The sequence below is a fragment of the Streptomyces sp. NPDC092045 genome (assembly GCF_044756005.1).
GTDB lineage: Bacteria > Actinomycetota > Actinomycetes > Streptomycetales > Streptomycetaceae > Streptomyces.
This window is the reverse complement of record NZ_JBIVSC010000005.1, coordinates 165,731-220,852: the sequence shown is the minus strand read 5'-3', so window position 1 is coordinate 220,852 and position 55,122 is coordinate 165,731. Positions and strand designations below refer to the sequence as shown.

General features: G+C 73.0%; 52 protein-coding genes and 2 tRNA genes (2 of these 54 only partly in view). 30 read left to right on the top strand and 24 right to left on the bottom strand.

Annotation, left to right across the window (positions count from 1 at the left end; translation table 11 throughout):
• Positions 1-706 carry the 3' portion of a hypothetical protein gene (locus ACIQKA_RS16835; protein ID WP_402541384.1) on the top strand. The gene continues 704 nt to the left of window position 1, outside the view, so the window shows 706 of its 1,410 coding nt (coding positions 705-1,410); its start codon lies off the left edge, out of view; its stop codon occupies positions 704-706.
• Between the two features lie 4 nt (positions 707-710).
• Here ACIQKA_RS16835 and ACIQKA_RS16830 read toward each other — a convergent pair whose 3' ends face one another.
• Both ACIQKA_RS16830 and ACIQKA_RS16825 read right to left on the bottom strand, forming a co-directional pair.
• Positions 711-2,135 (bottom strand): protein kinase, encoded by a 1,425-nt coding sequence (locus ACIQKA_RS16830; RefSeq protein WP_402541383.1) that lies wholly within the window; start codon positions 2,133-2,135, stop codon positions 711-713.
• A gap of 61 nt (positions 2,136-2,196) precedes the next feature.
• A complete protein-coding gene (locus tag ACIQKA_RS16825; RefSeq protein ID WP_383151684.1) occupies positions 2,197-2,751 on the bottom strand; it encodes a helix-turn-helix domain-containing protein in 555 nt (184 codons plus the stop codon).
• A gap of 129 nt (positions 2,752-2,880) precedes the next feature.
• Between ACIQKA_RS16825 and ACIQKA_RS16820 the strand changes: the two genes are divergently transcribed.
• From ACIQKA_RS16820 to ACIQKA_RS16810, 3 genes are all read left to right on the top strand, one after another.
• A tRNA-Ala gene (locus ACIQKA_RS16820) sits at positions 2,881-2,953 on the top strand.
• A gap of 193 nt (positions 2,954-3,146) precedes the next feature.
• Positions 3,147-3,764, top strand: a complete 618-nt coding sequence (locus ACIQKA_RS16815; protein WP_402541381.1) for a hypothetical protein — start codon at positions 3,147-3,149, stop codon at positions 3,762-3,764.
• A gap of 145 nt (positions 3,765-3,909) precedes the next feature.
• Positions 3,910-4,296, top strand: coding sequence for a DUF6344 domain-containing protein (locus ACIQKA_RS16810; RefSeq protein WP_383151680.1), 387 nt, complete (start codon positions 3,910-3,912; stop codon positions 4,294-4,296).
• Positions 4,297-4,611: 315 nt separating this feature from the next.
• Here ACIQKA_RS16810 and ACIQKA_RS16805 read toward each other — a convergent pair whose 3' ends face one another.
• The gene (locus tag ACIQKA_RS16805) at positions 4,612-5,331 is read right to left on the bottom strand and encodes a DUF5324 family protein (protein ID WP_383151679.1); all 720 of its coding nucleotides are present in this window, start codon (positions 5,329-5,331) and stop codon (positions 4,612-4,614) included.
• 172 nt (positions 5,332-5,503) lie between these two features.
• Here ACIQKA_RS16805 and ACIQKA_RS16800 point away from each other — a divergent pair, with 172 nt between their 5' ends.
• Both ACIQKA_RS16800 and ACIQKA_RS16795 read left to right on the top strand, forming a co-directional pair.
• On the top strand, positions 5,504-6,031 hold the full coding sequence (locus ACIQKA_RS16800; protein ID WP_383151678.1) for a peptidylprolyl isomerase: 528 nt from the start codon (positions 5,504-5,506) through the stop codon (positions 6,029-6,031).
• Positions 6,032-6,053: 22 nt separating this feature from the next.
• Positions 6,054-6,917, top strand: a complete 864-nt coding sequence (locus ACIQKA_RS16795) for a rhomboid family intramembrane serine protease (RefSeq protein WP_383151677.1) — start codon at positions 6,054-6,056, stop codon at positions 6,915-6,917.
• 378 nt (positions 6,918-7,295) lie between these two features.
• On the opposite strand, the gene crgA is transcribed toward ACIQKA_RS16795, so the two are convergent.
• A complete protein-coding gene (crgA, locus tag ACIQKA_RS16790) occupies positions 7,296-7,550 on the bottom strand; it encodes a cell division protein CrgA (protein ID WP_383151676.1) in 255 nt (84 codons plus the stop codon).
• Between the two features lie 140 nt (positions 7,551-7,690).
• Between crgA and ACIQKA_RS16785 the strand changes: the two genes are divergently transcribed.
• From ACIQKA_RS16785 to ACIQKA_RS16765, 5 genes are all read left to right on the top strand, one after another.
• Complete coding sequence (locus ACIQKA_RS16785) at positions 7,691-8,458, top strand: DUF881 domain-containing protein (protein WP_383151675.1); 768 nt, start codon at positions 7,691-7,693, stop codon at positions 8,456-8,458.
• A gap of 149 nt (positions 8,459-8,607) precedes the next feature.
• Positions 8,608-8,769 (top strand): hypothetical protein, encoded by a 162-nt coding sequence (locus ACIQKA_RS16780; protein ID WP_148003371.1) that lies wholly within the window; start codon positions 8,608-8,610, stop codon positions 8,767-8,769.
• Positions 8,766-9,404, top strand: a complete 639-nt coding sequence (locus ACIQKA_RS16775) for an aminodeoxychorismate/anthranilate synthase component II (RefSeq protein WP_383151674.1) — start codon at positions 8,766-8,768, stop codon at positions 9,402-9,404. The genes ACIQKA_RS16780 and ACIQKA_RS16775 overlap by 4 nt, the downstream gene beginning before the upstream one ends.
• Entirely contained in the window at positions 9,401-10,897 is a 1,497-nt protein-coding gene (locus ACIQKA_RS16770; protein ID WP_402541379.1) for a class E sortase, read from the top strand. Before ACIQKA_RS16775 ends, ACIQKA_RS16770 begins: the two co-directional genes overlap by 4 nt.
• Positions 10,898-10,934: 37 nt before the next feature.
• Positions 10,935-11,612, top strand: a complete 678-nt coding sequence (locus ACIQKA_RS16765; protein WP_383151671.1) for a class E sortase — start codon at positions 10,935-10,937, stop codon at positions 11,610-11,612.
• 137 nt (positions 11,613-11,749) lie between these two features.
• Here the strand turns inward: ACIQKA_RS16765 and pknB are convergent, their stop codons facing one another.
• From pknB to ACIQKA_RS16735, 6 genes are all read right to left on the bottom strand, one after another.
• Positions 11,750-13,789: a Stk1 family PASTA domain-containing Ser/Thr kinase gene (gene pknB, locus ACIQKA_RS16760; protein ID WP_391094848.1), complete on the bottom strand. Its 2,040-nt coding sequence runs from the start codon at positions 13,787-13,789 to the stop codon at positions 11,750-11,752.
• Between the two features lie 189 nt (positions 13,790-13,978).
• Positions 13,979-15,445 (bottom strand): peptidoglycan D,D-transpeptidase FtsI family protein, encoded by a 1,467-nt coding sequence (locus ACIQKA_RS16755; RefSeq protein WP_383151669.1) that lies wholly within the window; start codon positions 15,443-15,445, stop codon positions 13,979-13,981.
• The gene (locus ACIQKA_RS16750) at positions 15,442-16,866 is read right to left on the bottom strand and encodes an FtsW/RodA/SpoVE family cell cycle protein (RefSeq protein WP_383151668.1); all 1,425 of its coding nucleotides are present in this window, start codon (positions 16,864-16,866) and stop codon (positions 15,442-15,444) included. Before ACIQKA_RS16750 ends, ACIQKA_RS16755 begins: the two co-directional genes overlap by 4 nt.
• 26 nt (positions 16,867-16,892) lie before the next feature.
• Entirely contained in the window at positions 16,893-18,386 is a 1,494-nt protein-coding gene (locus ACIQKA_RS16745) for a Stp1/IreP family PP2C-type Ser/Thr phosphatase (protein ID WP_383151667.1), read from the bottom strand.
• Between the two features lie 189 nt (positions 18,387-18,575).
• Positions 18,576-19,097, bottom strand: coding sequence for an FHA domain-containing protein (locus ACIQKA_RS16740; RefSeq protein ID WP_383151666.1), 522 nt, complete (start codon positions 19,095-19,097; stop codon positions 18,576-18,578).
• A 10-nt stretch (positions 19,098-19,107) separates the two neighbouring features.
• Complete coding sequence (locus tag ACIQKA_RS16735; protein ID WP_383441096.1) at positions 19,108-19,950, bottom strand: FhaA domain-containing protein; 843 nt, start codon at positions 19,948-19,950, stop codon at positions 19,108-19,110.
• Between the two features lie 452 nt (positions 19,951-20,402).
• Between ACIQKA_RS16735 and ACIQKA_RS16730 the strand changes: the two genes are divergently transcribed.
• The 3 genes from ACIQKA_RS16730 to ACIQKA_RS16720 all read left to right on the top strand — a co-directional run bounded on the left by ACIQKA_RS16730 (position 20,403) and on the right by ACIQKA_RS16720 (position 23,345).
• Positions 20,403-20,489, top strand: a tRNA-Leu gene (locus ACIQKA_RS16730).
• 453 nt (positions 20,490-20,942) lie between these two features.
• Complete coding sequence (locus ACIQKA_RS16725) at positions 20,943-22,649, top strand: sensor histidine kinase (protein ID WP_402541486.1); 1,707 nt, start codon at positions 20,943-20,945, stop codon at positions 22,647-22,649.
• Positions 22,650-22,685: 36 nt separating this feature from the next.
• Complete coding sequence (locus ACIQKA_RS16720) at positions 22,686-23,345, top strand: response regulator transcription factor (protein WP_366373247.1); 660 nt, start codon at positions 22,686-22,688, stop codon at positions 23,343-23,345.
• Between the two features lie 136 nt (positions 23,346-23,481).
• Here the strand turns inward: ACIQKA_RS16720 and ACIQKA_RS16715 are convergent, their stop codons facing one another.
• A complete protein-coding gene (locus ACIQKA_RS16715; RefSeq protein WP_402541375.1) occupies positions 23,482-23,979 on the bottom strand; it encodes a MarR family winged helix-turn-helix transcriptional regulator in 498 nt (165 codons plus the stop codon).
• A gap of 91 nt (positions 23,980-24,070) precedes the next feature.
• Here ACIQKA_RS16715 and ACIQKA_RS16710 point away from each other — a divergent pair, with 91 nt between their 5' ends.
• From ACIQKA_RS16710 to ACIQKA_RS16695, 4 genes are all read left to right on the top strand, one after another.
• On the top strand, positions 24,071-25,177 hold the full coding sequence (locus tag ACIQKA_RS16710) for a hypothetical protein (protein ID WP_383151663.1): 1,107 nt from the start codon (positions 24,071-24,073) through the stop codon (positions 25,175-25,177).
• 127 nt (positions 25,178-25,304) lie between these two features.
• Complete coding sequence (locus tag ACIQKA_RS16705; protein ID WP_402541373.1) at positions 25,305-26,768, top strand: DUF2252 domain-containing protein; 1,464 nt, start codon at positions 25,305-25,307, stop codon at positions 26,766-26,768.
• Between the two features lie 69 nt (positions 26,769-26,837).
• Positions 26,838-27,653, top strand: coding sequence for a hypothetical protein (locus tag ACIQKA_RS16700; protein ID WP_383151710.1), 816 nt, complete (start codon positions 26,838-26,840; stop codon positions 27,651-27,653).
• Between the two features lie 56 nt (positions 27,654-27,709).
• A complete protein-coding gene (locus tag ACIQKA_RS16695; protein ID WP_402541372.1) occupies positions 27,710-28,054 on the top strand; it encodes a rhodanese-like domain-containing protein in 345 nt (114 codons plus the stop codon).
• A gap of 49 nt (positions 28,055-28,103) precedes the next feature.
• Here ACIQKA_RS16695 and ACIQKA_RS16690 read toward each other — a convergent pair whose 3' ends face one another.
• The 5 genes from ACIQKA_RS16690 to paaA are packed head-to-tail and all read right to left on the bottom strand — an operon-like array spanning position 28,104 to position 31,757.
• Positions 28,104-29,192 (bottom strand): 2Fe-2S iron-sulfur cluster-binding protein, encoded by a 1,089-nt coding sequence (locus ACIQKA_RS16690; protein WP_402541370.1) that lies wholly within the window; start codon positions 29,190-29,192, stop codon positions 28,104-28,106.
• Positions 29,193-29,690: a 1,2-phenylacetyl-CoA epoxidase subunit PaaD gene (paaD, locus tag ACIQKA_RS16685; RefSeq protein WP_351971073.1), complete on the bottom strand. Its 498-nt coding sequence runs from the start codon at positions 29,688-29,690 to the stop codon at positions 29,193-29,195.
• Complete coding sequence (paaC, locus tag ACIQKA_RS16680; protein WP_402541369.1) at positions 29,684-30,445, bottom strand: 1,2-phenylacetyl-CoA epoxidase subunit PaaC; 762 nt, start codon at positions 30,443-30,445, stop codon at positions 29,684-29,686. The genes paaD and paaC overlap by 7 nt, the downstream gene beginning before the upstream one ends.
• On the bottom strand, positions 30,442-30,729 hold the full coding sequence (gene paaB, locus ACIQKA_RS16675; protein ID WP_030206642.1) for a 1,2-phenylacetyl-CoA epoxidase subunit PaaB: 288 nt from the start codon (positions 30,727-30,729) through the stop codon (positions 30,442-30,444). Before paaB ends, paaC begins: the two co-directional genes overlap by 4 nt.
• Entirely contained in the window at positions 30,726-31,757 is a 1,032-nt protein-coding gene (gene paaA, locus ACIQKA_RS16670; RefSeq protein WP_383151657.1) for a 1,2-phenylacetyl-CoA epoxidase subunit PaaA, read from the bottom strand. Before paaA ends, paaB begins: the two co-directional genes overlap by 4 nt.
• Positions 31,758-31,869: 112 nt before the next feature.
• On the opposite strand from paaA, the gene ACIQKA_RS16665 reads away from it, so the two are divergent.
• Genes ACIQKA_RS16665 through ACIQKA_RS16655 form a run of 3 tightly spaced genes read left to right on the top strand, consistent with a single transcriptional unit; the run spans position 31,870 to position 34,690 of the window.
• Complete coding sequence (locus tag ACIQKA_RS16665; protein ID WP_383429785.1) at positions 31,870-32,724, top strand: DUF5819 family protein; 855 nt, start codon at positions 31,870-31,872, stop codon at positions 32,722-32,724.
• Positions 32,721-33,998 (top strand): HTTM domain-containing protein, encoded by a 1,278-nt coding sequence (locus ACIQKA_RS16660; RefSeq protein WP_402541368.1) that lies wholly within the window; start codon positions 32,721-32,723, stop codon positions 33,996-33,998. The genes ACIQKA_RS16665 and ACIQKA_RS16660 overlap by 4 nt, the downstream gene beginning before the upstream one ends.
• Positions 33,995-34,690: a TrmH family RNA methyltransferase gene (locus tag ACIQKA_RS16655; RefSeq protein ID WP_402541366.1), complete on the top strand. Its 696-nt coding sequence runs from the start codon at positions 33,995-33,997 to the stop codon at positions 34,688-34,690. The genes ACIQKA_RS16660 and ACIQKA_RS16655 overlap by 4 nt, the downstream gene beginning before the upstream one ends.
• A gap of 45 nt (positions 34,691-34,735) precedes the next feature.
• Here the strand turns inward: ACIQKA_RS16655 and paaN are convergent, their stop codons facing one another.
• On the bottom strand, positions 34,736-36,433 hold the full coding sequence (gene paaN, locus ACIQKA_RS16650; protein ID WP_383429777.1) for a phenylacetic acid degradation protein PaaN: 1,698 nt from the start codon (positions 36,431-36,433) through the stop codon (positions 34,736-34,738).
• 124 nt (positions 36,434-36,557) lie between these two features.
• Between paaN and ACIQKA_RS16645 the strand changes: the two genes are divergently transcribed.
• Both ACIQKA_RS16645 and ACIQKA_RS16640 read left to right on the top strand, forming a co-directional pair.
• On the top strand, positions 36,558-38,222 hold the full coding sequence (locus ACIQKA_RS16645) for a 3-hydroxyacyl-CoA dehydrogenase (RefSeq protein WP_383429774.1): 1,665 nt from the start codon (positions 36,558-36,560) through the stop codon (positions 38,220-38,222).
• A complete protein-coding gene (locus ACIQKA_RS16640) occupies positions 38,219-38,812 on the top strand; it encodes a TetR/AcrR family transcriptional regulator (RefSeq protein WP_062753828.1) in 594 nt (197 codons plus the stop codon). The genes ACIQKA_RS16645 and ACIQKA_RS16640 overlap by 4 nt, the downstream gene beginning before the upstream one ends.
• Positions 38,813-39,003: 191 nt before the next feature.
• Here the strand turns inward: ACIQKA_RS16640 and ACIQKA_RS16635 are convergent, their stop codons facing one another.
• Positions 39,004-39,513: an Lrp/AsnC family transcriptional regulator gene (locus ACIQKA_RS16635; protein ID WP_383151708.1), complete on the bottom strand. Its 510-nt coding sequence runs from the start codon at positions 39,511-39,513 to the stop codon at positions 39,004-39,006.
• 192 nt (positions 39,514-39,705) lie between these two features.
• On the opposite strand from ACIQKA_RS16635, the gene pdhA reads away from it, so the two are divergent.
• From pdhA to ACIQKA_RS16600, 7 genes are all read left to right on the top strand, one after another.
• Positions 39,706-40,863 carry a pyruvate dehydrogenase (acetyl-transferring) E1 component subunit alpha gene (gene pdhA / locus ACIQKA_RS16630; protein WP_383429771.1) on the top strand — a complete coding sequence of 386 codons (1,158 nt, stop codon included), beginning with the start codon at positions 39,706-39,708 and terminating at the stop codon, positions 40,861-40,863.
• Positions 40,863-41,909 carry an alpha-ketoacid dehydrogenase subunit beta gene (locus tag ACIQKA_RS16625; protein ID WP_402541365.1) on the top strand — a complete coding sequence of 349 codons (1,047 nt, stop codon included), beginning with the start codon at positions 40,863-40,865 and terminating at the stop codon, positions 41,907-41,909. The genes pdhA and ACIQKA_RS16625 overlap by 1 nt, the downstream gene beginning before the upstream one ends.
• The gene (locus ACIQKA_RS16620; protein ID WP_402541363.1) at positions 41,909-43,258 is read left to right on the top strand and encodes a dihydrolipoamide acetyltransferase family protein; all 1,350 of its coding nucleotides are present in this window, start codon (positions 41,909-41,911) and stop codon (positions 43,256-43,258) included. The genes ACIQKA_RS16625 and ACIQKA_RS16620 overlap by 1 nt, the downstream gene beginning before the upstream one ends.
• An 80-nt stretch (positions 43,259-43,338) precedes the next feature.
• Positions 43,339-44,190 carry an NTP transferase domain-containing protein gene (locus tag ACIQKA_RS16615; RefSeq protein WP_402541361.1) on the top strand — a complete coding sequence of 284 codons (852 nt, stop codon included), beginning with the start codon at positions 43,339-43,341 and terminating at the stop codon, positions 44,188-44,190.
• Entirely contained in the window at positions 44,187-45,842 is a 1,656-nt protein-coding gene (locus ACIQKA_RS16610) for a molybdopterin molybdotransferase MoeA (RefSeq protein WP_402541359.1), read from the top strand. The genes ACIQKA_RS16615 and ACIQKA_RS16610 overlap by 4 nt, the downstream gene beginning before the upstream one ends.
• Entirely contained in the window at positions 45,839-46,924 is a 1,086-nt protein-coding gene (locus tag ACIQKA_RS16605) for a potassium channel family protein (protein WP_376231723.1), read from the top strand. Before ACIQKA_RS16610 ends, ACIQKA_RS16605 begins: the two co-directional genes overlap by 4 nt.
• Before the next feature lie 115 nt (positions 46,925-47,039).
• Positions 47,040-48,026 (top strand): NAD(P)H-quinone oxidoreductase, encoded by a 987-nt coding sequence (locus tag ACIQKA_RS16600; RefSeq protein ID WP_402541358.1) that lies wholly within the window; start codon positions 47,040-47,042, stop codon positions 48,024-48,026.
• Positions 48,027-48,105: 79 nt separating this feature from the next.
• Here the strand turns inward: ACIQKA_RS16600 and ACIQKA_RS16595 are convergent, their stop codons facing one another.
• The 6 genes from ACIQKA_RS16595 to ACIQKA_RS16570 all read right to left on the bottom strand — a co-directional run.
• Complete coding sequence (locus ACIQKA_RS16595) at positions 48,106-48,651, bottom strand: bacterial proteasome activator family protein (protein WP_383151644.1); 546 nt, start codon at positions 48,649-48,651, stop codon at positions 48,106-48,108.
• 97 nt (positions 48,652-48,748) lie between these two features.
• Complete coding sequence (locus tag ACIQKA_RS16590) at positions 48,749-51,613, bottom strand: FtsX-like permease family protein (RefSeq protein WP_402541355.1); 2,865 nt, start codon at positions 51,611-51,613, stop codon at positions 48,749-48,751.
• Positions 51,610-52,344: an ABC transporter ATP-binding protein gene (locus ACIQKA_RS16585; RefSeq protein ID WP_366373285.1), complete on the bottom strand. Its 735-nt coding sequence runs from the start codon at positions 52,342-52,344 to the stop codon at positions 51,610-51,612. The genes ACIQKA_RS16590 and ACIQKA_RS16585 overlap by 4 nt, the downstream gene beginning before the upstream one ends.
• A 292-nt stretch (positions 52,345-52,636) precedes the next feature.
• Complete coding sequence (locus tag ACIQKA_RS16580) at positions 52,637-53,272, bottom strand: PadR family transcriptional regulator (protein ID WP_402541353.1); 636 nt, start codon at positions 53,270-53,272, stop codon at positions 52,637-52,639.
• Positions 53,273-53,368: 96 nt separating this feature from the next.
• Positions 53,369-54,115, bottom strand: a complete 747-nt coding sequence (locus ACIQKA_RS16575) for a hypothetical protein (RefSeq protein WP_402541351.1) — start codon at positions 54,113-54,115, stop codon at positions 53,369-53,371.
• 184 nt (positions 54,116-54,299) lie between these two features.
• A protein-coding gene (locus ACIQKA_RS16570) for a protein kinase domain-containing protein (protein ID WP_386372433.1) crosses the window boundary here: on the bottom strand, positions 54,300-55,122 show its 3' portion. 815 nt of this gene lie beyond the right edge of the window; 823 of the gene's 1,638 nt are visible here — the last part of the coding sequence; the start codon falls outside the window, past its right edge; it ends in the stop codon at positions 54,300-54,302.

Here is a 55,122-nt window from a genome sequence, read left to right as displayed (position 1 = left end):
GGCCTGGCCGTCCGCCACGCCGGCGCCCCTGACGGGCGAGCCGGAGCCCCGGCGGGGCGGCTCGGGGATCCACGACGCGGCCTCGCTCGCCCAGGGCGAGTGGCGGTCCGACATCCGGCCGGGACAGACCCTCTTCTACCGGGTCCCCCTCGACTGGGGGCAGCAGCTCTTCGCCACCGCCGAGCTGGGCAGCAGCACGGAGGGCGACGACTACGTCTCCCACGCGCTGGTCCTCTCCCTGGAGAACCCGGCGCTCGGCCACGTCGACACCGAGACCGTCGGCTACAGCGGCAAGCAGGCGACGCTGGCGCTCGGCCCGCAGCGGCCGGTGGCGCACGAGAACCGCACCTCGTACACCGAGGCCACGAGCGGGATGCGGTTCGCCGGCTGGTACTACCTGTCCGCCACGCTCAGCCCGGAGATCGCCGCGGAGTACGGCGACGGACCGGTGCCGCTGACGCTGCGGGTGAAGATCCTGAACGCGGCGAAGCCCGGCCCCGGGTACGACGGGGACCCCGGTCCGTTCGCCGTGACCCCCGACGACAAGAGGGCGGCCGAGACGGGCTCCAGCGGTGCGCAGGCGGCCGAGGAGGCGGAGCGCAGCGACTCCATGCGGCTGGTCGCCACGGCCGGGATCGGCACCGGGACGGTGCTGCTGCTCGGCCTCGGCGCGTGGACGCTGGTGGCGCGGCGGCGGACGGCGTGACGCCTCAGACCTGAGTGAGGGCCCAGAAGCCGACCGCCAGGCAGACGAGGGCGAGCAGGAGCACCGGGACCGCGACCTTAGGGGGCGGTCCCGGACGGCGTACGGGGGCGGGCACGGGGGCCGTCACCGGTTGCGGGTGCGGGTAACCGTAGGGGCCGGGGGCCTGGACGGGCCGGTCGGTGTACGGGTTCGTGGGGGCCTGCCCGTACGGCCCCGCCGGGACGGGCCCCCGGTCGAAGACGGGGCCCGGGTGCGCGACCGGCGGGGGCAGGTGGAAGCTGCCCGTCTCGGAGGGGCGGGGCGGGGCGGCCGGCGCCGCCGGGGCGGTGGACGGGGCGGCCGGGTGCGGGGGCCGGTGCTGCGGCGGTGCGGGGTGTTGCGGGGCGTGCGCGGGGTCCCCGGGGCGGCCCGGGGCCGGTGCGGGGGCGGGGAGGGGGCGCCGGGGGTCGGTGGCCGTGGGCGGGCCGGGGGCGGCGGTCGCGTCGGCCGCGGGGAACGAGGAGCTCGTGGTGCCTGTGGTGCTGGTGGTGCTGGTGGTACTCGTGGTGCCCGTGGGGCCTTCCGGGCCGAAGCCCGGGGGCAGGGGGCCGAGTTGGTCGAAGATCTCGACCGGCTCCTCGTCGGCGGCCGGTCCGGGCAGCATCTCGACGGCGGCGCTCAGCGCCTTGCGCGCCCCCGTGGCCGTCCGGAAGCGCGCCTGCGGGTCGGGCTGGAGCAGTCCCGCGAGCACCTGCCACAGGGGCTCCGGGATGCCCTCGGGGGCGCTCGGGGTGCCGTGCGCGAGGAAGTGCTCGACCAGGGCCTGGGAGTCCGGCTTGCGCCCCTGGAGCAGGTAGAGCGCGACCAGGCCGACGGCGAACAGGTCGGCGGTGAAGTCCGGTTCGGCGCCGAGGAGCTGCTCGGGCGCGAAGTAGCCGGGCGTCCCCACGACGTAGTTGGTCTCCGTGAGGCGGGGCTCGCCCTTGCGCATGGAGATGCCGAAGTCGGAGAGGCGCAGGTGCGGCCGTCCGGTCCCGGTGACGTCGAGGAGGATGTTGGCCGGCTTGATGTCCCGGTGGACGACCCCCTCGGCGTGCACCGTGGCCAGGCCCGAGAGCAGCTGGTCGAGGAGGACGCAGACGAAGCGGGGCGGCAGCGGGCCGTAGTCCCCGATGACGTGGGCGAGCGAGCCGCCGGCCACCAGGTCCATGGTGAAGAGGACCTTGTCGTCGTCGGCGGCCCAGCTGGCCGGGGCGAGGACGTGCGGATGGTCGATCCGCAGCGCCTGCTCGCGGACGAAGCGGAGCAGGGTGTGGGCGTCGCTCTGGAGGAGCACCTTGGCCGCCACGTAGCGGCGGCGCCGGTGGTCCCAGGCCCGCCACACCGCGCCCGCGCCGCCCCGTCCGATCGGGTCGATCAGCTCGTACCGTCCGGCGAAGACCTCACCCATCGTGCTGCGCCCGCTCCCCGTCGCGTCGTCTCTCCGCGGCTCCGGCCGGCCGCCGGACCCCTCAGTTCTGGTGCGACTCGTAGTGGGCGACCGCCTCCGCGGTGCGTCCGGCGCCGTACACCCTGAGGAACTCTGCCAGCTCCGGGTGGGCCGGGGCGAGCGAGTCGGCGGCGTCGATGATGTCGCCCGCGGCCGCGACGGACCGCAGCAGGGACTGGATCTCGCGGACCACCCGGCGGACGGTCGGGGCGCCGGAGCCGGGTCCGGCGCCGGTCTGGCCCGAGCTGGTGAGGACGGAGCCGCCCTGCGACTTCTTGACCTCCTCCATGCGGTCGGTGGCCTCGGCGGCGCTGACGCTGCCGTCGGCGACCTGCACGGCGAGTTCCTGGAGCGCCTGGACGCGCTGGACGACGGCCGGGTTGCCGATCTTCGCCCGCTGGCCGCTCATGAGCTGGGACAGCATGGGCGCGGAGAGCCCGAGCACGGCCGCGAGCCTGGCCTGGTTGAGCCCGAGATCGTCGATCAGCCGACGGAAGAGCGCCCCCAACGGCTCCCCGTACCAACTGCGCTGAAGCTCTCTGGCTCTGGCCGTGGCTTCCTGCTGCGCTGCGTCCATCACTTCTCCCCATCCCTGCGGTTCGCCACTGCGAACCTCGGGCAGCATCTTACGGAGCGTGGTCGCGGACCGGGAGTCCCAATCCTTTTGCCGGACATGGGGGGTGACCCGGTACGCTGTCCTCGTTCCGGGGCCTTAGCTCAGTTGGTAGAGCGCTGTCTTTGCATGGCAGATGTCAGGGGTTCGACTCCCCTAGGCTCCACTCCGGACGGACCCCCCTGACCTGCGGAAGCGCGGGCCAGGGGGGTCTTTCGTGTTTTTCCCCGTACGGGGACGGCGGCCGGGACCGGGGCCCGGGGGCGTGGCGCTGGGTGAGCGGGGGCTCCAAGTGGCCCGGGCTACGGAGGCTCGAATGGACCAGGAAGCACGGGCCACTCGGTTCTAGCGTCGTGTCCATGGCGAACAGAGGGGACGCGCGGAACAGGCCGTACGTGCTGCTCGCCCTCCTCAACGCCCTGATGCTGCTGCGGATGCCGCTCCTCAGCCTCGCCCTGCCGCTGTGGATCGTGGAGCGGGCAGCGGCTCCCGGCTGGACCGTGTCGGCGCTCCTCGTCCTCAACACCGTCGTGGTGATGCTCTGCCAGGTCCGTGCCGCCCGGTCCGCGACGGACCTGGCCACGGCCGTGCGGGCGGTGCGGTGGTCGGGGGCGGTCATGTGCGCCGCGTGCGCGGTCTTCGCGTTCTCGGGGGCGCCGGAGGGCGGCCACGGTGCCGGGGCGGGGGGCGCGGTGGCGGTGCTCGTCCTCGGGGCCGTGCTTCAGGTCCTCGCCGAGATGCGGCACTCCGCGGGCTCGTGGCAGATCGGCTCCGCCCTGGCCCCCGCCGACCGGATCGGCCAGTACCAGGGCTTCTACGGCTCCGGCGTCCTCGTCGCCCGCGCCCTCGGACCCCTGCTCGTCACGACCCTGCCCATCGGCAGGGGCGTGCCCGGGTGGCTGCTCCTGGGCGGGGTCTTCCTGGTCGCGGGTGCGGCGACCGGCCCCGCCGTGCGGTGGGCGGACACCGCCCGCTGATCCGTACGAGTGGTGTTCATCCGAAGAACTGCGCGCGGGCGGCGTCGCTCCGTGCCATTCCGGGGCGCAGCCACATCATGAGGAAGGTATGTAAAGCGCGCAACCCGAAATGAACCATCCGAGAACACCACGAAAGCGAGGGACCATGGCCACCGCCAAGGTCAAGCAGTTCTGGGCCGCCTTCATCTCCGTGCTCTTCGCCCTGCTCGCCTCCGTCGGCCTGGCGGGCACCGCCGCCGCGGCCCAGCAGCCCGCCGTGCAGCAGCCCGAGGAGCCGGCGGCTCCTGCCGCCGCCTCCGCCGCGACCGCCTCCACCGCGGGGGAACGCGCGTCCGCCTCCGTACCGGCACAGCGGGCACACCGGTGGCCGCTGCCCGCCGGGGACCGCTCCCTGCCGCCCACCATCAAGCAGCGCATCGCCGCCGAGGCCCACGGTTCCTCCCCCACCGCGCGCCAGCGGTCGGCCGTGCCCGCCGCCGTCGAGAGCGACCCGGTCGCGCTGACGGACCTGGCGCTCGCCGCGGCGGCGTAGGGCGCGGGGAGACCACGACGTGCACTCCCCGCACCCCACTCGCGCCCGTCCGGCACCACGCGGTGCCCGTCCGGCCCCACGCAGTAGGAACCGGCGTTATCCAAAGCGTCCACAGCGTCCGCAGCACCGGGACCACCTCGCGGCGCCCGGCACTCCGGGGCAGAGCCCGGTAGAACCCGGCACTGCCCGAATCATCCGAACCGTTCGGACCCGACCGCACCCGACAGGCTCCGGCACCACCCGGTCGAACCCGGTGGTCTCCGGAACCGCGCGGCAGAGCCCGGCAGGACCCCGTCCCAAGAGGACCCCGTCCGGTCAGCGGCCCTCGTCGCGGCGCTCCGCGGCCTCCGTGGCGTCCAGTTCGGCGGCCTCCGCCTCGGCCTCCTTGGCCTCCACCTCGGGATCGAGCGTGGCACCACTGCCGTCGACGGACGTCAGCACGGTGACCTCCTCGTCCACCTCGGTGGGCGCGGGCGGCTCGACCAGCCAGTCGGGGTTCGACTGCTTGTCCCACCACTTCCAGGCGGCGAACACGCCGCCGGCCACCACGCCGAGGACGACGAGTCCCTTGGCGAGGCGCCCGGCCCTGGCCCGGCGCTCGTGCTTCCTCACGATCTTCCGGATCTCCTTCGGCGTCACCTGACCGCGCAGCGCGGCCCACGCGGCCGTGGAACGCGCCCCGGCCTCCTCGAGGACGGGTCCGGTGGCGGCGACCGCGCTCTCGACGCGCGGAGCGGTGTAGTCGGCTGCCTGACGGGCGGCCCGGCGGGTCTTGACCGCCGCACGGTGTGCGGCCGCGTCGACCCGCGGCGGTACCCGCGGTGCGACGTACGCGTCGTACTGCGTACGAGCCTGCGTCTTGGCCTGGTGAGCGGCCTTCGAAAGCTTCGGCGCGAGCAGATCCCGCGCCTCGTTCGCATACTGCGTGGCCTGGTCCCGGGCCGTTTCCGCGTACGGCGCCACCACTTCCGCGGCGTGCAGAACGCTCTCCTTCGCCGAACCTGTGGCGGCGCGCACGCTGTCCATGCGGGTCACGGGATTCCTCCTCCTCGGTGGCGATGTCAGGTTTTCGCCTTTCCATCCTCTTCGGAATCATGCCCGCCGAAGCCGGGTCCGGCATGTGGGGCGGGCATCCGGGGCATGCGAGGATCGTTCACTGCAGAGTCAGGCGCGACGTGACGCGCCCCGATGTGGACGGAAGGCGACCGTGGCCGAGCAGCTGTACGCGATCCTCAAGACGAGCCTGGGCGACATCGAGGTGCGGCTGATGCCGTTCCACGCGCCGAAGACGGTGCGCAACTTCGTCGAACTCGCGTCGGGCGAGCGCGCGTGGACGCACCCCGCCACCGGCGCGGTCTCCGAGGACCCGCTCTACGACGGGACGGTCCTCCACCGGGTCATCAAGGGGTTCATGATCCAGGGCGGCGACCCCCTGGGGAACGGCACGGGCGGTCCCGGCTACGAGTTCGCCGACGAGTTCCACCCGGAACTCTTCTTCGACCGCCCCTACCTGCTGGCCATGGCCAACGCCGGCCCGGGGACCAACGGCTCGCAGTTCTTCGTCACCGTCGCCCCCGCGACCTGGCTGAACCGCAAGCACACGATCTTCGGCGAGGTCGTGGACAAGGAGAGCCGGAAGGTCGTGGACGCGATCGCGGAGACCGCGACCGATCCGCACACCGAGCGCCCGCTCCGGGACGTGGTCGTCGAGTCCGTGGTGATCGAGAAGCGCTGAGCCGGAAGGGACGGGAACCCCCATGGACGCGCAGCCCGGTCTGCCGCGCTGTTACCGCCACCCGGAGACCGAGACCGGCATCCGCTGCGTCCGCTGCGACAGGCCCATCTGTCCGCAGTGCATGGTCTCCGCCTCCGTCGGCTTCCAGTGTCCCGACTGCGTACGCGGCGGTTCGGGCACCGGGCACGCCCCCGACGCCAACCAGCCCCGGACGCTCGCGGGCGGCCGGGTGGCCACGGACGAGCGTTTCGTCACCAAGATCGTCATCGCGATCAACCTGGCGCTCTTCGTCGCCGTCCAGGTGGTGGGCGACCGGCTCGTCGACGACCTGGCGCTCATCGGATACGCCTTCCTCCCGAGCGGCGAGCTGATCGGGGTCGCGGACGGCGAGTGGTACCGGCTGCTGACCTCCGCCTTCCTCCACCAGGAGATCCCGCACTTCCTCTTCAACATGCTGGGGCTCTGGGTGATCGGCGGGATCGTCGAACCCGAACTGGGCCGGATCCGGTACACGGCCCTCGTCCTGCTCTCCGGGCTCTCCGGTTCGGCCCTCGCCTATCTGCTCTCCCCGCAGAACCAGTTCTCGCTCGGCGCCTCCGGGATCGTCTTCGGGCTGATCGGCGCCTGGGTCGTCCTCGCCCGCCGCCGACGGCACGACATGCGGCCGGTCGTCCTCTTCGTCGCGCTGTCGCTGCTGCTGACCTTCACCCGTCCGGGGATCTCCTGGGAGGCCCACATCGGCGGCCTGGTCGGGGGTGCCCTGGTGACGTACGCGCTGGTGCACGCGCCCCGGGCCCGCCGGAACCCGGTGCAGTACACAGCCTGTGGACTGGTTCTGCTGCTCGACCTGGGGATCGTGCTCTTCCGATCGGCCGCGCTCGCCTGAGCGCACAGGGCTGTGGATGAGCTTCCGTGTGAGCTTTCCCCAGAGTTATCCACAGTGTGTGGCGGACTCTTCCCGCTCCGTGCAAAAGGAACGCGCCCCTCGCCTCTGACCTGGGGATCTCCCAGGGAGGCGAGGGGCGCGACGCGTCGTGCCGAAGGTGATCGCGGTCATACCGGCGTCAACCCGGCGTGAGTTATCCACAGATCTTCGTAAGTTATCCAAGGCTGTGCACAACGCTGTGGATAAACTCAGGGGAGAGCTTGACGGGCGCCCCGTGCGGGCGCTAGGCCACCGCGGAGGGCGGCCGGACCACCGCTGCGCCCGGCCGGCCGACCCCCGAGGGAGGCCGGGCCGCCGTCGTGGACGGTCGGGCCGCCGTTACTTCCACTGCGTGGAGACGCCGAAACCGGCCGCGATGAAGCCGAAGCCCACCACGATGTTCCAGTTCCGGAGCGACTCGATCGGCATCGTGCCGTCGGTGACGTAGAAGACCACGATCCAGACCAGTCCGATGGCGAACAGCGCCAGCATCACCGGTGCCACCCAGCTGCGGTTGGTCAGCTTGATGCTGGTGGTCTGCTTGGCGGGCGGAGGCGTGAAGTCGGCCTTCTTGCGGATACGTGACTTCGGCACGAGGGACTCTCCTGTCGATGCGCTGCGTGACCGCGCAGGGAACTGTGGCTGGCGCCGGGATGTGACGAAGGAGGACGTCTGCGTCCCCCAGGCGTCCGTTAGCGTAGTGGTTCCGCGGCACCGAAGGGGATCAGGGTACGTTGAGCAATTCCGCCGGCACTCCCGAAGGGCCGGGCCGCACCGCGAGGTGGCGCCCCGTCCGGCTGCTCACCCTTGCCGTTTTCGCCCTCGCCGGACTGATCTTCGTCACGAGCTTCAACACGGCCAGGGGCACCAACCTCCGCACGGACGCCTCCCTCCTCAGGCTCTCCGACCTGATCGAGGAGCGCAGCCACAAGAACGCCGGACTCGACGAGACCGCCGCCGCCCTCCGCTCCGAGGTGGACTCCCTCGCCGCCCGCGACGACGGCTCCACGCGCGCGGAGGACGAGAAGCTCGAAGCGCTCGAAGCGGCGGCCGGCACCACCGAGGTCTCCGGCTCCGGCCTCACCGTCACCCTCGACGACGCCCCGCCGAACGCCCGGGCCGCCCCCGGCTACCCCGAGCCGCAGGCCAACGACCTGGTCATCCACCAGCAGGACCTCCAGGCCGTCGTCAACGCCCTCTGGCAGGGCGGCGCCGAGGGCATCCGGGTCATGGACCAGCGGCTCATCTCCACCAGCGCCGTGCGCTGCGTCGGCAACACCCTGATCCTCCAGGGCCGCGTCTACTCGCCGCCCTACAAGATCACCGCCGTGGGTGACCGGGGGCGGCTGAGCAGGGCGCTGGCCGACTCCCCGGCGATCCGGAACTACCAGCTCTACGTCAAGGCGTACGGGCTCGGCTGGAAGGTGGACGAGCACCGGTCGGTGACCCTCCCCGGCTACTCGGGCACGGTGGACCTCCACTACGCGAAGCCGGTGGGCTGACCGGATCCCGCCCATGGGCCCGTCCACGGGCTGTGGGCGACGATTCCGGGCCGCGGCTCGTTGTCCACAGGCTTTGGACAGTCACCCCTCCCCGACCCCCGCGCCCCGTACTCTGGTCCCCGTAACGAACGGAAGGGGCGGTCGACGTCATGTACGGCTGGATCTGGCGGCATCTGCCGGGCAACGCGTGGGTGCGGGCGCTGATCTCGATCGTGCTGGCCCTCGCGGTCGTCTACGTCCTCTTCCAGTACGTGTTCCCCTGGGCGGAGCCGCTGCTTCCGTTCAACGATGTGACGGTGGACGGCCAGTGAGCGCGCGAATTCTCGTCGTCGACAACTACGACAGCTTCGTCTTCAACCTCGTTCAGTACCTCTACCAGCTCGGCGCCGAGTGCGAAGTCCTCCGCAACGACGAGGTCGAGCTGAGCCACGCCCAGGACGGCTTCGACGGCGTCCTCCTGTCGCCCGGGCCCGGGACTCCCGAGCAGGCCGGGGTCTGCGTCGACATGGTCCGGCACTGCGCGGAGACCGGTGTGCCCGTCTTCGGCGTCTGCCTCGGCATGCAGTCGATGGCCGTGGCGTACGGCGGCGTCGTCGACCGGGCGCCCGAGCTGCTGCACGGCAAGACCTCGCCCGTCACGCACGGGGGCCGGGGCGTCTTCGCCGGCCTCCCCTCGCCGTTCACGGCGACCCGCTACCACTCGCTGGCCGCCGAGCCCTCCGCCCTGCCCGCCGAGCTCGAAGTCACCGCGCGGACCGAGGACGGCATCATCATGGGCCTCAGGCACCGCGAACTCCCGGTCGAGGGCGTGCAGTTCCATCCCGAGTCCGTGCTCACCGAGCACGGCCACCGGATGCTCGCCAACTGGCTGGAGGAGTGCGGCGACAAGGGAGCGGTCGGCCGGTCGGCGGGGCTCGCGCCGGTGGTGGGCAAGGCCGTCGCGTGACGACGGGCTCGCCGTGGTTCCGGGCGAGGCACGAGCCGGGGCAGGAGCCGACGACGGGGGACGGACGCGTACCGGAGAGCGGGTACGCGGCGGGGGACGGGTACGTACCGGAGAGCGGGTACGTACCCGAGGCCGGACGTGTGTCCGGGGGCGGGTACGCGCCGGGGGCGGAGCCGTACGGGCAGGCCGAGCCGTACGGGCAGGCCGGTGCGCACGGGCGGCCCGGTGCGCACGGACAGGCCGGTCCGCACGCGCAGGCCGGTCCGCACGGGCAGGCCGACCCGTATGCGTCCCCGGAGGGGTACGCGTCCGCGGACCCCTACGCGTCCGCCGCCGATCCGTACGCGCGTGCGGAGCAGTACGCGGCGCCCGCCGACCCGTACGGGACCCCGGGGGCGTACGCCCCTCCGGACCCCTACGCGCCCACGGGGCCGCACGCGCCGACGGACCCGTACGTACCGGACGATTCCTACGCTCCGCCCCGGCCGTACCCGCACGAGCGGTCCTCCGCCCGGGGAGAGGCCTCCTCCGAGAGCCCCTACGAGCCCCCCTACGGGCCCTACGGCACCGAGGAGGGCCCGGCGGACCCGCCGGACGGGACGGCGGTCCTGCCGGTCGTCGAGGGCCCCTCCGAGCCCCCGGAGCCCTCGGGGACGGCGGGCGAGCAGCCCCCCGGCCCCGGTCGGGCCGAGCGGCGCCGTGCCGCCAAGGGCGGCCGGGGCAAGGGCCGCCGCCCCGCCACCCCGTCCGCCGCCGCGAAGCCGGCCGCGCCCCTCTCCCGGGTCGAGGCCCGGCGGGCCGCCCGCGAGGCCAAGGAGAGCGTCGGCGTCGTCGCCAGCCGGATCGTCGGCGAGCTCTTCATCACCCTCGGCGTCGTCATGCTGCTCTTCGTCACCTACCAGCTCTGGTGGACGAACGTCCTGGCCGGCCAGGAGACGAACCAGGCCAAGGAACGGATCGAGGACACCTGGGCCAAGGGCGGGGGCGAGGAGCGACCGGGCGCCTTCGAACCCGGCGAGGGCTTCGCCATCATGTACATCCCCAAGCTGGACGTCGTCGTCCCCATCGCCGAGGGCATCGACAAGACCAAGGTCCTCGACAAGGGCATGGTCGGCCACTACGCCGAGGGCGGCCTCAAGACGGCCATGCCCTCCGACAAGCAGGGCAACTTCGCGGTGGCCGGCCACCGCAACACGCACGGCGAGCCCTTCCGCTACATCAACCGGCTGAAGCCCGGCGACCCGATCGTCGTCGAGACCCGGAACGCGTACTACACGTACGAGATGGCGAGCATCCTGCCGCAGACCCCGCCCTCCAACGTGTCCGTGATCCAGCCCGTCCCGAAGGGTTCGGGCTTCACCGAGCCCGGCCGGTACATCACGCTGACCACCTGCACGCCCGAGTTCACCAGCACGTACCGCATGATCGTCTGGGGCAGGCTTCTGGAGGAGCGTCCGCGCAGCGAGGGAAAGCCCGAAGCGCTCGTAGGCTGAGACCCCACACCTCCGGACGGGACGACGGGACGACCTAGTGGCACGAGCGCGCAACCGGATCGCCGGGATCATCAGTGTCCTCGGCGAACTCCTCATCACAGCCGGCCTGGTGCTCGGTCTCTTCGTCGTCTACTCGCTGTGGTGGACCAACGTCCTCGCCGACCGCGCCGCCGACCAGGACGGCGCCCAGGTCCGCGGCCACTGGGCCGACGACGCCCCGGGCGCGCTCGACACCCGCGACGGCATCGGCTTCCTGCACGTGCCGGCGATGGGCGACGGCGAGGTCCTGGTGAAGCGCGGCACCGACCCCGACGTCCTCAACAACGGCGTGGCCGGCTACTACACCGACCCGGTCAAGTCCGCGCTCCCGCAGGAGGAGCAGGGCAACTTCACGCTGGCCGCGCACCGGGACGGGCACGGGGCGAAGTTCCACAACATCCACAAGTTGAAGACCGGGGACCCGATCGTCTTCGAGTCCAAGGACACCTGGTACGTCTACAAGGTCTACAAGACCCTGCCCGAGACCACGAAGTACAACGTGGACGTCCTCCAGCCCGTCCCGAAGGAGTCCGGCAAGTCCGCGCCGGGCCGGTACATCACGCTGACCACCTGCACGCCCATGTACACCTCCGACTACCGGTACATCGTCTGGGGCGAGCTGGAGCGCACGGAACGGGTCGACGGCGCCCGGACGCCCCCGGCGGAGCTGCGCTGATCCTCCGGCCCGGCGACGGGAGAGCCTCCGCCCCACGGGAGAACCCCGACGACGGGAGAACCCCCTGCAAACGGGAGAGCCCCGGCATCCGTCCTTCCGGATGCCGGGGCTCTCCCGTCGTGCGGGGCGGGTGCTGATCAGCCGAACAGGCCGCCGCCACCGTTGTCGTTGCCGCGCTGGTCGCCCCCGTTGTTGCCGCCACCGGGGTTGCTGGGGAAGCCGCCGCCCATGGTGAAGACGTCCACCGAGGAGCCGGTGTTGACCGGGGTGTTCGCGCCCGGGTTCGTGGCGACCACCAGCGCGTCCTCCTTGTCCGAACCCTTCTGGACGACCGTCAGGCCCATGCTCTCGAGCTGCGCCTTGACGTCCTTGAAGGGGCGGTTCGCGAGGCCGTCCGGGATCGTGACCTGGGTCTGCTGCGGGCCCTTGGAGACCTTCAGCGTGACCTGGACGTCCTTCGGCTGGTTCGAGTCGCCCTGCGGGGTCTGGTCGACGACGGTGCCCGCGGGCTTGTCGGAGTCGACGTCCTCCCTGACCACGTTGGTGAAGCCGACCGTGTTCAGCTGCTGGACGGCCTGGTCGTAGGCGCGGTCCTTCACGTTGGGAAGCTGCGAGAGCTTCTTCTTCGCGATGGTGATCGTCACCTCGGAGTTCTTCTCCGCCTTGGTGCCGCCGCCCGGGTTCTGGCGCAGGACCGAGCCGGGGTCCTCGTCGGACTCCTCCTCCTCGACCTTGACCTTGAAGCCCTTGTCCTCCAGGGACTTCGTGGCCCGCTCCTGGGACTGCTCCTGGACGTCCGGGACGTCCACGAGCGGCGCGCCCTCGGAGAGGAACACCTTGATCGTGCTGTTGGGCTCCAACTTCGCGATGTTGTCCGCGACCGGATCCTGACGGCAGACGGCGCCGGTGGGCTGCTCGCAGCGCTCCGTGCCCGCCTGCTCGACCTTCAGGTTCACGTTGGCGGCGTGGTTCGTCGCGACGTCCAGCTTCTCGCCGACCAGGTTCGGCACCGTGACCGGCTGCGCGCCGTCCTTCTTGTCGAAGAGCGCGACGCCGATGAAGATCGCGCCGATGAGCACCAGGACGCCGGCGAGGGCCAGCAGGATCGTCGAGGTGTTCGACTTCTTCTGGCCGCCGCTTCCGCGACGGCGGTCCGGGCGGTCGTCGTAGCCGTAGCCGCCGTCGTTCGGGTTGATCGGCGGGAGCATGGCGGTCTGGCCGCCCGGGTCGGCCTGGCGCAGGGCCGTGGTCGGCTGGTCCTCCGGCGGGTAGCCGCCGTAGCCCCCTCCGTACGCGGGCGCGGCCGCCATGCCCATCGCGGCGGCGGCCGCGACCGGCTGGCCGTCCAGGCAGGCCTCGATGTCCGCGCGCATCTCGTCGGCGGACTGGTAGCGGTAGTCGGGGTCCTTGACCAGCGCCTTGAGGACGATGGCGTCCATCTCGGGCGTGATCTCGGGGTCGAAGTTGCTCGGCGGCTGCGGCTCCTCGCGGACGTGCTGGTACGCGACCGCGACCGGGGAGTCGCCGATGAACGGGGGCCGGACGGTGAGCAGCTCGTAGAGCAGGCAGCCGGTGGAGTACAGGTCGGAGCGGGCGTCGACCTGCTCGCCCTTGGCCTGCTCCGGGGAGAGGTACTGGGCCGTGCCGATCACCGCGGCGGTCTGCGTCATGGTCATGCCCGCGTCGCCCATGGCGCGCGCGATGCCGAAGTCCATGACCTTGACCTGGCCGGTGCGCGTCAGCATGACGTTCGCCGGCTTGATGTCGCGGTGCACGATGCCGGCGCGGTGCGAGTACTCCAGCGCCTGGAGGATGCCGACCGTCATTTCGAGGGTGCGCTCGGGCAGCAGCTTGCGCCCGGAGTGCAGCAGCTCACGCAGGGTCGACCCGTCGACGTACTCCATCACGATGTACGGGATGGAGACCCCGTCGACGTAGTCCTCGCCGGTGTCGTAGACCGCGACGATCGCCGGATGGTTCAGCGAGGCGGCGGACTGTGCCTCACGGCGGAACCGGGCCTGGAAGGACGGGTCACGGGCCAGGTCGACCCGCAGCGTCTTCACGGCGACGGTGCGGCCGAGCCGGGTGTCCTGGGCGAGGTACACCTCGGCCATGCCACCACGGCCGAGCACCGAGCCCAGCTCGTACCGGCCGCCGAGGCGACGCGGCTCTTCCATAGCTAATCCAGCCCTCTCCGTCTGTCCCGACCGCACCCATGGGTGGTCCGGCGGTGTGTGCTGTTCGCGCATACGCTACCGGCCCCGGGCAGGCGTTCCGCCCGGGGCCGGTAGCTGATACCCGACCGGTACCTGTCCCGCGCCGGGCCCCTACCGGGTCCTCACGCGGTTCCCGCCGGCCTCGGGGGGTCAGCCCCGGGTCTTCAGGACCGCCTTCATCACGGCCTTCGCGATCGGGGCGGCCAGACCGCCACCGCTGATGTCCTCGCGGTTCGTGCCCGCCGAGTCCTCCACGATGACCGCGACCGCGACCGGGGAGCCCTCGGAGGTCTTCGCGTACGAGATGAACCAGGCGTAGGGGCGCTTGGCGTTCTTCTCGCCGTGCTGGGCCGTGCCCGTCTTGCCGCCGACCTTCACGCCGTCCATCTTCAGGTCGGCGTTGCCGCCGGTGCCGTTGGAGACGACGTTCTCCATCATCTGCTGGAGCTTCTGGGCGGTCTCCGGCGAGACCGGGCGGCTCATCTCCTCGGGGTCGTTCTTCTTGACCAGGTCGACGTTGGGCGCGCGCAGCTCGTCGATCATGTACGGCTTCATCAGCTTGCCGTCGTTGGCGATCGCCGCCGTGACCATCGCCATCTGGAGCGGGGTGGTCGCGGTGTTGAACTGGCCGATGGAGGAGAGCGCGTTGCCGCCCCGGTCGGCCTTCTTGTCGTAGACGGAGGCGACGGAGCGGACCGGGGTGTACTGCTCGGCGTTGAAGCCGAACTTCTCGGCCGTCTCGACCATCTTGTCGCGGCCGACGTCGTCGCCGAGCTTCGCGAAGACCGAGTTGCAGGAGATCTCCAGCGCCCGGTTCAGGCTGGCGTTCGCGCAGCCGCTGGCGTGGTTGACCATCTCCGTCCTGGAGAGGGGGATCTTCCAGCCCTCGGGGGTCTGGGTCGGCGCGTTGATGTCGGTGACCTTGCCGGCCTCCAGCGCGGCGGCGGCGGTGACGACCTTGAAGACGGAACCGGGCGGGTAGATCTCGCGGAGCGCCCTGTTCAGCTTCGGCTTGGTCTTGTCCTTCTCCAGCGCGATCCACGCCTTCTCGTCCTTGCCGGAGTAGCCGGCGATGGAGGAGGGGTCGTACGAGGGCGTGGAGGCCATCGCCAGGATCTTGCCGGTCTTCGGCTCGATGGCGACGACGGCGCCGGTGTTCTTCCCGAGGCCCTCGAAGGCGGCCTTCTGCGCGGCGCCGTTCAGGGTGGTGACGACGTCGCCGCCCTTCTTCTGCTCGCCGGTGAACATGGCGAGGGTGCGGTCGAAGAAGAGCCGGTCGTCGTTGCCGGTGAGGATGCCGTCCTCGATCTTCTCGATCTGGGTGGCGTCGTAGGCCTGCGAGGCGAAGCCGGTGACCGGGGCCCACATGGGGCCGTCGACGTAGGTCCGCTTGTACTTGTAGTACTCGTCCTTGGAGTCGACGGAGCCGGTGATCGGCTTGCCGTCGACGATGATGTTGCCGCGCTCGTTGGCGTAGCGCTCGATCTGGACCCGCCGGTTGGAGGCGTGGGTGCTCAGTTCGTCGGCGCGGACGAACTGGATCCAGTTGTCCCGCAGGAGCAGGGCGAGGACGAGCAGGCCGCAGAAGATCGCGACCCGGCGCAGCGGCTTGTTCACGGACGGACCACCTGGGTCATCTCGGCGTCGGGGGACGGGGCGGGCGCGGGCGCGGGACGGCGCGCGGTGTCGCTGATCCGGATCAGGATGCCGATCAGGGCCCAGTTGGCGATCACGGAGGAACCGCCGTACGCGAGGAACGGCATGGTCATGCCGGTGAGCGGGATGAGGCCCATCACACCGCCGGCGACCACGAAGATCTGGAGCGCGAAGGCGCCGGAGAGGCCCATCGCGAGCAGCTTGCCGAAGGGGTCGCGGGCGGCGAGGGCGGTGCGGATGCCGCGCTCGACGATCAGCCCGTAGAAGAGCAGGAAGACCATCACACCGGTGAGGCCCAGCTCCTCGCCGACCGTGGCGAAGATGAAGTCGGAGTTGGCCGCGAAGCCGATCAGGTCGGAGTTGCCCTGGCCGAGGCCGGTGCCGAGGATGCCGCCGGAGCCGAAGGACATCAGCACCTGGGTCATCTGCTGGCAGGCGGCGACGCCCTCCGTGGCACAGCCGAAGGGGTCGGCCCAGGCGTCGACACGGGCCTGCACGTGGCCCGCGAAGGACGCCACGCCCACCGCTCCCGCGACGGACATCAGGAGGCCCATGACGATCCAGCTGGTCCGCTCCGTCGCCACGTACAGCATGATCACGAACATGCCGAAGAACAGCAGCGAGGTGCCGAGGTCGTTCTCGAAGACCAGGATGAGGAGGCTGACCGCCCAGATCGTCAGGATCGGCCCGAGGTCGCGGCCGCGGGGCAGGTAGAGCCCCATGAAGCGGCGGCTGGCCAGGGCGAGCGCGTCGCGCTTCACCATGAGGTAGCCGGAGAAGAAGACCGCGAGGACGATCTTCGCGAACTCGCCCGGCTGGATCGAGAAGCCGGCGACCCGGATCCAGATCTTGGCGCCGAAGCTGTCCATGCCGAGGCCCGGGACGAGCGGCAGCAGCAGCAGGACGAGGGACACGACCATGGAGATGTACGTGTAGCGCTGGAGGACGCGGTGGTCCTTGAGCAGCAGCAGCACGCCCACGAACATGGCGATGCCGATCGCCGAGTACATCATCTGGCTGGGGGCGTCCGGGCTGAAGCTGCCGTACCGCCGCATCGAGGTGGCGATCAGCCGCGGCGACTGGTCGAGCCGCCAGATCAGCACCAGGCCCATGCCGTTCAGCAGCGTCGCGAGGGGCAGCAGCAGCGGGTCCGCGTACGGCGCCCACTTCCGCACCACCAAGTGCGCGACGCCCGCGAGGAGGGCGAGGCCGAGGCCGTACCCGAGCATGCCGGCCGGGACCTTGCCGTCGATGGCCAGACCGACGTTGAGGTACGCGAACACCGGGATGATGACCGCGAACGCGAGCAGCGCCAGCTCGGTGTTGCGACGGCTCGGCGCCTCGATCGCGCCGATGGTGGTCGTGTTGGTGACAACGCTCATGGTGGTGAAGGCCCCCCTACGGGTGCTTACTGCTTGCCGCAGTTCGAGGCCAGCTTCTGCTCCTCCCCCGTGAGGGTGGGACCCGGGGACGGAGCGGCTGTGGTGGGCTTGGGGTCGGGGGTGGTGCCGTCGGGCTTCTGGGCCGGCGGCTTGCTGGCCTGGTCGGCGGCCTTCTCGGCGGCGGCGCGGCGCTCCTCGGTCTTCTTGCAGGCGGAGGCCTGCACGGCCAGCTCGGAGATCTTCGTCCGGGCCTTGCCGAGGCTGCCGCCCGCGATCGTGTCCTCGACCTGCTTCCGCTGGTAGGCGGGGAGGTACTTGAGTTCGATCTCGGGGTGGTCCTTCTCGACCTTCGACAGCGAGACCCACGCCAGGTCCTGGCTGATGCCCTGGTAGAGCGCCACGTGCTGGTCCTTGGAGCCCACGAAGTACTGGGTCTGCGTCCAGCGCCAGCCGCCGTAGAGGCCGCCGCCGAGGAGGGCGAGGACCAGGACCAGGAAGAAGGAGCGCTTGAGCCACTTGCGGCCCTTGCGCGGCTTGACGAAGTCGTCCTCGGTGTACGACTCGAAGGAGCCCTCCGGGGGCATCCCGTCGTAGCTGCCGTAACCGTGGTCGTCGCCGCTGCCGGGCGGGCCGAAGCCGCCGGCCGGGGGCCGGGGGGAGGCGTGGCGGCCGAGCCCGGAGGCGCGGCCGGCCGGGGTCTGCATGGCCCCGCCGTCGTTGAGCTGGGCCTGGTTCTCGGCGACCGCGCCCACGATGACCGGGGTGTCGCTGAGGTGACCGGCGAGGGTGTCGCCGCCGTCGACGTCGAGGACGTCGGCGACGATCACCGTGATGTTGTCGGGGCCGCCGCCGCGCAGCGCGAGCTGGATCAGCTCCTGCACGGTCTCCTGCGGGCCCTGGTAGCTGGCGAGGGTGTCCTCGAGGGTCTGGTGCGAGACCACGCCGGACAGGCCGTCGGAGCAGATCAGGTAGCGGTCGCCGGCCCGGACCTCGCGGATGGAGAGGTCGGGCTCGACGTGGTCGCCGCTGCCGAGCGCGCGCATGAGGAGCGAGCGCTGCGGGTGGGTGGTGGCCTCTTCCTCGGTGATCCGGCCCTCGTCGACGAGCCGCTGGACCCAGGTGTGGTCCTGGGTGATCTGGGTCAGCACGCCGTCGCGGAGCAGGTAGGCGCGCGAGTCGCCCACGTGCACCAGACCGAGCCGCTGGCCGGTCCACAGGAGGGCGGTGAGCGTGGTGCCCATGCCCTCCAGCTGCGGGTCCTCCTCGACCATCATCCGCAGCTGGTCGTTGGCGCGCTGCACCGCCGTGCCGAGCGAGGTGAGGATGTCGGAGCCGGGGACGTCGTCGTCGAGCGTGACGAGGGTGGAGATCACCTCGGAGGAGGCGACCTCGCCGGCGGCCTGGCCGCCCATGCCGTCGGCGATGGCGAGCAGCCGGGGACCGGCGTAGCCGGAGTCCTCGTTGCCCTCGCGGATCATGCCCTTGTGCGAGCCCGCGGCGAATCGCAGCGACAGAGTCATGCGCACCTGCCCTGTCGACGCTGCATCGGGGTACAGCCGGTCTCGACCCACACTGCCCACCCTCCGGTCGCTCCGGTCACTTCAGTCGCTCCGGACGCTTCAACCGCTCCGGTCGCGAGTGCGGCACGTCCCGCGACGGGGACCGTCCCGGCTCGCTCGCTCCGCTCGCGCCTCTTCATGATGCAGCCACTACTTCCGCAGCTCGATGACGGTCTTGCCGATGCGGATCGGCGCGCCCAGCGGAATCGGCGTGGCGGTGGTCAGACGGGCCCGGTCGAGGTACGTGCCGTTGGTGGACCCGAGGTCCTCGACGATCCACTGGCCGTCCCGGTCCGGGTAGATCCGGGCGTGCCGGCTGGAGGCGTAGTCGTCGTCGAGGACGATCGTCGAATCGTGCGCCCGGCCCAGCGTGATCGTCTGGCCCTGGAGGGCGACGGTCGTGCCGGTGAGGGTGCCCTCGGAGACGACGAGCTTGGTCGGGGCGCCACGGCGCTGGCGACCGCCCGTGTTCTGCTGCTGGCCGCGCTGCTGCGGGGGCGCGGCGGCCTGGCGCGCGGCCTGCTGGGGCCGCGCCTCCTGGCGCCGCGAACCGCGCTGGGTGACCCGCGTACCGAAGAGGTCGCTGCGGATGACCTGCACGGCCACGATGACGAACAGCCACAGAACGGCCAGGAAACCCAACCGCATGACCGTAAGGGTCAGCTCTGACATTGCCCCCGCTTCACCCTTCGGCTTGCCGGTAAACGATGGTGGTGCTGCCCACGACGATCCGCGAGCCGTCGCGGAGCGTAGCGCGGGTGGTGTGCTGTCCGTCCACCACGATGCCGTTGGTGGATCCGAGATCCTGGATCGTCGAGGGCGTTCCGGTCCGGATCTCGCAGTGCCGGCGGGAGACGCCGGGATCGTCGATCCTCACGTCCGCGTCGGTGCTGCGGCCGAGGACCAGGGTCGGGCGCGAGATCTGGTGGCGGGTGCCGTTGATCTCGATCCAGCGGCGCACCTGCGTGCCCGCACCGCCGTGGGTGGCGGGGCCGGGCATGGCGCCGGGGCGTCCCGCGGCGGCCGGCGGCCGGTGGCCGGGCGTGCCCGGGGGCGGGGACGCGGGCATGGGCGGGGCGCCGGCCGGGGGGTACCCGTAGCCGTCGCGGCCCTGCTGCTGCCCGGCCGCGGGCGGCTGGGGCTGTGACGTACTCGACGCCAGTGTGCGGCTGCGGACGCGGTACAGGCCGGTGTCGAGGTCCTCGGCCTTCTCCAGGTGGACCTTGATCGGCCCCATGAAGGTGTACCGCTGCTGTTTGGCGTAGTCCCTGACCAGGCCGGCGAGCTCGTCGCCGAGCTGGCCCGAGTAGGGGCTGAGGCGCTCGTAGTCCGGCGTGCTCAGCTCGACGATGAAGTCGTTGGGCACGACGGTCCGCTCGCGGTTCCAGATCTGCGCGTTGTTGTCGCACTCGCGCTGGAGAGCGCCGGCGATCTCGACAGGCTGGACCTCGGACTTGAAGACCTTGGCGAAGGTGCCGTTGACCAGACCTTCGAGACGCTGCTCGAAACGCTTCAGGACTCCCATGGGGCACCTCCTCCGTCGTTGCCGTCCTGGTACTGCTTACTGATCGTATCCACGCGTCGGGAAATCGGCTGGTTCCCCTTCTCTGCCCTGTGGACGAGTGTCACCTCTCACAGGTTGCCCCCACGGATCGTAGAGGCGGCCTGTGGACAGTGTCCCGCACCCGGCTGTGGAAGTGGGGGCTCGGCCCGGGGTGCGGGCGGTCCGTCCCCGTTCCTCCCGCGTTCCCCTCCCGGCTTCCCCTCTCCCCTCCCCTCTCTTCCCTCTCTTCCCTCCGTCTCCTCCGCTCCGGCCTACCCCCGTCCGTCCTCCTGTCACTCCCTCCCTCTGGACACCTTGGTCTCCGCGAGCGGAGCCGAAACAACGGATGTGAATCCACGGTCTGCGACGTGCTAATCTTCTGATGTCGCCAGGCGCTCCCACCGAAAAGTGAGAGGGCCCGGAGCACACCCAATGCGCGGGTGGCGGAATAGGCAGACGCGCTGGATTCAGGTTCCAGTGCCCGAAAGGGCGTGGGGGTTCAACTCCCCCCTCGCGCACCAGGAGCATCGCTCCAGATGTACCGACGAGAAGGTCGGCACCATGAAGATGGTGCCGACCTTCTCGCTTTTCCCGGCGTCTGACGGGCCGGTGGCGTTTTCCGGTGCCTGGTGGACCGGTGGTGTGAGGTAGTCCACAGGTGGTCCTCCTCTTCTTCTCGTCGGCTCCCTTCCCCGTCTTCCTGCGTCTTCCTTTCGCCCGCCGCCCGCCGCCCGCCGCCCGCCGCCCGTCGCCCGTCACTCGACGCCCGTTCCTCGTCCCTCGCTCCCGTCTGCTCCCGCCCGCTCTTCGTGCCGGGGGCGCGACCTTCGTCGTGGGGGAGTGCGACGAAAGGGGGAAGGCCGGGGGCGGGTCGGATGCCTAGGGTGCGGGGCGTGGACGCTTTGTCGAAGTCGGGGGACCGGGGTTCGTACGGGATCGGGGCCGCACTCGCCACCGGGTGGGCCTGGTTCGCGATGCCCGGACAGTGGTCGGGGCGCAGGACCACCGCTGAGGTGGCGCTCGCCATCGTCGTGGGGCTGCTCGCCGCCGGGACCGAGGAACTGTTCGGCGGCGAGGGGTGGGGGCTGGCGGCGGTCGCCACCGGTGCCGCCGTGCTGTCGCTGCTGCGGCGGAGGCTCCCCGCGAGCGTCCTCGTCCTGACGGCGGTGCTCTCCCCCTTCGTCCCGGGGTTCGGCCCGCTGCTGATCGTGGCCGGCTGGTCGGCCGGCCGGTACATCGCGAGTGCCGGGCGGGCGCTGGCCGCGTTCATCACCGCCTTCGTCCTCGACGTCGGGGGGACGCTCCTGGACACCTGGGACCGGCAGCGGCTCTTCACCGTCGTCTTCATGGCGACCCTCTACTACCTGGGGACCACCCTGGCCCCCGGGCTCGCCCACCGCTACTGGACCCAGCGGCGGACCCTGCTGCACGCGCTCCAGGAGCGCAACGCCCAACTGCTGCGCGAGCGGACCATGGTGGTCTGGCAGGCGCGGCTGCGGGAGCGGCAGCGCATCGCCCAGGACATGCACGACAGCCTCGGTCACCAACTGGCCCTGATCGCCGTGCACACGGGGGCCCTGGAGGTGGACCGGGAGCTGAGCGAGCGGCAGCGCGAGGCGGTCGGCGTCCTGCGGAACGCCTCGGTGACCGCGATGCACGAGCTGCGGGAGGTCGTCGGGATACTCCGGGACGGGGTCGGGGCGGCGGAGGGGCCCGCGGCGGCGCCCGCGCCCGCCGGGGACGAGACGGGGAGGGCGGCCCGGGGGATCGCCGGCATCGAGGGGCTCGTGGCGGCGGCCCGGGCGGCCGGCACCGAGGTCGGGCTGCGGCGGACCGGGGAGGAGCGCCCGCTCGCGCCGGCGGCCGACCACGCCGCGTACAGGATCGCGCAGGAGGCCCTGACCAACGCCTACAAGTACGCGCCGGGAGCGCCGATCGGCGTCGAACTGCGCTACGAGCCGGACGCCTTCGTGGTGGAGGTCGTCAACGAGGAGCCGGCGGACGGGCCCGCCGAGGACATGGTGAGCGGCGGCCAGGGGCTGACCGGTCTCGCCGAACGGGCCCGGCTGGTGGGCGGCATGTGCCACGCGGGACCGGCCGACGGCGGCGGGTTCCGGGTGGCCGGGATGCTGCCGTACGGGGCGGCGCCGGTCGCGGAGGCGGTGCCTTTGGTCGATGCGGCCGACGACTTCCGGCAGCAGACCACGGAGCCGCTGGTGGGGGATGGTCGTCCGGTCGTGGTCGGACCGGCCGACTGGACTTTCACCGAGCGGGAGTTGGCGATGGCGGTGCGTGGGGGCAGGGGCGCGGGCACGGGCAGAGGGGTCGCGCTGGGGTGCGGGATCGCGTTCGGGGCGCTCGTCCTGCTTCTGGTGGCGGGGGGTTTCGGCCTCTACTTCCTGATCGGTTCGCTGGAGAAGGGGATGATCGAGCCCGCGGAGTACGAGGCGGTGAAGGTCGGGGCGAGCGAGCAGGAGGTCCGTGCCCAACTGCCCTCCGGCGACTCGATAGCCACGGTCGGCCTCCAGGGCTCGGGGCCCGCGCAGCCGGAGGGTTCCGAGTGCCTGGTGCTGCTGTCCTCGGAGACGAGCGAGAGCTGGGACGAGGAGCCCGTTTTCCGGTTCTGCTTCAAGGACGGCAAGCTGATCGAGAAGAAGTCGTACATGTCCGAGCAGCGGTAGCGCGGCCGCTCGTACCGGAGCCGTGGGGGAGAAGCTGTGGCAGGGCAGCCCATCAGGGTCGTGATCGCTGACGACGAGCCGCTGATCAGGGCCGGAATCCGGATGATCCTCATCTCGGACCCGGGGATCCAGGTCGTCGGTGAGGCGGCCGACGGGCGGGCGGCGATCGAGGCGGCGCGGGCGCACGCCGCCGACGTGGTGCTGCTCGACATCCAGATGCCGGTCCTCGACGGGCTCTCGGCGCTGCCGGAGCTGCGACGGGCGGCGCCGGCGGCCCGGGTCATCATCCTGACGACCTTCGGCGAGCGGGAGAACGTCCTGCGGGCGCTGGAGCACGGGGGTGCCGGGTTCCTGCTGAAGGACACGGCGCCCGCGGAGCTGATCGGGGCGGTGCGGGCCGCCGCGGCGGGGGACGCGTACCTGTCGCCCGCGGCGACCCGGCACGTGGTGGAGCGGCTCGCCAAGGGCCGGGAGGCGGCCCGCGCCGAGGAGGCACGGGGGCGGGTGGCGGCGCTGAGCGAGAAGGAGCGGGACGTTCTGGCGCTGCTCGGAGAGGGGCTCTCCAACGCGGACGCGGGGAAGCGGCTGCACATGAGCGAGGGCACGGTGAAGACGTACGTGAGCCGGATCCTGGCCAAGCTGGACTGCGAGAACCGGGTCCAGGCGGCGCTGCTCGCGCGGGACGCGGGGCTGTAGGGGGCGCGACGGGGCCGGGCAGGGCTGGGCTGGGCCGGGTCTGGAACCTGGGCTGTGGCTGTGGCCGGGGCCGGGGTTGCGGCCGGAGTGGAACCGGTTCCGGGACGGCGCGGGGCCTGGGGCGCGGGAGACCGGGTCAGCGTGTGAGGTGGTCCGGGAGGTCGGGTCGGCTCGCGGGGTGGTCCGGGGGGCCGCTCGCGCCGGCGTCGTTGTAGCGCAGGAGGTACGTGGCGAAGTGGGCCAGGTCCTCGGCGGACCAGTCCTTGAGGCGCTCCTGGTAGGCCGCCTGGCGGTTCGTCCGGGCCGAGGCGAGGACCTTCGTGCCCGCCTCCGTGGCGTGCAGGACCTGCACGCGGTGGTCGTCCGGGGCCGGGCGGCGCTCCACGAAGCCGAGCTTCTCCAGGCCCGCGAGCTGGCGGCTGACCGTCGACTTGTCCAGCAGGTAGTGGGCCGCGAGATCGGTGGCGCGGCAGCCGTGCCGCTCCTCGATGTGGGCGAGGAGCGTGTACGAGACGAGCGGGAGCTCGGGGTGGACCCGGGCCGCCGCGGCACGGGCCCGGCGGGCGAAGGCCGTCAGCTCGCGCTGGATGACGTCCAGGGACGCCTCACGGGATGGCTCCGCACCGCCGGTCATGGGGGCTCCCTCGTCGTCGTGCGGGCACTGTTCGCCCTTCACGGCCTTTCAGTTGTATAGTACAACGGTTCTTTAGTTGTAAAAGCCAACCATGGAGGTCTCGGTGTCCGCAGGACCGAACACCAGGGGAGCGTTGAAGCACGTCCTCGGGCATCTGCTCACCCCCCTGCTGATGTGCGTCGGCATGGGGCTCGCCTACCTCGGCGCCTTCCACGCCCCCGAACCCCACGACCTGCGCGTCGACGTCGTCGGCTCGGGCCCCACGACCCAGGTCCTCGCCCAGTCCCTCCAGGACAAGGGGGCGGGCGCCCTCGACGTCCGTACCGTCGCCGACCGGGAGACGGCCGTCACCGCGCTGCGCGAGCAGCACAGCTTCGGCGCCTACGTGCCGGGCGAGAAGCCCGAACTCCTCGTCGCCTCGGGCTCCTCCGACACCAGCGCCATGGCCGTCGAGAAGGTGTTCACCGAGGTCGCCGCCGCGCAGGGCGCACCGCTGGAGGTCACCGACGTCGCTCCCACCGCCTCCGGCGACCCCACCGGCCAGGGCGTGTTCTTCCTCCTGGTCGCCCTCAGCATCGGCGCGTACGCCTCGGTCGCCGTCATCGGCGGCGCCGGAGCCGTCCTGCCCATGCGGATCAGGGTGCTCCTCGCCGCCGGCATGTCGTTCGTCGTCAGCCTGATCGGCACCCTTTTCGCCGGGCCGGTCTTCCACCTGGTCGACCGGGGGCTCGGCGGGGTGTGGGCGATGTCCTGGCTGTACGCGGCGGGCATCCTGCTGGTCGGCGTCGGCCTGCACACCTTCCTGCGCCGCTGGACCACGCTCGGCGTGATGGTCCTCTTCGTCATGCTCAACTTCACGAGTTCCGGAGGCATCTACCGGCCCGAGCTCCAGCCCGGCTTCTTCGGCGCCCTGCACGCCTTCTGGAACGGCGCGGGCTTCGTCGAGGGCGTGCGCGCCCACGTGTACTTCGACGGCCACGCCCTCGGCGGGAACGTCCTCGTCCTGGCCCTCTGGCTCCTCGCCGGCGCCGCCCTCGTCACCGTCGCGGGCGTCGCGGAGGGGCGGCGCGCGAAGCAGGCCGCGGGAGCGCCCGGCGCCGGGACCGAGGGCGACGCCGTGGACGGGGCCTCCGCCGGGTCCGCCAAGGAGGAGAAGGCCGAGGCCGAGGAGGAGATGGAGGAGGCCGTCGCGGTCTGAGGGCCACCCGGCCCTCACGGCGGGGAGTTGTCCACAGGTGCTCGTCCACAGGGGGAGACGGCCGATCGGCGGCGGGGGTACCGTCGGGGCCGAACGAGGACGAACATCGCATCGGGGGAGGCGTCCCATGGACGTGATCACGGCTGTCGTGCCGGAGCAGCGCGGTACGGGCGGGGTGGCGCCGGACGTGGAGCGCGTCCCGCACGTGCCCGGATTCGCGCGCCGGGCGGCCGTGGGGACCGGCTCCTCCCTCAAGGAGCGGGGCAAGGCGCTGCGCGAGCGGGTCCCCCGCTCCTCGCACGCCCGGCAGGACCCCGTCGCCGACCGCCCGGACGCCGTCCGCGCCGTCGAGGAGTCGAACTTCGGCCGGGTCCCCGGGCTCACGCCGATACGGGTCGGCAGGATGGCGGCGAGCCCGTTCGCCTTCCTGCGGGGGTCCGCCGGGCTGATGGCCCAGGACCTCGTCGGGACCCCCGTCACCGGGATCGCCGCGCAGATATGCGGCGACGCGCACGCCGCCAACTTCGGCCTCTACGGGGACGCGCGCGGCCGGCTCGTCATGGACCTCAACGACTTCGACGAGACCGTCGTCGGCCCCTGGGAGTGGGACCTCAAGCGGCTCGCCACCTCCCTCGTGCTCGCCGGGCGGGAGGTCGGCGCGAGCGAGGAGGTCTGCCGGGCCGCCGCCTTCGACGCCGTCGGCGCCTACCGGCGCACCATGCGCCTGCTCGCCCGGCTCCCCGCCGCCGACGCCTGGAACGCGATCGCCGACGAGGAACTCGTCTCCCACGCCGACGCCCACGACCTCCTCGGCATCCTGGAGAAGGTCTCCACCAAGGCCCGCAACAACACCAGCGCCCGGTTCGCCGCCCGGTCGACCGAGGTCGTGGCGGACGCCGGGGGCGGCGGCCGCAGGTTCGTCGACGCCCCTCCGGTGCTGCGGAGGGTCCCGGACGCCGAGGCGGCCCTGGTGGCCGCCTCCCTCGGGCCCTACCTGGAGACCGTGTCCGAGGACCGGCTGCCGCTCCTCGCGCGGTACGCCGTCCACGACGTGGCCTTCCGGGTGGTCGGCACCGGCAGCGTCGGCACCCGTTCCTACGTCGTCCTGCTCCTCGACCACCGGGGCGAGCCGCTGGTGCTCCAGGTCAAGGAGGCCAGGCCCTCGGCCCTGCTCCCCCACCTTCCGGCCGCCGGCTTCCCGGTGCGGGACACGGGCCACGAGGGGCGGCGCGTGGTGCTCGGGCAGAAGCGGATGCAGGTCGTCAGCGACATCCTGCTCGGCTGGACCACGATCGAGGGGCGCTCGTTCCAGGTGCGCCAGTTCCGCAACCGCAAGGGCAGCGTCGATCCCGCCGCGCTCAGCGCCGACCAGGTCGACGACTACGGGCGGATGACCGGCGCCCTGCTCGCCCGCGCCCACGCCCACAGCGCCGACCCGCGCCTGATAGCCGGCTACTGCGGCAAGAACGAGGAGCTGGACGAGGCCGTCGCCGCCTTCTCCGTCACGTACGCGGACCGCACCACGGCCGACCACGCAGACCTGCTCTCCGCCGTCCGTTCCGGGCGCGTGGCGGCCGAACTCGGCGTCTGACTCCCGCATGGGGCCGGCCCTCCGGCCCCTTACGCTGGGAGGGTGACGAGCCGGAGCGAGGACAGCGACGTGGACCAGGGTCTGGAGCAGGGAGCGGAAGCCGGGGACGACGAGCGGCCCGAGGCGCGGCTCGAACGTGCCGTGCGGGTGGCCGAGCAGGCGCTGATCGAGTTCGAGATCGCCGTGGAGACCTTCCGGGTCGAGGTGGAGAACTTCTCCCGGCTGCACCACCAGAAGCTCGGCCCGATGTACGCGCGGCTCGACGAGCTGGAGGCGCTGATCGCCGAGGCCCGGGCGGCGCGCACCGGCGACCCCGAGGACCTGCGGCGGGCCCAGGAGGCCCGGGCGGCCGTCATGCCGATGCCCGGGGTGGAGGAGCTGTTCCACGACTGGATCGACACCGACGGCCTCTCTCCCGAGGCGGCGGCCATGCTCACCGAGCGGCCGGTCCAGCCGCCGAAGCGGGTCCGGCCCGGTGAGGAGGCCCGCAGGCTCTACCGCGAGCTGGCCCGCAGGGCCCACCCCGACCTGGCCCGCGAGGAGGGCGAGCGGAAGCGGCGCGAGGAGTTCATCACCCGGGTGAACGCCGCCTACGCCCGCGGCGACGAGGGGCTGCTGCGCGAGCTGTCCGCCGAGTGGGAGGCCGGTCCGGCGCCGGCCGAGGAGCGGCTCAGCGAGAGCGAGGAGCTGTACGCGCGCCTGGAGTGGCTGGCGGAGCGCAAGGACATGCTGTCGGCGCTGGCGCGCGAGCTGGAGGAGAGCGCGATCGGCGCGATGCTGCGGATGGCGCCGGACGACCCGGACCGACTCCTGGAAGAGATCGCGGAGCAGCTCCTCGCGCAGGTCTCCGAGCGGGAGACCGAGCTGTCCGGTCTGGTGCAGTAGGTTTTTCCGTGCGCCCGAGCTCCTTCGGGCGGTTCTGACGAGAGAAGGCCGGTCCCATGAATTTCTCCCCGCTGCCCTCGGTGGACGCGGCTTCCGTGCCGTCCGATGCCCTGGTGCTGGACGTCAGGGAGGAGAACGAGTGGGCGGCCGGTCACGTCGAGGGCGCGGTGCACGTGCCGATGAGCGACTTCGTGGCCCGCTTCGGCGAGGTCACGGAGTCCCTGGCCGAGCACGGCCGGGCCTATGTGATGTGCCGGGTGGGCGGCCGGTCGGCGCAGGTCACGCAGTACCTGGTCCAGCAGGGCTTCGACGCGGTGAACATCGACGGCGGCATGATCGCCTGGGACGGCGCCGGGCGCCCGATGGTGACGGAGAGCGGCGCCCAGGCGTTCGTCCTCTGACCCCTCCCGGCCCCCGCGCCGTGCTTCCGCTCCCTCCGGCCCGGCCCCGTCAGCGGTCGAAGTCCAGCTCCACGTCGGCGGTGGTGGGGCGGGACTGGCAGGCCAGGACGTAACCGGCCTCCGTCTCGTCCGGCTCCAGGGCGAAGTTGCGGTCCATCCGCACCTCTCCGCCGACCACGAAGGCCCGGCAGGTGCCGCACACCCCGCCCTTGCAGGCGTACGGGGCGTCCGCGCGGGCGCGGAGCACGGTGTCCAGGAGGGTCTCGCCCCGCTCCACCGGCCAGGTGCCCGACCGGCCGTGCAGGGTCGCGGTCAGGGTGGCGTGCACGGGGGCGTCGGCCGCCGGGGCCACCGCGGGCGCGGAGCCGTCGTCGACGTGGAAGATCTCCTGGTGGACACGGCTGCGGTCGACGCCCAGGTCGCGCAGCGCCCGCTCGGCACCCTGCACGAGCCCGAACGGGCCGCACAGGAACCAGCCGTCGACGTCGCCGACCGGCAGCAGCGCGGGAAGCAGTGAGGCGAGCCGCTCGCGGTCGAGCCGGCCCGACGGAAGCCCCGCCTGCTGCTCCTCCCGGGAGAGCACGGTGACGAGCTGGAAGCGGCCGGGGTAGCGGTCCTTGAGGTCGGCCACCTCGTCCAGGAACATCGTGGAAGAGGCGGTGCGGTCGCTCCGGACCAGGCAGAACCGGGCCTCCGGTTCGCGGGCGAGCAGGGTGGCCGCCATCGAGAGCACCGGGGTGATGCCGCTGCCGCCGACCACGGCCGCGAAGCGACCGGGACGCGGGGCGAGCGTGAAGCGGCCCGTCGGCTCCATGACCTCGACGAGGTCGCCCACGGCCAGTTCCTTGAGCGCGTACGTCGAGAACGCGCCGCCGTCCACGAGCCGGATGCCGACGCGCAGGACGGGCGGCTCCCCGGCCGGGGCGGCGGGGGCGCAGATCGAGTACGTGCGCCGGACCTCCCCACCCCGCTCGTCGGTGCGCCGGAGCGCGAGGTGCTGGCCGGGCAGGTGCCGGTACGTCTCGTGGAGCTCGGGCGGGACCGCGAAGGTGACGGCCACGGAGTCGTCCGTGAGCCGCTCGACCTCGCTGACCACGAGCGGATGGAACCCGGCCCGTCCCGCGCCTGAGGACACCATCTACAGCTCCTTGAAGTGGTCGAACGGTTCGCGGCAGGCGGTGCAGCGGCGCAGGGCCTTGCACGCGGTGGAGGAGAAGCGGCTCAGGAGCTCGGTGTCGGTGGAGCCGCAGTGCGGGCAGCGGATCGCCAGCGTCAGCGGCACCGGGCCGCCGGCCGGGCCCTGCGGGCGTGGCGGGGCGATGCCGAACTCGGTGAGCTTGCGCCGCCCCTCCTCGCTGATGTCGTCGGTGGACCAGGCGGGGGTGAGCACTGTGACGACGGAGACCTCCGGGACCCCGTGGTCGTGGAGCGCGCGCTCGATGTCCGAGGACATGGCCTCGATCGCCGGGCAGCCCGTGTACGTCGGGGTGAGGGTGACCTCGACCCGGCCGGGGCCGGTGACGTGGACGCCCCGCATCACGCCCAGCTCCTCCAGGGTGAGGACGGGCAGCTCCGGGTCGGGGACGGAGCCGGCGACCCGGCTCAGCTCCTCCTCCAGGGCCGTCATGGTCACCACGACGCCCCCGGGTGGCTGCGGTGCAGGTGCTGCATCTCGGCCAGCATCCGCCCGAAGGACTCGGTGTGCAGGCCCTGCCGGCCCGCGCCCGCGCTCCAGGCGCCGGTGCGCGGCCCGGAGGGCACGTCGAGCGTGGCCCTGCCGAGGACGTCCGTCACCGACTCCAGCCAGGCGCTCTCCAGGGCCGCGTGGTCCACGTCGAGCCCCTCGACCGGCTGGAACAGCTCGCCGGTGTACCGCCACAGGGCCTCGCAGGCCCGGTTCATCCGCTCGTGGCTCTCGGGGGTGCCGTCGCCGAGGCGCAGCGTCCAGTGCTCGGCGTGGTCCCGGTGGTAGGCGACCTCCTTGACGGCCTTCGCCGCGAGTCCGGCGAAGGGCCCGTCGCCGGAGGCCAGCCGCCCGTACAGCAGGTGCTGGTAGGTGGAGAAGTAGAGCTGTCGGGCGATGGTGTGGGCGAAGTCGCCGTTCGGCTGCTCGACGAGCTGGGCGTTCCGGAAGGAGCGTTCCTCCCGGAGGTAGGCCAGTTCGTCCTCGTCGCCGACGAGGGAGAGCAGGACGCGGGCCTGGCCGAGCAGGTCGAGCGCGATGTTGGCCAGGGCGACCTCCTCCTCCAGGACGGGGGCGGAGCCGGCCAACTCCCCCAGGCGGTGGGAGAGGACCAGGGCGTCGTCGCCGAGGGCGAGGGCCGCGCCGACGGGCACGGCGGCGGCGGCCTCGCGGGCTCCGGCGCCCTTACGGATGTCGGGGGTGCTCACAGGTGCTTCACCCCCTCCGGGATCTCGTAGAACGTCGGGTGGCGGTAGGGCTTGTCCGCCGCCGGGTCGAAGAAGGGGTCCTTCTCGTCGGGCGAGGAGGCGGTGATCGCCGCGGAGGGCACGACCCAGATCGAGACGCCCTCGCTCCTGCGGGTGTACAGGTCGCGGGCGTTGCGCAGGGCCATCTCCGCGTCGGGCGCGTGGAGACTGCCCGCGTGGGTGTGGGACAGTCCGCGGCGCGAACGCACGAACACCTCCCACAGCGGCCAACCGTCGCTCGTCATGCCTGTGCCTCCCCGTTCTCTCCGGTGTGCTTCCGCGCGTGGGCCGCCGCGGCTTCCCTGACCCAGGCGCCGTCCTCGTGGGCCTGGCGCCGCCTGCTCAGCCGCTGGTCGTTGCAGGGGCCGTTCCCCTTGAGGACGTCCCAGAACTCGGTCCAGTCGATCGGCCCGAAGTCGTAGTGCCCGCGCTCCTCGTTCCACCGCAGGTCGGGGTCGGGGAGGGTGAGGCCGAGCGCGTCGGCCTGCGGCGCGGCGATGTCGACGAAGCGCTGCCGCAGCTCGTCGTTGGAGTGGCGCTTGATCTTCCAGGCCATCGCCTGGGCGGTGTGGGTCGACTCGTCGTCCGGCGGGCCGAACATCATCAGCGAGGGCCACCACCAGCGGTTCACCGCGTCCTGGGCCATGGCGTGCTGGGCCTCGGTGCCGTTGGACAGGGCGAGCAGCGCCTCGTACCCCTGCCGCTGGTGGAAGGACTCCTCCTTGCAGACCCGGACCATCGCGCGGGCGTACGGGCCGTAGGAGCAGCGGCACAGGGGGACCTGGTTGGTGATCGCGGCGCCGTCCACCAGCCAGCCGATCGCGCCGACGTCGGCCCAGGTCAGCGTGGGGTAGTTGAAGATCGAGGAGTACTTCTGGCGGCCGGAGTGGAGCTTGTCGAGCAGCTCGTCCCGGCTGGTGCCGAGGGTCTCCGCGGCGCTGTAGAGGTAGAGGCCGTGGCCGGCCTCGTCCTGCACCTTGGCCATCAGGATCGCCTTGCGGCGCAGCGAGGGCGCGCGGGTGATCCAGTTCGCCTCGGGCTGCATGCCGATGATCTCGGAGTGGGCGTGCTGCGCGATCTGCCGGACGAGCGAGGCGCGGTAGGCCTCGGGCATCCAGTCGCGCGGCTCGATGCGCTCGTCGGCGGCGACGGCGGCGTCGAACACGGCCTCGTGGGCGGCCGCCTCCACCGCAGCCGCGTCCGCCGCGCCGGTCGTGCCCGCGCCGCTCGCCGTGCCCGCGGTCCCTGCCGTTCCTGCCGTCACTGCGGTCATCAGATCCCCTACCGACCGATCGTTCGGTTCATTGGCTTCAATGGTGAGACGGCGGCCCGTATGGTGTCAACCCTGTGGATAACCGAGGTGGGCCGATCGGGATCGGGGCGGGATGGACGCGCACGTCGAAAAGGACGCGGTCGAGGTGGGGGACGACCGGCGGACGCCCCCGGAGGAACCGCCGCCCGCGCCCCTGGACCCCGCGTCCCCGCAGGCCTCCGGGGCAGGCCGTACGGGGGGGACGGACGGGCCGGGGAGTACGGGCGGGACGGGCGGCGGGATCATGGCCCTGTCCCTGCCGTACCAGGTCGTCGTCGCCGTCGCGCTCGCCGTCGTCGGCGTCTTCGCCTGCGTCCACCTGGGGATGGTCTTCCTGCACGTGGCGCCGTCCAACACGCTGACCAAGCAGAACGGCCGGGCCGTCGACGACTGGATCTACCCCGAGTTCGAGCAGAACTGGAAGCTCTTCGCGCCCAACCCGCTCCAGCAGAACGTCTCCGTCGAGGCCCGCGCCGAGGTCGCCGCCGCCGACGGCACCCGCCGGACCACCGGCTGGATCGACCTCACGGCCCAGGACATCGAGGCCATCCGCCACAACCCGATGCCGAGCCACGCCCAGCAGAACCAGCTCCGCAGGGCCGTGGACTTCTACTTCAACACGCACTCCGACGACCACCGCGCCAACGGGCTGCGCGGTCGCCTCTCGGAGCAGTACATGCGCCGGATCGCGGTGCAGCGGCTCGACGCCCTGCCCGCCCTCGCCGGCTCCGACGTGCGGCGCGTCCAGCTCCGCGCCGTCAACCGGCCGGTCCCCGCGCCGCGGTGGAGCAACGAGAAGCCGAAGTCCTCCCCCACCTACCGCGACCTCCCGTGGTGGCGGATCACCGACGCCGACCGGTCCGCCGGCGCCGGTGCCGACCGGAAGCCCGCGGACGCGGCCCCGCACCGCACGGAGGAGGCCCGATGAGCACCCCGGTCCCGACGCCGACGTCCGTGCCCACGCGTGCGCGTGCCCGCGAGCCCTTCGACCGCCGGCTCGCCCGCGCCGTCCAGGCCGTCACCGGCCGCTCCCTTGGTCCGTACCAGAGCGCGATCGTGCGGATCGGCTTCTCGCTGACCTGGCTGCTCTTCCTGCTGCGCGAGCTGCCGCACCGCCACCAGCTCTACGGCTCCGAGAGCCCCTGGTCGTGGGGGATGGCCGAGCGGCTGATCGCCGACAACCGGGCCTTCACCGTGCTCATGTGGTCGGACGGCCGGATCTGGTTCGAGATCGTCTACGGACTCGCGGTGCTCTCCACCGCCCTCCTCCTGGTGGGCTGGCGCACCCGGGCCGTCTCCGTGGTCTTCATGGTCGGGGTCCTTTCGCTGCAGAACCGCGCCGTCTTCGTGGGCGACGGCGGCGACAACGTCCTCCACCTGGCCGCGATCTACCTCGTCCTGACCCGCTGCTCCCAGGTCTGGTCCCTCGACGCCCGGCGGACGGCCCGCCAGGCCCGCGCCGCCCGCGCCGGGGAGCCCCCGCGCCGCGATCTCACCGGCCCGCTGCTGTGGACCGTGCTCGGCGGCTTCCTCGTGGCCGCCACCTGGTTCTCCGACGTCAGCGGCGAGTGGTGGACGCTGCTGCTGCTGTGGGTGCTCTGGCTGGGGAACGCGCTGTGGTGGCTGGTCCGCCGGTACGCCCCGGGGGAGCCCCGCACCCTGCTCGACGCCCTGGCCAACCTCGCGCACAACGCCACCCTGCTGGTGCTCATGGCGGAGGTCTGCCTGATCTACGCCACGGCCGGCTGGTACAAGATCCAGGGCTCGCGCTGGCAGGACGGCACCGCGCTGTTCTACCCGCTCCACCTGGACTACTTCACGCCCTGGCCCGCCCTCTCCGAGCTGCTCGCCGCCGGCGGGATCATGGTGATGGTGCTGACCTACGGCACGGTGATCGTGCAGGTCGCCTTCCCCTTCACGCTCTTCAACCGCAAGGTCAAGAACGTCCTCCTCGTCGCGATGATGCTGGAGCACGCCGGGATCGCCCTGCTCCTCGGCCTGCCGGTCTTCTCGATGGCGATGATCTCCGCCGACGCGGTGTTCCTGCCGACGGCCTTCCTGGTGGCCCTGGGCACACGGGCGTCCCGGACCGGGGGTCGGCTGCTGCGGCGGGCGCCGGAGGGGGCGCTGCCCGAGCAGCGCCGTGCGGACGGGGAACGCCGTGCGGACGACGAGGGCGCCCCCCGTACCCTCGTCGGGTGAGCACCACCGAAGAGACGCCCGGAACCGGGCAGGGGACCGCCGGGCCCGAGCCGGAGCCCGCCCAGTACGACGAGGGGTTCGGCACCGAGGTCGGCGTCGGGCCGCACCCGGAGCCGTGGCCCGAGGGCGAGCGGTACGACCCCGAGCTGCTCGCCGGCGGCGACCGGCGCAACGTCGTCGACCGCTACCGGTACTGGACGCGCGAGGCGGTCGTCGCCGACCTGGACACCCGGCGCCACGACTTCCACGTGGCGGTGGAGAACTGGGGCCACGACTTCAACATCGGCTCGGTGGTGCGGACCGCCAACGCCTTCCTGGCCAAGGAGGTCCACATCGTGGGCCGGCGGCGCTGGAACCGGCGCGGCGCCATGGTCACCGACCGCTACCAGCACGTCCGTCACCACCCGGACACCGCGTCGCTGACCTCGTGGGCGGCGACCGAGGGCCTGCCCGTCATCGGCATCGACAACCTGCCCGGCGCCGTGCCCCTCGAACGGACCGTGCTCCCCCGCCGCTGCGTGCTGCTCTTCGGGCAGGAGGGCCCCGGGCTCACCGAGGAGGCCCGCGCCCACGTGGAGACGGTCTGCTCGATCGCCCAGTTCGGCTCCACCCGGTCGATCAACGCGGGGGCCGCCGCCGCCATCGCCATGCACGCGTGGATCCAGCGGTACGCGGAGATCGAGGCCCCTTAGGGCCTCGTCCGGCGGGGCCCGGTCGGCCCCGCCGCACGCGGGAGGTCAGGCCTGGCGGCGGACCTCCACCACCCGGAAGCGGTTGGAGACGAAGGCGCCGTCGCACAGGGCGGCGTTCGCCGCCGGGTTCCCGCCGGAGCCGTGGAAGTCGGAGAACGCGGCCGTCTGGTTCACGTACACCCCGCCCGTCAGGTTCAGCGACAGCTGGGCCGACTCCTCCAGGCAGACCTCCTCCACCGCGCGCTCGACCTCCTCCGAGGTCGTGTACGCGCCGACCGTCATCGCGCCCTTCTCTCGGACCGTGCGCCGCAGCAGCTCCAGGGCGTCGGCGGTGGAGTCCACCGCGACGGCGAAGGAGACCGGGCCGAAGCACTCCGAGGAGTACGCGTCCCGGGCCTCCGGCTTGGCGCCGTCCAGCTTCACGATCACCGGGGTGCGGACCACGGCGTCGGGGAACTCCGGATGGACCACCTCGCGGGAGGCCAGCGCCACCTCGCCGAGCTCGGCGGCGGCCTCCAGGCGCGCCTTCACGTCCGGGTTCACCAGGGCGCCCAGCAGGCCGTTGGCCCGGGCGTCGTCGCCGAGCAGGCCGTCGACCGCCGCCGCGAGGTCGGCCACGACCTCGTCGTACGACTTGGGGCCCTGGTCGGTGGCGATGCCGTCGCGGGGGATCAGCAGGTTCTGCGGGGTGGTGCACATCTGGCCGCTGTAGAGGGACAGCGAGAAGGCCAGGTTGCCCAGCATGCCCCGGTAGTCGTCGGTGGAGTCCACCACGACCGTGTTGACCCCGGCCTTCTCGGTGTAGACCTGGGCCTGGCGGGCGTTGGCCTCCAGCCAGTCGCCGAAGGCGGTCGAGCCGGTGTAGTCGATGATCCGGACCTCGGGGCGCACGGCCAGGGTCTTGGCGATGCCCTCGCCGGGACGTTCGACGGCGAGCGCCACCAGGTTGGGGTCGAAGCCCGTCTCGGCGAGGACCTCGCGGGCGGTCCGGACGGTGAGCGCGAGCGGCAGGACCGCGCGCGGGTGGGGCTTGACCAGGACCGGGTTGCCGGTGGCGAGGGAGGCGAACAGGCCCGGGTAGCCGTTCCAGGTGGGGAAGGTGTTGCAGCCGATCACCAGGGCGACACCGCGGCCGACCGGGGTGAACTCCTTGCTCAGCTCCAGGGGGTCGCGCTTGCCCTGGGGCTTGGACCAGCCGGCCCGCCCGGCGGGGGTGCGGGTCTGCTCCGCGTACGCGTACGCCACGGCCTCCAGGCCCCGGTCCTGGGCGTGCGGGCCGCCGGCCTGGAACGCCATCATGAACGCCTGGCCGCTGGTGTGCATGACGGCGTGGGCGAACTCGTGGGTGCGGGCGGAGATCCGGGCGAGGATCTCCAGGCAGACCAGGGCGCGCGTCTCGGGCCCGGCGTCGCGCCAGGCGGCCGTTCCCTCGCGCATGGCGGGCAGCAGGACGTCGACGTCCGCGTGCGGGTACTCGACGCCGAGCTCCGGGCCGTACGGCGAGACCTCGCCGCCGGTCCAGCCGTCCGTGCCGGGCTGGTCCAGCTCGAAGCGGCCGTTCAGCAGGGACTGGTACGCGGCGAGGCCGGCCGCCGCGTCGAGCGAGCCGTCCGCCCCGTAGGCCTTCGGGTGCTCGGGGTGCGGCGACCAGTAGGCGCGGGTGCGGATGGTGTCGAGCGCCTGGTCGAGCGTGGACCGGTGCTTCTCGGCCAGACGGTCGGTGGTCGGCTGGGCGGTGGCCATGGATGGACCAACTCCTCGTCGAGCTGGGCAGGGAGACACGTACGGAGTTAGAGTAACCGAACGATCGGTCGGGACAAGGGGGTCCGACGATCCTGTGGAAAACCCATCGGGGAGGATCACTCCCATGAGTGCCGACGTGACCGTCAGGGGGAGCGACGACGTGACCGCCAACGAGGCCGCCGCCGTGGAGCAGGAACGCGTTGAAGCCGTGGAGACGGACCGGACCGGGGACGGGGGGACGGGCCCGGGCAGTGCCGCGGAGACGGCTCGTGCCGCCGCGGAGCCCGTCGCCCGGGACCGCGTCGTCGCCGTCGTCGGCACCGGGACCATGGGGCAGGGCATCGCCCAGGTCGCGCTGGTCGCCGGCCACCCCGTGCGCCTCTACGACAGCGCCCCCGGCCGGGCCGGGGAGGCCGTCGCCGCCCTCGCCGCCCGCCTCGACCGGCTCGTGGAGAAGGGCCGCCTGGACGCGGGCGCGCGCGAGGCGGCCGTCGGACGGCTGCACGCGGCCGGGGAGCTCGCCGAGCTCGCGGACGCGGCCCTCGTCGTCGAGGCGATCGTCGAGGACCTGGCGGTCAAGCGGCGGCTCTTCGCCGACCTGGAGGAGGTCGTCGGCGACGACACCGTCCTCGCCACCAACACCTCGTCGCTCTCCGTCACCGCCATCGCCGGGGGCCTGCGGCTGCCCGGCCGGTTCGTCGGACTGCACTTCTTCAACCCGGCGCCGCTGCTCCCGCTCGTCGAGGTCGTCAGCGGCTTCGCCACCGATCCGGACACCGCCACGCGCGCGTACGGGACGGTGAAGGGCTGGGGCAAGACGCCGGTGCGCTGCGCGGACACCCCCGGCTTCATCGTGAACCGGGTCGCGCGCCCCTTCTACGCCGAGGCCCTGCGCGTCCACGAGGAGGGCGGCGCCGACCCGGCCACCATCGACGCGGCCCTGCGCGAGAGCGGCGGCTTCCGCATGGGCCCGTTCGAGCTGACCGACCTGATCGGCCAGGACGTGAACGAGGCCGTCACCCGCTCCGTCTGGGACTCCTTCCACCAGGACCCCAAGTTCACCCCGTCGCTCGCGCAGCGCCGGCTCGTCGAGTCGGGGCGCCTCGGCCGCAAGGCGGGCCACGGCTGGTTCTCGTACGCGGAGGGCGCCGAGCGGCCCGAGCCGCACACGGCCCCGCCGGCGAAGGCGCCGGAGAAGATCGTCGTCCGGGGCGACCTGGAGCCCGCCGAGCCGCTGGTGGGGCTCTTCGAGGAGGCGGGGATCAAGGTCCGGCGCAGGGGCGGCAGCGGGCACATCCAGCTCCCCGGCGGCGCCCTGCTCGGCCTGGCCGACGGCGAGACCTCCTTCGAGTACCCCGACGCGGAGATCATCTACTTCGACCTCGCGCTGGACTACGCGCGCGCGACCCGGATCGTGCTGTCGGCCGGCGAGCACGTGTCGCCCGAGTCCGTCGCCGAGGCCGTCGGCCTCTTCCAGGCCCTCGGCAAGCAGGTCTCCGTCATCGGCGACGTGCCCGGCATGATCGTCGCCCGCACGGTCGCGATGCTGGCCGATCTCGCGGCCGACGCGGTCGACCGGGGTGTCGCCACCGCCGAGGACGTCGACACGGCGATGCGGCTCGGCGTGAACTATCCGCTGGGGCCGCTGGAGTGGGCCGGAAAGGTGGGCCACGCGCGCGTACGGGCGCTGCTGACGTCGCTGCACGAGCGCTACCCGACGGGGCGGTACGCGCCGAGCCCGGGCACCGCCCGCCGGGGATACGCCGAGGAAGGACGTGACTCCCGATGACCACGGCGAAGCGCGACACGTACACCCCCGAGACGCTGCTCTCGGTCGCGGTGCGGGTCTTCAACGAGCGCGGCTACGACGGCACCTCCATGGAGCACCTGTCGAAGGCGGCGGGCATCTCCAAGTCGTCGATCTACCACCACGTGTCCGGCAAGGAGGAGCTGCTCCGGCGGGCGGTCAGCCGGGCGCTCGACGGCCTGTTCGCGGTCCTCGACGAGCCGGGCGCCGGGCAGGGCCGGGCCGTCGAGCGGGTCGAGTACGTCACGCGCCGCACGGTCGAGGTGCTGATCGAGGAGCTGCCGTACGTGACGCTCCTCCTCCGGGTGCGCGGCAACACGGCCACCGAGCGGTGGGCGATGGAGCGGCGCCGCGAGTTCGACCACCGGGTGGCCGACCTCCTGAAGGCGGCGGTCGCCGAGGGCGACCTGCGGGCCGACGTGGACATCCGGCTCGCGACCCGGCTGCTCTTCGGCATGATCAACTCGCTGGTGGAGTGGTACCGGCCGCACCCGGACACGGCGGCGGAGCGGCAGCGGATAGCCGGGACCGTCGTCCACCTGGCCTTCGACGGGCTGCGGACGGCGGGCTGACGTCCCCGGCGGGCCGGGCCCGTCCCCGTGCCCCGGCGGCCCGGGTTCTCGGTGGCTCGGGTCTTCGGCGGCTCGGGGCCCGGGGGTCCGGGTCCTCACCGGTCCGGGTCCTCACCGGCCCGGGTCCTCACCGGTCCGGGCCCTCGGTGGTCCGGATCCTCCGCGACCGAAGTCCTCCGCGACCCAGGTCCTCAGTGGTCCGGGTCGAGGTCCGTCTCCTCGAAGACCAGCAGGGTCCGGGTCGAGAGCACCTCCGGGATCGACTGGAGCTTGGTGAGCACCAGCTCGCGCAGGGTCCGGTTGTCCGGGGTGTGCACCAGGAGCAGCACGTCGAAATCGCCGCTGACCAGTGCGATGTGCGCGGCCCCCGGCAGCGCCTGGAGCTGTTCCCGCACGGTCCGCCAGGAGTTCTGGACGATCTTGAGCGTGATGTAGGCGGAGGCGCCGTGGCCCGCCCGCTCGTGGTTCACGCGGGCGCTGAAGCCCCGGATGACCCCGTCGTCGATGAGCCGGTTGATCCGCGCGTAGGCGTTGGCCCGGGAGACGTGCACCCGTTCGGCCACGGAGCGGATCGAGGCGCGGCCGTCCGTTTGGAGTATCCGCAGGATGTCGCGGTCGACGGCGTCCAGCGGGCGCGCGGGCGGGCCCGGCAGCTCCGTCGCGGGCGCCGGGGACACGACCTGCTCCCACTCGTCGGCCATTTGTTCATCCGCCATGTGCCCCCGCCTCTCTCCGGTGGACGACCTGCCCTTATCCCAAGCTGTGGAGAACCGTTTGTCCACAGGCTGGAGGCGCCTGTAGCCAAAATGCCTCCACGACCGAACAATCGGTAGGTGAGGCGCGCCACACTCGCGCCACCCGCCTTCGGGTCTTGTGCCCGCTCCCACGAGGAGGTGGACTCGTTGCAACAGCGCAGTTCGACAGTCCAAGAGCCGCCCGGTGCCGCTCCCGCCCACCGGACCGATCCGCCGGCCTGGCAGCCGCGCACCGACCCCGCGCCGCTGCTGCCGGAGGCCGAGCCGCTGCGCGTGCTCGGCACGGACGCCGTGGCCGACGCCGATCCCGCGCTGCTGCTGAGGCTCTACGCGGAGCTGGTCCGCGGCCGCCGCTACAACACGCAGGCCACCGCCCTCACCAAGCAGGGCCGGCTCGCCGTGTACCCGTCCACCACCGGTCAGGAGGCGTGCGAGATCGCCGCCGCGGCCGTCCTGGAGGACCGGGACTGGCTCTTCCCCTCGTACCGCGACACCCTGGCGGCCGTGGCCCGCGGCCTCGACCCCGTCCAGGCCCTGACCCTGCTGCGCGGCGACTGGCACACCGGCTACGACCCGCACGAGCACCGGATCGCGCCGCTCTGCACGCCCCTGGCCACCCAGCTCCCGCACGCGGTGGGCCTGGCCCACGCCGCCCGCCTCAAGGGCGACGACGTCGTCGCCCTCGCCATGGTCGGCGACGGCGGCACCAGCGAGGGCGACTTCCACGAGGCGCTGAACTTCGCGGCCGTCTGGCAGGCCCCCGTGGTCTTCCTCGTCCAGAACAACGGCTTCGCGATCTCCGTGCCGCTCGCCAAGCAGACCGCCGCCCCCTCCCTCGCCCACAAGGCCGTCGGATACGGCATGCCGGGCCGGCTGGTCGACGGCAACGACGTGGTCGCCGTCCACCAGGTGCTCGGCGAGGCCGTGGCACGCGCGCGACGCGGCGGCGGACCGACCCTCGTCGAGGCCGTCACCTACCGGATCGACGCCCACACCAACGCCGACGACGCCACCCGCTACCGCGAGGCGGCCGAGGTCGAGACCTGGCGGGCGCACGACCCCGTCCTGATCCTCGAACGGGAACTGACCGGGCGCGGCCTGCTCGATGAGGACGGCAGGCGCGCCGCGGCCGAGGCCGCCGAGACGATGGCGGCGGAGCTGCGCGAGCGGATGAACGCCGACCCGGTGCTCGACCCGATGGACCTGTTCGCCCACGTGTACGCGGAACAGACCACGCAGCTGCGCGAACAGGCGGCGCAGCTCCGCGCCGAGCTCGACGCCGAGGGTGAGGCGTGATGACGACCGCGACGACCGGACCCAAGGCGTCCGGGACCGGCGGGAAGGCCGGTAGGGCCAAGCCCGCCACGATGGCGCAGGCGCTCCAGCGCGCCATGCGCGACGCCATGGCCGAGGACCCGACCGTCCACGTGATGGGCGAGGACGTCGGCACCCTCGGCGGGGTCTTCCGGGTCACCGACGGGCTCGCGAAGGAGTTCGGCGAGGACCGCTGCACGGACACCCCGCTGGCCGAGGCCGGCATCCTCGGCGCGGCCGTCGGCATGGCCATGTACGGTCTGCGGCCGGTCGTGGAGATGCAGTTCGACGCCTTCGCCTACCCGGCGTTCGAGCAGCTGATCTCCCACGTGGCCCGCATGCGCAACCGCACGCGCGGCGCGATGCCGATGCCGATCGTCATCCGGGTGCCGTACGGCGGCGGGATCGGCGGCGTCGAGCACCACAGCGACTCCTCCGAGGCCTACTACACGGCCACCCCGGGCCTGCACGTCGTCACCCCGGCCACCGTCGAGGACGCCTACGGCCTGCTGCGCGCGGCCATCGCCTCCGACGACCCGGTGGTCTTCCTGGAGCCCAAGCGGCTCTACTGGTCCAAGTCCGACTGGTCCCCCGAGGCGCCCGCGTCCGTGGAGCCCATCGGGAAGGCCGTCGTGCGGCGACGGGGCACCGGCGCCACCCTGATCACCTACGGCCCCTCGGTGCCGGTCTGCCTGGAGGCCGCCGAGGCCGCGCAGGCGGAGGGCTGGGACCTGGAGGTCGTCGACCTGCGCTCGCTCGTGCCGTTCGACGACGAGACCGTCTGCGCCTCGGTGCGGCGCACCGGACGCGCGGTCGTGGTGCACGAGTCGACCGGCTTCGGCGGCCCCGGCGCGGAGATCGCCGCCCGGGTGACCGAGCGCTGCTTCCACCACTTGGAGGCGCCGGTGCTGCGGGTCGCGGGCTTCGACGTCCCGTACCCGCCGCCGATGCTGGAGCGGCACCACCTGCCCGGCGTGGACCGGGTCCTGGACGCGGTGGCCCGGCTCCAGTGGGAGGCGGGCAACTGATGGCCCAGGTCCTCGAATTCAAGCTGCCCGACCTCGGCGAGGGACTCACCGAGGCCGAGATCGTGCGCTGGCTGGTCGCCGTCGGCGACGTCGTCGCCGTCGACCAGCCGGTCGTCGAGGTCGAGACGGCCAAGGCCATGGTCGAGGTGCCCTGCCCGTACGGCGGTGTCGTCACCGCGCGGTACGGCGAGGAGGGCACCGAACTGCCCGTCGGCGCACCGCTCCTGACGGTCGCCGTGGGCGGCACGGGAGAGTCGGGGCCCACGGCCGGCCCCGCCGCGGAGGGCTCCGGGGACGCCGCCGAGTCGGCCGTCTCCTCCGAGTACTCCGGCAACGTCCTCGTCGGGTACGGCACCGCCGGGCCCGCCGCCCGGCGCCGCCGGGTGCGGCAGACGGCCCCGGCCGCCACCGTCTCCGCGCCCACTACCGCACCCGCGCCCGTTCCCGCCCACCACGGGCCCGTGCCCGTCATCTCGCCGCTCGTGCGGAAGCTGGCCAGGGACGGGGGGCTCGATCTGCGGCGGGTCCGCGGTTCGGGGCCCGAGGGGCTGATCCTGCGGGCCGACGTGGAGCTGGCCCTCACGACGGCCGGGGGCCCGCAGGCCGCCGCGCCGGCGCCCGCCCCTTCCCCCGCGGCGTCCACCGCCCCCGTCACGGCGGCGGGCGAGCGGGTCCCGCTGCGCGGGGTGCGCGGCGCGGTGGCGGACAAGCTGTCCCGCAGCCGCACGGAGATCCCCGACGCGACCTGCTGGGTCGACGCCGACGCGACCGAGCTGATGGCCGCGCGGGCGGCGATGAACGCGGCGGGCGGGCCGAAGATCTCGCTGCTCGCGCTCCTCGCCCGGATCTGCGTCCACGCCCTCGCCCGGTTCCCCGAGCTCAACTCCACGGTCGACACCGCCGCCCGGGAGATCGTCCGACTGCCGGACGTGCACCTCGGGTTCGCCGCCCAGACCCCGCGCGGCCTGGTCGTCCCCGTGGTCAAGGACGCGGGGAGGCGGACGGCCGAGTCGCTGACGGAGGAGTTCGGGCGCCTGACCGAGGCCGCCCGGCAGTCGGCGCTCACCCCGGCCGACCTGACGGGGGGCACGTTCACCCTGAACAACTACGGGGTGTTCGGGGTCGACGGCTCCACGCCGATCATCAACCACCCCGAGGCCGCGATGCTCGGCGTCGGCCGGATCATCCCCAAACCCTGGGTGCACCGGGGCGAACTGGCGGTCCGCCAGGTGGTGCAGCTCTCGCTCACCTTCGACCACCGCGTCTGCGACGGCGGCACGGCGGGCGGCTTCCTGCGGTACGTGGCGGACTGCGTCGAACAGCCGGCGGTGCTGCTCCGCACGGTCTGACGGCACCCGTCGCCGCCCGGCCCGTCCCGCTCCTCGGTACGGGCCGGACGGCCGTGGTTCCGGCGGCCCATACTGCTGGGGTGACCACCGCATACGACGCCGTCGTGCTCGCCGGGGGCGCCGCCCGGCGCCTCGGCGGCACCGACAAGCCCGGGGTACGGGTCGGCGGCCGGACCCTCCTCGACCGGGTGCTCGCGTCCTGCTCCGACGCCGGCCGGACCGTGGTCGTCGGGCCCCCCCGGCCGACCGGCCGACCCGTCCGCTGGGCCGGGGAGGACCCGCCCGGCGGCGGCCCGGTGGCCGCCCTCGACGCGGGGGCGCGGAAGACGGGGGCCGCCGTCCTGCTCGTCCTCTCCGCCGACCTGCCCTTCCTGGACGGCGCCACCGTACGGAGCCTCCTCGGCGCGCTGGACGAGGACCCCGGGACCGAGGCCGTGCTCCTCACCGACGCCGAGGGACGCGACCAGCCGCTCGTCGCCGCGTACCGGTCCGGTCCGCTGCGGCGCGAGCTGGACCGGCTCGCGCACGAGCACGGCGGTCTCGCCCACCTCCCCCTGCGCCGCCTCACGCAGGCGCTCCGGCTCGCCCGGCTCCCCGCGGGCCCCCTCGCCTCCTTCGACTGCGACACCTGGGAGGACATCGCCACGGCCCGCGCCCGCATCAGGGAGCATGGGAGCGTGCTGGATGAATGGATCACCGCAGTCAAGGACGAACTGGGCATCGAGCTGGACGTCGACACCGGCGTCCTGCTCGATCTGGCCCGCGACGCCGCCCACAACGTGGCCCGCCCCGCCGCGCCCCTGACCACCTTCCTGGTGGGGTACGCGGCGGCGCGCGCGGGCGAGGGCGGCCCGGAGGCGGTCGCGGAGGCCGCCCGCAAGGCCGCGGCGCTCGCCCTGCGCTGGGAAGCCGAGCAGGACGGGGCCGGATGAGCCTGAAGGAGCCCGTTCCCGTGGCCCCCGGACCCGTCGGCGACACGCCCGGCTCCTCCGGACCCGCCGACGACGCGCCCCGCCCCGCCGCACCCGCCGGCGGCCCCGGGGCCGGGCATCCGCACCGGGCCACCGCCTGGCCCGAGGCGCGGGCCGCCGCGCGCCGGGCCGGGCTCGCGGCCCGGACCGGCCGGGAGCCGTCGGCGCTCCCGCTGGCGAAGGCGCTCGGCCGGGTCCTGACGGGACCGCTCACGGCCCTCGCCGACCTGCCCTCCTTCGACACCTCCGCCATGGACGGCTGGGCGGTCGCGGGCCCCGGGCCCTGGCACGTGCGCGAGGAGACCCCGGTCCTCGCCGGACACGCCCCGGCCGCCGCGCTGGCCGAAGGCGAGGCGGTACGGATCGCCACCGGCGCCCCCGTCCCGCCCGGGACCACGGCCGTCCTCCGGAGCGAACACTCCCGCACGGAGCCCTCTGGTACGCCGCCCTCCCGCACGGGGGCCTCCCGAACCGAAGCCTCCCGCACGGAACACGTCCGTACCGAGCCCTCCGACACGGAACACGTCGGTACGGAACACGTCGGTACGGAGCCCTCCCACACCGCGCCCTCCTGTCCCGAGCCCTCCCCTATCGATCCCTCCCACGCCGAGCGCCCGGGCGGCGGGCGACACCCCCTGCTGCACGCCCTGCGCGAGGTCGTCGCCGGGCAGGACATCCGGCTCCGGGGCCAGGAGTGCCGCACCGGCGACGCGCTGCTGCCCGCCGGCACCCCCGTGACCCCCGCCGTCCTCGGTCTCGCCGCGGCCGCCGGATACGACGAACTCCCCGTGCTGCCCCGTCCCCGCGTGGAGGTCCTGGTCCTCGGCGACGAGCTCCTCGCCTCCGGCCTCCCCCACGAGGGGCTCATCCGGGACGCCCTCGGTCCGATGCTCGGTCCCTGGCTGGCGGCGCTCGGCGCGGACGTCCTCGCCACCCGCAGGATCGGCGACGACGCCGAAGCGCTGTACGCGGCCGTCACCGGCTCCGCCGCCGATCTGGTCGTCACCACCGGGGGCACCGCCGCCGGGCCCGTGGACCACGTCCACCGCGTGCTCGACAAGGCCGGCGCCACGCTCCTGATCGACGGGGTGAAGGTCCGGCCGGGGCACCCCATGCTCCTCGCCCGCCTCGGCGCCGACCCCGCCCGCCCGCTCCGCGTACGCCATCTCGTCGGCCTGCCCGGCAATCCGCTCGCGGCCGTCTCCGGGCTCCTCACCCTCGCCGCCCCGCTGCTCGCCGCCCTGACCGAGCCCGGGCCTCCCCCGAAGACCGGCCCCCGCGCCGAGGACGGGGACCGCCCCGAGGACGGGGACCGCCCCGAGGGCGGGGCCGGGTCAGAGGCCCGCACCCCCGTGCCGTACCGTGTGCCCGTTCGGGACGAGGTGCACGGGCACCCCCATGACACACGGCTCGTCCCGGTCGTCCGCCGCAGCGGGTCGGCCGTTCCGCTGCGCTACAACGGTCCGGCCATGCTCCGCGGCATCGCCGCCGCGGACGGCCTGGTCGTCGTTCCGCCCGGCGGGGCACGACCCGGACAGGAACTTGACGTCCTCGATCTTCCCTGGCCGCCGACGGCGGGGGCCGTACCGGCCCAAGGAGCGTGTTTCACGTGAAACTTCCCAGTCGTGACGTGATGGCCCGCCAAGCGGAGGAGAAGATCTCCGGCCCGCGGGTCACCCTGCCCCGCCGGGAGGTGGAACGGCCGCTGCGGCAGGTCGGCAAGCGGCTGCTCATGGCGCTCGGCGTCCTCGTCGTGACGATCTTCCTCGTCTACTTCGACCGGGACGGCTACCACGACAACGCCGACGAGACGCTCGACTTCCTCGACTGCGCCTACTACGCGACCGTGACGCTCTCCACCACCGGATACGGCGACATCGTCCCGTACAGCGACTCGGCGCGGCTCGTCAACATCCTGCTGGTCACGCCCCTGCGCGTGCTGTTTCTGATCATCCTGGTCGGCACCACCCTGGAGGTCCTCACCGAGCGGACCCGGGAGGAGTTCCGGCTGAACCGCTGGAGGTCCACCTTGCGCGACCACACCGTCATCGTCGGGTTCGGCACGAAGGGGCGGTCCGCGATCCAGACCCTCTGCGCGACCGGGCTCAGCAAGGAGCAGATCGTCATCGTCGATCCCTCCAGCAAGGTGATCGAGACGGCGAACGCGGACGGTTTCGTCGGCGTCATCGGCGACGCGACCCGCAGCGCCGTACTCCTCCGCGCCGAGGTGCAGCGCGCCCGGCAGATCGTCATCGCCACCCAGCGCGACGACACGGCCGTCCTGGTGACCCTGACCGCGCGCCAGCTCAACCGGGGCGCGAAGATCGTCGCCGCCGTCCGCGAGGAGGAGAACGCGCCGCTGCTGCGCCAGTCCGGCGCGGACGCGGTCATCACCAGCGCCAGCGCCGCCGGGCGCCTGCTCGGCCTCTCGGTGCTGAGCCCCAGCGCCGGCACGGTGATGGAGGACCTGATCCAGCAGGGCTCCGGCCTCGACCTGGTCGACCGCCCCGTGACCAAGAGCGAGGTGGGCAAGGGACCCCGGGAGACCGAGGACCTGGTGGTGAGCGTGCTCCGGGGCCACCGCCTGCTCAGTTACGACGACCCCGCGGCCAACCCGCTCCAGCCCACCGACCGCGTGATCACCATCGTGCGCGCCACGCCGGTGACCCGGCTCTCCACCCCGCCGGAGGACTGAGCCCGTCCGGCGGCCGGGCCCGCCCCGGGTGCGGCGCCGATCCCGCGATGTCAAACCGGCGATCCCACCCGGGCGAACCCGCCCCGGCGGTGATCGCCGGAGTAGCCTCGCCGCCATGCATGCGATCACGATTCCGGAACCCGGCGGGCCCGAGGCCCTGGTCTGGTCCGAGGTGCCCGATCCCGTACCCGGCGAGGGCGAGGTGCTCGTCGAGGTGGCGGCGAGCGCGGTCAACCGCGCCGACCTGCTCCAGCGCCAGGGCTTCTACGACCCGCCGCCGGGCAGCTCCCCGTACCCCGGCCTGGAGTGCTCGGGCCGGATCGCCGCGCTCGGCCCCGGAGTGTCCGGCTGGGCCGTCGGCGACGAGGTGTGCGCCCTGCTCACCGGCGGCGGTTACGCGCAGAGGGTCGTGGTCCCGGCCGGTCAGCTCCTGCCGGTGCCCAAGGGCCTCGACCTCGCCACGGCCGCCGCGCTCCCCGAGGTCGCGTGCACCGTCTGGTCCAACGTCTTCATGATCGCCCATCTGCGACCGGGCGAGACGCTCCTCGTGCACGGCGGCGCGAGCGGCATCGGCACGATGGCGATCCAGCTCGCGAAGGCGATCGGGGCCCGGGTCGTCGTCACCGCCGGAAGCCCCGGGAAGCTGGCGCGCTGCGCCGAGCTGGGCGCGGACGTCCTCATCGACTACCGCGAGCAGGACTTCGTCGAGGAGCTGGCCCGGGCGACGGACGGGGCCGGGGCGGACGTCGTCCTGGACATCGTCGGCGCCAAGTACCTGGAACGGAACGTGAAGGCGCTCGCCGTGAACGGGCGCCTGGTGATCATCGGGCTCCAGGGCGGGGTGAAGGGCGAGCTGAACCTCGGCGCCCTGCTCGCGAAGCGCGGCGCCGTCATGGCGACCACGCTGCGGTCCCGTCCGCCGCAGGAGAAGGCGGCGATCGTCGCCGCCGTCCGGGAGCACGTCTGGCCGCTGATCGAGGCGGGCACGGTCCGTCCGGTCGTCGACCGCACGGTGCCGCTGCCGGAGGCCGCCGACGCGCACCGCGCGCTGGAGGCGGGCGACCACGTCGGCAAGGTCCTGCTCCTCGCCCCCGGCGCCTGACCCGGCACGCGCGGGGGCCCGGCACACACACCGTGTGCCGGGCCCCCGCGCGTACGACCGTCGTACGACTCCGTACGACCTACAGGTACGGCCCCGAGCGGACCGGGTGGCCCGGGCCGTGGTCGTCGTCATCGTCGTGACCGGCGCCCGGCGGCAGGGCCCGGCGCATCTGCTCCAGCTGGGCGCGGGCCGCCATCTGCTGGGCGAACAGCGCCGTCTGGATGCCGTGGAAGAGGCCCTCCAGCCAGCCCACCAGCTGCGCCTGCGCGATGCGCAGCTCCGCCTCGGAGGGGATCGCCTCGTCCGTGAACGGCAGGGAGAGCCGTTCGAGTTCCTCGACCAGTTCGGGCGCGAGCCCGTCCTCCAGCTCCTTCACCGAGCTGGCGTGGATGTCCTTGAGCCTGACCCGGCTGGCCTCGTCCAGAGGAGCCGCGCGTACTTCTTCCAGGAGCTGCTTGATCATGCTGCCGATCCGCATGACCTTCGCAGGCTGTTCGACCATTTCCGTCACCGGGACCTCGCGGGATTCGTCGTCGCCCTGAGTGCCGCCGAGCGCCATCCCGTCCTGTCCCACGATGAGGACCTGGGGGCTCTCCTGCGACCTGTCATTCCTCGGCATCTCCATGCCGCCATTCTCTCGTACACGTGCTTCACCACGGGGTGTGCCCCTGTACGAGGGTGATCCACCCTCGTACAGGGGCACGGACGGGCGACGAAGAGCGTCAGGTCGCCGCGCGCCGGGCCAGCGCGCCGCGCGAGCGGGTCACGAGGGCGGCGAGCAGGGCGGCGCCCAGCGGCACGGCGACGAGCAGGACGGCCAGCGTCTCCCAGGGGACGACGATCGGCAGGTCCGGCGGCACCGCGTCGGTGCCGGTCCAGCCCTCGGCGATGCTCTTCTCGTGGTAGCGGAGCCGGTCGCGCTCCTCGGTGAGCCGGAGCCCCACGGCGGGCAGCAGTCCGGCGGCCGAGCCGAGGACCACGCCCATCGCGGCGACGACCCCGCACTGGAAGCCGCTGAGCGTGCGGCGGACCCGGGGCGGGGCGCCCACGGCGGCGAGCGTCTTCAGGTCGGCCTCGGCGTCGGCCTGGGCGAGCCCGGTGGCGATGCCGGCGGCGCCGATGGTGACCAGGCCCGCGAAGATCGCCAGCGAGAGCAGGACGATCCCGTACTCATTGACGAAACCTTCCTCCACGTGCAGCTCGACGTCGCTGCCGAGCTTGGCGATCTCGCCTTCGAGCTTCTGCCGCTGCTCGCCCTCCGGGATCCGGTCGGTGGCGGCGTACACGCCCAGCGGCACGGTGGAGAGGCCGGCGGTCTTGGCCGCGGCCGGGGTCATCACGGCCTGGAGCCCGTAGGAGTTCTTGCCGCCGGGCACCAGGTAGGCGGGCACGGAGCTGACCTCGCCGGGCACGGGGCGGCCCTCCTCCATGGCCTTGTCGGCGGCGGTGGTGTCGGTGATCTGCTTGAGCCCGATGGTGCCGTTCTTGTCGATCTGGGCGCGGTCGAAGGTGACGATCCTGCCCTCGGCGAGGGCCTTCTCGGCGCCGGGGTCGTCGACGCCGAGCACCTTGAGGAGCGTGGCGTCACCGACGACCAGACCGCCGTCGACGTAGATCCCGCTGTGGAAGGACTCCTTGCAGCGCCAGTCCTCGGTGAGCATCTTCCGCCGCTGGTCGGGCGTGTACTTCTCCGCGGGGTCGCCGCCGCCCGGGACCGACACGTACAGCGGGCACTCGTTCGCCGGGGGCACGACGACCTCGAAGCGTCCGCAGCCCGCGTCGTTGCTCCACGGGGCACAGCCGGGCTTGCCGACCGAGACGCGGTCGACGTCGGCGCGCAGCTCGACGGGAAGGTACCGCTGGACGGCCTCGCGGACCGCCGGGACGTCCCGGCCGCCCTCTTCGCGGACGAAGGCGGCGGCGACGCCGTACGGCAGCTTGGGCTCGTACGCGGCCCGGTTCTCGGCCTCCCTGCTGGCCATGTACGTGGAGACGGCGACCGTTCCCGCGACGGCGGCGAGCACGGCGGCGACGGCCGGAGCCGTACGGCCCCGGTTGCGTACGGCGTCCCGCAGCGCGAGGCGCGGGGAGAGCGGCATCCAGCGTCCGGTGCGGCCGAACAGGCCCACCAGGGCCGGGGTCATCGCGACGACGCCCAGCTCGGCGAGTGCGGAGCCGGCCGCCACCACGGCGACCTGCTCGGTGACGAGGGAGCCGAGGAGGGCGACGGCCCCGCCGAGCAGGAGGGCCACGAGACCGATGACCGGCAGGACCCGGCTGCCGCGGCGGACGCCGCGCCGGCCGGTGAGCGAGGAGAGGACGCTCTGCCGGGAGGCGGTGACGGCCGGGACGATCGCGGCGAGCAGACCGGTCAGGACCGCGAGCAGCGCGATGGCGAGGAGTTCGAGCGGCCGGACGTCGAAGGAGCCGAACCGCTGGCCCATCGCCTGTTCGAGGAGCGGCTGGAGCGCCAGGGTCAGGGCCACGGCGAGCACGGTGCCGACGACGGCCGCCGCGACGCCGATGACGAGACCGCCGCTCAGCACGATCGCCCGGATGTGGCTGCGGGCACCGCCGTTGGCGCCGACCAGACCGAGCTGGCGGCGCGAGCGGCGGGCGCCGACCGCGAAGGCGGGTCCGGCGAGGAGGCAGATCTCCAGCATCGCCAGGCCCACGACGGTCGCGACCGCGGCCAGTTCGGCGGCCCGGTCCGCGGGTCCCGCGTTGTAGTTGCCCCAGCCGTCCTTCTGGTAGAGCGGCACGTCGGCGTCGGCGGGCGGGGCGAGGATCACGGCGCGCGAGGTGACCAGGACGCCCTTGGTGTTGATCTCCTGGACGTCGTTCCACGTGAAACCACCGGACTTCCGCACCAGGTACGAGACGGAGGAGCCGGGGGTCGTCAGGCCGGCCTTCTCGACGGCCGTCGCGTACGGGGCGAGGAAGGCGCCGGGGAGCGCGTTGACCTGATCGGTCTTGAGCGTGTCGGGAAGTTCGTAGGAGCCGACGATCCGATACGGGCGCTCGAAGTTGCGAGCGGAAAGGGTCGAGCCGATCGACAGGCCGCTGGTCTCCAGGAAGTGCGAGGTGGCCATGACCTCGTCGCTCTTCTCCGGGTAGCGCCCCTCCAGGAGCGGCATGATGCCGCGGGCGACCGGGTCGGACGCCTTCAGCTCGCGCACCTCGGTCATGAGCAGGCCGTGGGACGTGGTCAGCTTGGCCGACCCGACGCGGTCCGTGAGGACGGTGGCGCCCGCGGGGAAGGCCTTGCTGACGTCGGTGCCGCCCGACGGCCACCGCTCGTCGTCCTCCTTCCTGGCCGGCGCGCTCATCTCACCGGCCGGGTCCTGGAGGACCGGTACGCCGGCCATGTCGGCGTCCCGGAAGCGGGCGTCGGCCGCGCCGATCGTCCGGTCCGCCTTCTCGGCGGGGGACAGCTCCGAACTGCGGAAGGTCAGGTCGAAGGCGCTGACGCCCAGGATGGGCAGGGCGATCATCGCGAGGACGAGGGCGCTGCGGCCCTTGGCGCGCCAGGCGTCGCGGCGGGCGATGCGGATCGCGGCCCGCCAGGAGTGGAACCAGGTCTTCACGCTTCCGCCACCCGGCCCGAGAGGAGGGAGTCGGCCTCGCTGCGCACGGTCTGGTCGACGATGGCGCCGTCCCGCAGGAACACGACGCGGTCGGCCCAGGCCGCGAACCGGGGCTCGTGGGTGACGAGGACGCCGGCGGCGCCCGCGTCGCAGCGCGAGCGGAGCAGGGCGAGGACGGACTCGCCGGTCTCGGAGTCGAGGGCGCCGGTCGGCTCGTCGGCGAGGACCAGGCGGCGGTCGCCGACCAGGGCGCGGGCGATGGCCACGCGCTGCTGCTGGCCGCCGGACATCTCGTCGGGGAAGCGGTCGGCGAGGTGGCCGAGCGCCATCTCCTCCAGGGCGGCGAGGGCTTCGACGCGCGCCTTGCGGGCGGAGGTCCCGTCCAGTTCGCGGGGCAGGGCGACGTTCTCGGCGGCGGTGAGGGCCGGGATGAGGTTGTAGTCCTGGAAGACGTAGCCGATGCTGCGGCGGCGCAGGGCCGCGAGCTGCTTGATGCCGACCTTGGTGATGTCGGTGTCCTCGACGATCACCTCGCCCGAGGTGGGGGAGTCCAGGCCGCCCGCGATGGTGAGCAGGGTGGACTTGCCGGAGCCGGACGGGCCCATGACGGCGACGAGCTCACCGGGGTACACGGCGAGGTCGATGCCGCGCAGGGCGTGCACCTCGGTGGCGCCCGAGCCGTGGACCCGGGTCAGGTTCTTCAGTTGCAGCACGGGCTGCTGTGCGGACATGGAAGGGTTCCCCCCTTGGGCGCACCGGGCGGTCGGCCGGGTGCGGAGCGTGCGGTGGAAGGTGGTCGGTCGGAAGCGAGGAGACAAGGAACTGCGGACGTACGGAGGCGTCCGACGTGCGGAGGGGCGCGGGCGGGCGGTCGGCGCGTCCCGGAGCCGCGGGCGGTCCGGCGCCCCGGAGTTCACGGGCGGGTGCGCGGCGCCCGGAGTCGCGGGCGGGCGTTCCGCCGTTCCGGAGCCGGAGCCGGAGCCGGAGCCGGAGCCGGACGCGGGCGGTCCGGGCGGGCCGGGGTCACGAGCGGACGGTCCGGGCGCCCGACTCCGCGGCGGGTGCCGGGGCCCCGGCGGCCGGTGCGGCCTGCTGGTCCGGTGCCGAGCGCGCGGTCGCCGAGAGGCGGATCAGCCGGGCCTCGCAGTGGTCCAGCCAGCGCGCCTCGGCCTCCGTCTGGAAGATGAGCTGCTCCAGGACGAGCAGCCAGGCCACGTCGTCCCGCTCCCGGCTCCCGCCGCCCTCGACGGCCAGGAGCGCCTGGGCCTTGAGCCGGGTGTAGTCCTGCATCGCCTTCACGGTGTGGCGGCGCTGGGACTGGATGACGTCGCGGATGTCGACGCTGGGCGCGCCCACCGCCATGGCGAGCTTGATCGCCAGCTCGTCACGGGCGGGGCTGGTGCGGTCCACCGGCTTCTCGAACCAGCTCCTCAGCTCGGCCCGGCCGCTGTCGGTGATCGCGTAGAGCGTGTGCCCGGCCTCGTCCTCGCCGCCCTGCGCGACCATGCCGTCGCGCTCCAGGCGGTTGAGGGTCGTGTAGACCTGGCCGACGTTGAGCGGCCAGGTGGAACCGGTGCGGGACTCGAACTCCGTACGGAGCTGGGAGCCGTAGCGAGGACCGCGTTCGAGGAGGGCGAGGAGCCCGTGGCGGATGGACATACTCAGTATGTATACCGGGTATGCCGTCGCGGACAACCGACCTGAGGCGGAAGCGGGGGGTCCCACTCAAGGAGGACCCCGGCCCTCCGCACCGGCTCAGCGGCGGCGCATCCGAAGGCCCAGGAAGCCGATCCCGAGCCCCATCAGGGCCAGCCCCACCCCCAGGGTGAGCACGGGAATCTGCTGGTGAACGAGGTCGGAGGCGGTCTCGTCGTCCACTCCGGGCGCCACGTCGGACAGGCTGGCGGGCGCGGCCTCGGGCGGCGCGGGCTCCTCCTCGCGTACTGCTCCGCCCTCCTCCTCCCGGTCCTCCTGCGGCTCCGATTCCGTAGCGGTTTCGGTACGGGAGGAGCTTTCCGGGGGCGTCGGGGCGGTCTCGGTGCGGCCGGGCCGGAGCCTGCCCTCGGCGGCGGGCCGGCCCGCGAGGGAGGCGGAGGGCTCCGGTGCCGGGGCGCCGGAGGGCCCGGTCTGCGCGACCGGGGAGACCGCCGCGGCGCCGGCGGGCGCGGGAGCGGGCGGGACCACGGGTCCGACCCGTCCCGGCGGGACGGAGGGGTGACCGGAGACGGGCGCGGAGGCGGACGCCGACACGGGAGAGGAGGCGGAGGCGGGCGCCGACGGCGGAGCGGTCGCGGAGGGGACGCCCGGCGGGATCGCGGAGGTGGGGACGGGGGGCGCCGGGGTGGCGTCGGCGGGCGCCGGAGCCGTGGCCCCCGCCGTGGCGGCGGGAGGCCCCTCCGGGTGTGCGAGGGGGGCGGCGTACAGGGCGCAGGCGCAGGTGAACGCGCAGATGAGCGCGGGGCGCAGGGCTCGGGCCCGTGCCCCGCGGAGTACTGGAGTCACCGGGTGACCCCCTCCCGTACCGAGCCGCCGAAGTCTTCGACTCAGCGTCACATGTCGGGACGATTCCGGCATCCGGTGTGCGTCCGGAGGGGGAGGCGCAGCCCCGTGTGCCCGGAGGTTCCGCCGCGACGGAACCTCCGGGCACACGGGATCCCGGGCCCACGGCCCCCCGTGTCTACCGCATCTACTGCGGCGGATTGCCCGTCGAGATCTGGAGGGTGAACTCCGCGTCCTTGGCGACGATGTCCGTACCGGCCGGCGGGTACTGCTCCAGGACCGTTCCCTCGCCGTACGTCGCCTCGTCCACCGGGGTCTGGACCTTGATCTTCCATCCGGCGGCCTGGACGCAGTCCTTCACCGACTGGATGTTCCGGTACTTGAAGTTGGGCACCTCGAACTTCTCGGGGTCCTCGCTCGACTCCCTCGGCTGGGTGCACTTCTTCACGTCGATGGTCTTGGTCAGGTCGGGGCCCTTGTGGCCCGGCGCCGCCGACTGGCTCTGCCGGGTGCCGGTGCCGCCGGCGCCGCCTGCCTGCGGGTCCTCCTTGTCGCCCTTGTTCAGGTTGAGCGCCAGGACCAGGCCGCCGATCGCGATCACGGCGACCGCGATCGCGCCGACGACCACCGGGGTGTTCCGCCGGGAGCCGCCGCCCGCCGGGGCGGGCGCGTGCGTCCGGTCGTACGGCGCGGAGGTCGGGGCCTGGGCGTACGGGGCGGGCGTCGGGGCCTGCTGCGGGTAGCCGTACGACGGGGCGGGCGCGGGGGTCGCGGGGCCGTACGGGCCCGGCTGCGGCGTCGGCGCCATGTACGGCTGCTGCACGCCGTGCGGCGTGGAGTACGGGCCGGGCGGCGGGGTCTGGCCGACCGGCGGGAAGACCGCCGAGCCGACGCCCGCGCCGCTGCTGACGGGACCGCCCGCGACGATCACGGGGGCGCCGGTCTGCCCGGCCGACAGGACCCGCAGGCACTCGTCGCGCATGGCCGCCGCGCTCGGGAACCGCTCGTTC

What these genes read in the sequence shown, in the direction of transcription:
- ACIQKA_RS16795 (WP_383151677.1), top strand. Translation starts at nt 6,054, where the DNA reads ATGGACGCGCAGCCCGGTCTGCCGCGCTGTTACCGCCACCCGGAGACC.
- ACIQKA_RS16690 (WP_402541370.1), bottom strand. Translation starts at nt 29,192, where the DNA reads ATGGTGTCCTCAGGCGCGGGACGGGCCGGGTTCCATCCGCTCGTGGTC.
- ACIQKA_RS16635 (WP_383151708.1), bottom strand. Translation starts at nt 39,513, where the DNA reads ATGGCCGACGAGTGGGAGCAGGTCGTGTCCCCGGCGCCCGCGACGGAG.
- ACIQKA_RS16625 (WP_402541365.1), top strand. Translation starts at nt 40,863, where the DNA reads ATGACGACCGCGACGACCGGACCCAAGGCGTCCGGGACCGGCGGGAAG.
- ACIQKA_RS16695 (WP_402541372.1), top strand. Translation starts at nt 27,710, where the DNA reads ATGAATTTCTCCCCGCTGCCCTCGGTGGACGCGGCTTCCGTGCCGTCC.
- ACIQKA_RS16645 (WP_383429774.1), top strand. Translation starts at nt 36,558, where the DNA reads ATGAGTGCCGACGTGACCGTCAGGGGGAGCGACGACGTGACCGCCAAC.
- ACIQKA_RS16595 (WP_383151644.1), bottom strand. Translation starts at nt 48,651, where the DNA reads ATGGAGATGCCGAGGAATGACAGGTCGCAGGAGAGCCCCCAGGTCCTC.
- ACIQKA_RS16620 (WP_402541363.1), top strand. Translation starts at nt 41,909, where the DNA reads ATGGCCCAGGTCCTCGAATTCAAGCTGCCCGACCTCGGCGAGGGACTC.
- ACIQKA_RS16585 (WP_366373285.1), bottom strand. Translation starts at nt 52,344, where the DNA reads ATGTCCGCACAGCAGCCCGTGCTGCAACTGAAGAACCTGACCCGGGTC.
- ACIQKA_RS16705 (WP_402541373.1), top strand. Translation starts at nt 25,305, where the DNA reads ATGGACGTGATCACGGCTGTCGTGCCGGAGCAGCGCGGTACGGGCGGG.
- ACIQKA_RS16825 (WP_383151684.1), bottom strand. Translation starts at nt 2,751, where the DNA reads ATGGACGCAGCGCAGCAGGAAGCCACGGCCAGAGCCAGAGAGCTTCAG.
- ACIQKA_RS16600 (WP_402541358.1), top strand. Translation starts at nt 47,040, where the DNA reads ATGCATGCGATCACGATTCCGGAACCCGGCGGGCCCGAGGCCCTGGTC.
- ACIQKA_RS16810 (WP_383151680.1), top strand. Translation starts at nt 3,910, where the DNA reads ATGGCCACCGCCAAGGTCAAGCAGTTCTGGGCCGCCTTCATCTCCGTG.
- ACIQKA_RS16725 (WP_402541486.1), top strand. Translation starts at nt 20,943, where the DNA reads ATGCCCGGACAGTGGTCGGGGCGCAGGACCACCGCTGAGGTGGCGCTC.
- ACIQKA_RS16580 (WP_402541353.1), bottom strand. Translation starts at nt 53,272, where the DNA reads ATGTCCATCCGCCACGGGCTCCTCGCCCTCCTCGAACGCGGTCCTCGC.
- ACIQKA_RS16740 (WP_383151666.1), bottom strand. Translation starts at nt 19,097, where the DNA reads ATGTCAGAGCTGACCCTTACGGTCATGCGGTTGGGTTTCCTGGCCGTT.
- ACIQKA_RS16710 (WP_383151663.1), top strand. Translation starts at nt 24,071, where the DNA reads ATGGAGGTCTCGGTGTCCGCAGGACCGAACACCAGGGGAGCGTTGAAG.
- paaB (WP_030206642.1), bottom strand. Translation starts at nt 30,729, where the DNA reads ATGACGAGCGACGGTTGGCCGCTGTGGGAGGTGTTCGTGCGTTCGCGC.
- ACIQKA_RS16815 (WP_402541381.1), top strand. Translation starts at nt 3,147, where the DNA reads ATGGCGAACAGAGGGGACGCGCGGAACAGGCCGTACGTGCTGCTCGCC.
- ACIQKA_RS16660 (WP_402541368.1), top strand. Translation starts at nt 32,721, where the DNA reads ATGAGCACCCCGGTCCCGACGCCGACGTCCGTGCCCACGCGTGCGCGT.
- ACIQKA_RS16830 (WP_402541383.1), bottom strand. Translation starts at nt 2,135, where the DNA reads ATGGGTGAGGTCTTCGCCGGACGGTACGAGCTGATCGACCCGATCGGA.
- paaN (WP_383429777.1), bottom strand. Translation starts at nt 36,433, where the DNA reads ATGGCCACCGCCCAGCCGACCACCGACCGTCTGGCCGAGAAGCACCGG.
- ACIQKA_RS16665 (WP_383429785.1), top strand. Translation starts at nt 31,870, where the DNA reads ATGGACGCGCACGTCGAAAAGGACGCGGTCGAGGTGGGGGACGACCGG.
- ACIQKA_RS16780 (WP_148003371.1), top strand. Translation starts at nt 8,608, where the DNA reads ATGTACGGCTGGATCTGGCGGCATCTGCCGGGCAACGCGTGGGTGCGG.
- ACIQKA_RS16610 (WP_402541359.1), top strand. Translation starts at nt 44,187, where the DNA reads ATGAGCCTGAAGGAGCCCGTTCCCGTGGCCCCCGGACCCGTCGGCGAC.
- ACIQKA_RS16745 (WP_383151667.1), bottom strand. Translation starts at nt 18,386, where the DNA reads ATGACTCTGTCGCTGCGATTCGCCGCGGGCTCGCACAAGGGCATGATC.
- pknB (WP_391094848.1), bottom strand. Translation starts at nt 13,789, where the DNA reads ATGGAAGAGCCGCGTCGCCTCGGCGGCCGGTACGAGCTGGGCTCGGTG.
- ACIQKA_RS16715 (WP_402541375.1), bottom strand. Translation starts at nt 23,979, where the DNA reads ATGACCGGCGGTGCGGAGCCATCCCGTGAGGCGTCCCTGGACGTCATC.
- paaA (WP_383151657.1), bottom strand. Translation starts at nt 31,757, where the DNA reads ATGACCGCAGTGACGGCAGGAACGGCAGGGACCGCGGGCACGGCGAGC.
- ACIQKA_RS16750 (WP_383151668.1), bottom strand. Translation starts at nt 16,866, where the DNA reads ATGAGCGTTGTCACCAACACGACCACCATCGGCGCGATCGAGGCGCCG.
- ACIQKA_RS16735 (WP_383441096.1), bottom strand. Translation starts at nt 19,950, where the DNA reads ATGGGAGTCCTGAAGCGTTTCGAGCAGCGTCTCGAAGGTCTGGTCAAC.
- ACIQKA_RS16640 (WP_062753828.1), top strand. Translation starts at nt 38,219, where the DNA reads ATGACCACGGCGAAGCGCGACACGTACACCCCCGAGACGCTGCTCTCG.